We start from the raw sequence: 55214 nt of genomic DNA, 5'->3' as shown, positions 1-55214 counted from the left end.
GTTCCTCGAAAAAGAGGAGATGTTAAAGAAGGATGAAGCCGCCCAGGAATTGCTCGCCCAGTTCCAGGAGAAGCAGAGAGAGTTCATCTCGAAACAGCTTAACGGCGAGATCGATCAGGACCTGCTGGGTGAGCTTACCGAGATTCAGGCCCAGCTCAACAAAAGAGAGAGTGTTATCGACTTCCTCGATTCCTACAACAGGCTCATCAACATGCTGGGTGAAGTTGGAGAAATCATAAGCAAAGAAATCGAATTTGACTTTGCAGAAGTGTACAGAAGCTGATAAGCTTCTGGCAGATTTATTTTAAATACGTAATTTGTTTTAGAATTTTTTACAGCTTTTAAGCTTGTGTCTACTGGGTCTGCTTCTGCATTTTCTATATATATAATTTTCCAACAGATCAAAAGCAAATCCAGAGCAAGAATAAAAATAAAGTTTGTTAACAAATTACCAGCTTCGAATTAAGTTCAGCCTCCGGAAATCACCCTTATTATGGTAACCTCCCCCTCCTCTACCCTCTCGTCAACCGGAACAGGCACACCATCCTTTATCACAACAACTGTCTCAGGATTGACTCCCATCTCTTCAAGCAGCGCCGAGTAAGTTTTACCCCTACTTACCTCGACGACATCTTCTTTCTTATCGAATCCAAGAAACTTGACCTTCACTTTCAGGAGGCTTTCGGTATTCACACTATTCCTCCTCTTTCAGAACCAGTTTGGCGATCTCCTTTATGTCCTCGCCGCCCTTGCTCATGATTTCCTTCCTCAGGTCTTCGAGGTTCTCCATCAGAAGCTTCTCCTCCTTGTTCTCCTTCTTGTTCTTCCCCTTTCTCTCAAAAGACCTCCAGTCGAACCGCCTCATATCCTATCACTGTATATTATTTGTTCCCGATCCTATTAACCTTTTTTGGCCAGCAGTAGAGATAAGATAGACAAAAAGTAATTTAAATAATAGAATTAAATATGTTCAAATAATAATTTCTTCATGAAAACGATGTGCGACTCAAAAAGCATATGAGCCACAATGGTTTTACAGAGGTAGATGAAGGATAAAGCAATCACCGTGCTATCTGCTTTGCTGATAGTAATCCTGCTATCCTCAGCCATACCTGTCAAGGTTCTCATGGTGGAGGGGAAAAATACCACTGTCATTGCGGTAAAAGATGGGGACGAGGTGAAGATATCCTTCATTCATTCCGTCGAACTCTGCCCGTGGGTCGAGATATACGTAATCGAGGGAAACAATCTGACGCTCGTGAAAACCCTCACCCAGTCCGCAGGCTGGGGACTGCCGAGCACAGAGAATAACTTCTCATTTCAGGAGATAGACGGTCAGAAGTGGATGGTTTACGAAATCCACAGGACTTTCAGCTCTCTGAAAATTTCGACGTCCCCAATAAATAACTACACGATATCCGTCAATGGAAAAGTTCTAAAATTTAGCAATGGGTTCATCACCGTCAGTATTAAAAATATCCCCTGCGGGGAGTTTCTCATCCGGGAGGTGTTGGGTTGGACATAGACGGACTCGATCCAAGGCTGAAGAGGAAGTTCATGCATGAAAGAGAACTGTCAAAACCCTATGCGATCCTCGTCTTTATAATTTCAGCTCTCTTTTCGACATTTCACATCATCAACGGCTCCTACACGGGGCTGCTCCAGATGGACATCGTGAAGTCCATTCACCTCGCCTTTGCCATCGGACTTACCTTCCTACTCTTCCCGGCAAGAAGAGGTGAGAATTCCGGCAAAATCCCTGTATACGACTTAATCCTCGCAATAATTGGAGCCTACGTCGCGCTATACATAACGATAAACTACTCCGACCTGATTCACAGGGCTGCCATTGGCTACAACACCATGGACTACGTGATTTCAGCAATGGGCATAATCCTCGTCCTTGAGGCCACAAGAAGAGCCGTAAATCCCGCAATGGCCGTAATCGTTATAGTGTTTATCCTGTACGCAAAATACGGCGCCAACCTGCCGGGTGTGTTATCTCACCCACCTTACACGTGGAAAGAAGTGCTCGAGCACCTTTACCTCACAAAAGAGGGCGTCTTCGGCACACCGCTTGCAGTTTCCGCAACCTTCGTTGTTCTGTTCATAATATTCGGAGCTTTTCTTGAGAAATCCGGGGCTGGAAAGTTCTTTATTGACCTCGCGTATTCGATAACAGGAGGAATGGTCGGCGGGCCAGCAAAGGCTGCGGTAATGGCGAGTGCCCTGATGGGGACGGTTTCAGGCAGTTCTGTTGCGAATACCGTCACCACGGGCACGTTCACAATACCCCTGATGAAGCGCGTTGGTTACAAGCCCGAATTTGCCGGAGCCGTTGAACCTGCTGCATCTACGGGCGGACAGATACTCCCGCCGGTGATGGGGGCAGCAGCATTTATAATGGCAGAGTTCGTCGGGATGCCGTACGTAACTATAGCCTATGCAGCGCTGATACCAGCTCTCCTGTACTTCTTCGGAGTTTTTACAGCCGTTGATCTTGAAGCGAGAAAGGAAAACCTGAGGGGGCTGCCAAGAGAGGAACTCCCCCGAACGCTGGACGTTTTGAAGGGTGGCTGGTACTACCTCGTGCCACTATTTGTCCTCGTTCACATGCTCGTCCACGGATTTACGCCGATACTTGCAGCGATTTACGCAATTCTCAGCGTAGTGGCGATAATGATCATCAAACCCATTTACGAGAACCTGAAGCGCCCGAAAGGCGAGAGATTGCCTGCAGGTGTTCTCGCGAAGAACATACTGTCGAACTTCATAGAAGCGCTCAACAGCGGTGGGAGAGGAGCGGTTGCAGTTGCCATTGCGTGTGCTTCAGCAGGCATAATAGTCGGCGTGGTTACGCTTACAGGCCTGGGATTCAAGATCGCCGCTGAAGCTGTAACCATATCTAACGGCCAGCTTCTTCCAATACTTCTGCTAACCATGTTCGTATCACTCATGCTCGGAATGGGCGTTCCAACGACGGCAAACTACATAATAACCAGCACGATTGCTGCGCCTGCAATAATAACCTTCATGGCGGCAAACGCGGGAATGAACGTCAGAGACTTTCTCGCTGCATATCCCGAACTCGTTCTTCCAGCCCACATGTTCGTATTCTACTTCGGCGTTGCTGCAGACCTCACACCTCCGGTTGCGCTTGCAGCATACGCAGGTTCTGCCATCGCCGGCAGTGACCCATGGAAAACAGGAATAAACGCAGCTAAAATCGGCATTGGAAAGTATCTCGTCCCGTACGTTTTCATATATTCTCCAATCATACTTCTTCTCAACCTGAGCTTTTCACTTCCCGACATTATAAACCTGCTCTGGATAGTTCTCTGCGTTATGCTCGGCATCGTCGCCATCAACGGAGCCACAATAGGATATCTGCTCAGGCCGTGCAGCAAAGCGACGAGAATGTTTTTACTCATCCCCGGGATTCTTTTGCTCGCCCCTTCGCTGTATTCGAAAATTGCCGGTTTAATATTGTTTGGAGTAATTGTTTTAAACCAGTGGATATCTTTTAACATAAGGTGATGAGAATGAAAGCCAAGCTGTTTTTGCTGCTGGTGCTGGGCGCCGCACTGATACTTTCAGGCTGCGCCCAAGAGAAGCAGGTAACGCCAGTGGAGCAGGAAACACCTGCCGCAGAGGAAACAAAAGCGACGCCGGAAGAAATCCATGTAACGATTCTCACAGGTGGTGCTGCTGGTACATACTACCCGATTGGTGGAGCCATGGCAAACGTGATTAACGAGCACGTGAAGGGCGTTAAAGCAACGGCTGTAACATCCGGTGCTTCCGTTGCCAACGCAAGAAAAATCGGAAACGGCGAGGCTGAGCTTGCGCTGCTGCAGAACGATATCGCCTACTACGCATACACTGGAACGGAGATGTTCAAGGACAACAAGATAGAAAACATCAGAGGGGTTGCAACGCTTTATCCTGAGGTCGTCCAGATTGTAACCCTGAAGGACAAGGGAATCAAAACAATATACGACCTGAAGGGTAAGAGAGTTGCTGTAGGCGCTCCGGGAAGCGGAACTGCAGTAGCAGCACTCCAGATACTCGGCACAGTGGGAATCGACGAGAGCAACACGGACATTCGCTATCTAAACTTCAAGGAGGTTGCTGACGCGCTGAAGGATGGTACCATTGACGCAGGATTCATAGTTGCCGGTGTTCCAACTGCTGCTGTCAGTGACATTGCAGCAGTTAAGGATGTGCAGATCGTCGAGATTCCAGATGAGATATTCCAGAAGCTCTCCGAGCAGTACAAGTTCTACATCCAGTACACGATACCCGCAGGAAGCTACAAGGGAGTTGACGAGGATGTGAAGAGTGTTGCCGTGCTTGCAATGCTCGCAACGAGAGAAGATATGCCCGAAGATGTTATCTACGAGATAACCAAGGCCATATTCGAGCACAGGGACGAACTCGTTGCTGCTCACAAGAGGGCAGAGGACATAACCCTCGAAACAGCACTCGACGGAATGTCCATTCCGCTGCATCCTGGCGCAGAGAAGTACTACAAGGAGAAGGGTCTGATCTAATTTTTTAATTTTTCTTCTTATCAGACTTCTTAGGGGATTTCTATGGTGATCAAAGCAGTAATCTACGGATTCGGGCAGATAGGCAGGATTGTGACAAAGGCCGCATATGAGAAGGGAATCGAGATAGCTGGCGCAGTAGACGTGAACCCAGAACTTGTCGGTAAGAACGCTGGAGAACTGCTGAACCTTGACATCAAAGCCGAAGTAAGGAACTCCCTCGACTTCGAAGGCGATGTGGTGTTTCTTACAACAGGTTCATATCTTGATTCAGTATTTCCGCAGATAAAGAAGTGTGTGGAGAAAGGATTCAACGTCATAAGCACATGCGAAACTCTCAGCTATCCGGAATACCGCTATCCCGAATTGGCGGAAAAGATAGACCGCCTTGCAAAGGAGCATGGTGTTACTGTTCTCGGGACCGGAATTAATCCCGGATTCTTACTCGACACGCTTCTTGTCGTTCTCTCTGCCCCTTCGGTAAAGGTTGAGCGGATAAAGGCAGTCAGGAGCGTTGACGCGCTGAAAAGGAGAACAGCGTTCCAGAAAAAAGTAGGCGTTGGCATGGACGTCGAAGAAGTGAAGAGAAGGCTCGAATCAGGAGAGATGACCGGACACGTTGGATATGCTGAATCCGTGATGGTTGTTTGCGAAGCAATGGGGCTGAAGCCGGATGACATTAAGGAAGGACAGGAGATAGTCGTGGCAGAGAGCAATGCAGAGGTACCGGCGGGGAAGGTCAGAGGCCTCAAGGGATACGCTTCCGCCATAAAGAATGACGAAGAGAAGGTCAGAATTGAATTCCACGCCTACGCTGGGGCAAGCGAATACGAGGAGATAGTAATTGAGGGAGATAACCCCGTAACGTGGCGAAGCACCGGAACGAAGGGCGATTTAGGAACTGCCGCCATTCTGGTGAACCTCGCAAAGGCAGTTGTTGACTACAGGCCAGGATTGATCAAGATGTCGGATCTGATTCCCTTTAGACCGTCTTTTGTATAGTTATTCAATAAAAAATTAAAAATTCAAATTTTCTTTCTCTTTTTCTTGTACACTGCAATAGCTGCCAGCACCAATGCAAGAATCAGAACTAACACGTACTCATGTCCTCCCTTCTCCTCAACTCTCACGTAGAAGTACTCCGTCTCTTTTTGCTCGTCCCCATTCAAGTCCTCCGAGGTTAACTCAACCATTACTCTGTACTTTGTGCCCGGGATGACATCCTCGTCAACATCTACCTTGAACTTCAACGTCTTGCTTTCTCCGCTCTTCAGGCTCTCTATAAAGGCGTCAGGTACTTTAACGAGAATTCCCGGGCTCGGCTTCAAAAGTGCGTGGATGTCTTTCGCATCTCCGCCGTTGTTTACAATCCTGACTTCAACTATCTGGTTGTCCTCTCCTGCATAGACCACCTGATCACTCACAATCTCGAAGTCTGGCTCGGGTTTAATATAGACTGGAATTGACGTGTGTAGAGATTCAACAGATGGATATATGGCCTGTCTGAACGTCCCGCTGACGTTAATTGTTCTGTATCCAAACTTCGCCTCGTCATCAACTTCAAAGGGGATTTTTACGGCTCTCACTTCTCCAGGATTCAGGAATCCCACGAGAATGCTGTTAATCTTTAAATCCACACCATCGGGCTCTTCAAGTTGAATTACGAGAGCCGAGACGGGGTAGCTCAGAGAGTTCATAATGTACAGGTCGAGAAGTCCCTTCTGCCCCCTTACTACTTCGTTGTCTCCCCACGAGATTGTAATAGCAGCAGACGAGGGCTCGAAAAATAGCTGAACTGTGTCCTCATCAACCCCTCTAACCCACTTCAATCCGTCGAAGTACTCGTAGCTCATTTCCACTCTCACGCTGCATGTCTCTTTGTCTGACTTAACGCTGAATGACACGGGAACCGACGTCGATGGAGGAATTGTTGCCGCATAGGCAGTCTTTGGATCGAGGACGTCCAGATCACCACTCAGCTTCACCTCAACGTTCCTCGCAACTCCATTCCCCTCATTGGCGATTTGAAGAACCAACTGACTCACTTCATTCGTGTACATTCTTGACTTGACAGGAAAAGCCTTGAGAATTGGTTTTGAAGACTGGCAAACCTCAACCTCTATCGGAATAACTTTCTCTTCTTTGATGTAGTAATAAACTACGTCGTATATTCCCGAGATATTTCCAGTTACATCAATGATTCTGGCTCTCTCATAGCTTACGTGGAGCTTTAACGTATGTTTTCCTACAGCATCTGGCGATACGCTTATCAGAAACGTCACAGTTCTGCTTGCGTACCCGGGCTGAAAACTTGCAGATGGAAGTACGGGAATTCTTACCCTATCTGTCTTCACATCAATCCCTTCGTCTCCTTCAAGCCACAGAGTGACGTTATAGGCAGTAAGGCTTGCGTTGAACAGCAATTCCTCTTCAACGCTCCCTCTCTCCGCCCATTCATGCTTTGCCGTGTTTACCACCACAACCTGCAGCGGATACGTCTGTCCTGCTGGTACAACGCTGCTCGTAACGTACGCATCTATCTCAGGCTCGTCGTGGGCTACTGCCGCATTTGCAGGCGTCAAGATGATTACCAAAGTGGTTACTAAAACAGCCAGAACAATCAATAACGATCTCATTATGCACCACCTCTATTCATACTCCTTCTAAGAAGGTGAGTAGCCAGAAATACCGTAAAGAGAGTGTAAAGAACCAGAACCCCAACATAGGGATAAACAACATCCAGCCCGTTACCCTTAATCATAATGTTCCTGAACGCAAAGTTTGCGTAAGTCAAGGGTATAAAGTAGGCAATCACTCTCGCAGCTTCCGGCATGCTTTCGAGGGGGTAAAAGAAGCCCGAGAGGAATATGCTCACCACTGCAATCAGCATACTTGCCTGTATTCCTTGGAGCTGCGTTGCCGAAACAGACGAGATTACAAGTCCTAGCCCGATAGAACCTGTCAGAAACAGGAGCTGAACGAAGAAGAGGAGATGTACGCTCCCTCTGACCTCAACGTCAAAGACGTAATGGGCTATCAGCATGACGCTGAGGATGTCAACAACCATGATTGCTGTTATACTCAGAAACTTGCCAAGAATTAAATCCGAACTCCTTATAGGAGTGGAAAGGATGAGTTCGAGCGTTCCTTCTTCTCTTTCTCTCGCAATTGAGCTTGAAGACAGAATCAGTCCCAGAATCTGAATTATTACGCCCACAATGGCCGGAGCGATGAAATCAATCATTCTCGTCTTCGTCGTGAACACATAGCGCTGCTCCACGTCAATTCCACCATTCATCCCCTTTGACAGCCTGTATGCAACATTCTGGATGTAGTTTAGAGTCGTAACAGCAACGTTGAAGTTCGATTCATCCACAAGAACTCTCAGATTTGCATTTCCTTTGAAAAAGCCATCCTGAAAGCCTTTAGGGATGTATATGGCTGCTGAAATCTTCCCGTTTTTAATCATCTCCCTTGCTTCGCTCTCAGTTGCGAGCCAGTACCGTATATCGAGCACATCGCTCGATGCAAGCATGGAAATCAGCTGTCTTGATATGCTGCTCGAATCGTCATCTATGACCGCTGCGGGAACATCCTTGATTTCCCCGGAAAACGCATAACCAAAGACAGATATGAGAACTATCGGCTGAATTATCAGGATTGCAAGGAGTCTTCTCTCCCTGACAACAACTTTGAGCTCCTTCTTAAACACCGCAAGAACTTCATTGAGCCCCATGCTACCCTCCAATAAGCCTCATAAAAGCGTCTTCAAGGGTCAGCTTTTTTGTTTCAGCCCTGAATACTGCTATTCCTTCCCTTTTGAGCTCTTCAATAACTGCAGGCACGCTGATGGCCGCATCATCCACAATGACGTGAAGTACACCATTGAGTTCAACCCTGTATCCCATATCTTCCAGTATCTTCGCCGACTTTACGTCGTTTGATGTGCGGAGCTCTATGACTTCCCCACCCAGCGCAGCCCTCTTTATCTCGTCGGGCTTGCCCTCCACAATTTTCGTACCATTTCTCATGAGAATAAGCCTCTGGCAGTTCTCTGCCTCGTCCATGTAGTGGGTTGTTACAAGAATCGTTTTGCCCTCCTCGTTAAGCCTTGAAAAGTGCTCCCAGAACGTTCTCCTTAAAGGCGGGTCAACTCCGGCAGTTGGTTCATCCAGCACGAGCAGCTCTGGATCATGAACCATTGAGCAGGCAAGCATTAACCTCTGTTTCATTCCACCGCTCAGGTTCTTTACAAGCCTCTTCCTGAATTTCTCAAGCTCTACAAGCTTAAGCAGCTCGTTCACCCTTTCCTCAACTTTACTCCTTTCCACCCCGTATATCGAAGCGAAAAACCTCAGATTTTCTTCAACGGTCAGATTGAGGTAAAGAGGAGAATTCTGGGGCATCCATCCGATTTTCCTCCTGTCTGATACGTCTATCTGCCTTCCACCAAACTCAATGCTTCCCTCGTAGGGAATTACGCCAAATATCGCCCTTATTGTCGTTGTTTTGCCAGCTCCATTCGGGCCGAGCAGCCCAACTATTTCGCCCTCCTTTACCTCAAAGCTGAGGTTGTTTACTGCAACGAATTCGCCAAATCTGATTGTGAGATTCTTAACGGCAAGTTTTGCCATCAGCAAAATTCCAGCATAAAAGTATTTAATTCTGTTGTAACTGAAGTGGTAACAATGATTGAAAATCTCAGAAAGTTGGGTTTGAGCGAGTACGAAGCCAAAGTATACGTAACTCTGGTGGGACTTGGGAAGGCAAGCGCAAGAGAGATCCACGAGGCGAGCGGGGTTCCGAGGACGAGGATCTACGATGTTCTCGAGAAGCTTGCATCCAAGGGTTTCGTTGATATTGAGGAGGGTGAGCCGAAACGTTTCAGAGCTGTTGATCCGAGGAAGGTTATAGAGAAGTTAAAAATGGATGTTGTTAAGGCTGCCGATGATTGCATTCTTGAACTTGAAAAGCTCAAACTCACAAAACGCAGAGAATTTTCCCCTGTATGGGTAATGAGAGGAGACTGGAACATCTTGGAAAAAATCAGGGATGCGATAATGGAAGCGAGAGAGGAGATTGTGATAGTCTCCGCAAAACCTGAACTCCTCCTATCAGTTGCTAAAGAGCTAAAAAGAGCCAGGAAAAGAACTGTGTGCGTTCTTGTAAGAAGAGATGAGAAGCTCATAAAAGAGCTTTCCAGGTTCGTCGAGTTCAGAGAATTTGTAGAGATAGATCGGTTTATTGAAAGCTACGTCAAAGGATTAGTTGAAGATGGAGTCAGAGTTAGAATAGAGGGTATTTTCGTATTCGATGGCAGGAAATCCATTGTGGTTATAGAGGAGGACTGTAGAAGGCTTGGTTTGCTTATCGCACTTCCCATTGTGGCGTTCATGCAGAGAAGTGTGATAGAGACGATAATAACGGAAAAAACGAAAAAGCTCAACTAAAGACAAAGCTCGCTAATTTAACCCCACAAATCCAGCCTCTCAACCCTGTCAAACACTCCAACAATGTGATAGAAAGTCGTAACGTTCCTTAACTCCCTCAAGTCCTCGCTGCTCAGATCTTTCTCAACTTCAACGAAGAAAACATAGTCTCCAAGTCCAGTCCTTGCTGGCCTCGATTCGAGCTTCCTCATGTTTATGCCCTTCCTGTAGAATACCTCCAGCACATCCTTGAGTGCTCCTGGCCTGTCCTCAACGCCAAAGAACAGAGACGTTATACTGCCCCTCATCTCCCCGCTGCCCTTTTTCCGGATCAGGTAGAACCTCGTTGTGTTGGCCTTTGCGTCCTGAATTCCCTTCCTCAGAACATAGAGCTTGTGCAGCTTCGCAGCATTCTCAGAAACTATTGCAGCGCTGTAATCGTCGAGTAAAGCTATGGCATCGGACGTGCTGCTGGTGTAGCGAAGCTCAGCTTTCAGATAGTTGTTTATGAAGCCCATGCACTGGGCTATGGCTTGCGGATGTGAATAAACGACCCTTATCTCCTTCAAAGGCATGTAACGCCTCGCAGCAAGACAGTGTACAATCTCGAGAGTTGTTTCACCAAACACCTCAACGTCGTGGTTGAGCAAAGCATCGAGCACTGAAATAACAGTTCCGTTGACAGAGTTCTCTATTGGAACCAGGCCGTAGTCCGCGCTGCCGTTTTCGACGCACTTGATTATTTCATCCGTCGTTGCGCAGTACTTAAGAGGTAAGCGAGAACCGACAAGTTTCAGAGCCGCTTCCTCGCTGAAGCTTCCCGCCGGGCCAAGAACTGCAAGGGTCTTCTTTATCCCGAGAACCCGGTATTCTTCCTCCTTCGTCAATCCCATTATGTTCTCGAATATGTCCTGTACGTATATTGGATTGAGAGAAGTTCTCAAAAGCAAATCCTTAATCTTGACCTCTTCCAAATCCGCAATCTCTATGGGCTCATTTCTGTCGCGCTTGTGGAGAGCTATTTTTCTCCCCGCCTGAGTTCTTCTTTCAAGCAGGCGGAGGATGAGAGAGTCTACGGCCCTTATGTATCCTCTCAGCAGCTCGATTGTAGAGACGTCCCAGGTTGCCTTGCACGCGTCGAGTATCAGCGTGCTGTTCCCGTAATCGTCGAACTTACTGCCCAGCTCTTCGAAGAGTTTTCTGAACTTCTCCTCGTCACTAAATTTGGCATCCAGGTCTGCAAGACTCTTTATGAACTCTCTCCGCAAGATTTCCGCATTCTTCTGGATATAGTAGTACATCCTCCAATCCTGGTTTAGGATGCGCGAAGAGAGCTTGTAGAGGGTTGCAAAGATGGGCGAAGCGTACTTCAGGTCTTCTCTATCGAACCTCTCTGCCAAGAAATGCGCCATACCAACAAGCAGAAAGTGAGCTAAACCCTGAATCTCAGCCATCTTCGCGTCATGCTTTTCCGGCGGTAGCTCGCTCAAAACCGCCCCAGCCTTCCTGAACTCCTCAAGGATTACCTCCTCCTCTTTCCTCCCAGATTTTTTAACGACAATTATGTTGGAAAGCCCGATTTCGCTGTCCGGCCCGAACATGGGGTGTATGCTGAGGTAGTCAAAACCTGAGGCATCAAGATATGGCAGAACGAAGCCTTTTATCGAGGAAATGTCAACGATTAACGCTGAGCTGCGGGGAATGCGGGCAATAGCATCTCCAACTGCCTGCATGGGAACGCAGAGGAATATGACGTCGTAGCTTTCAATTTTATCCTCTTCAATAGTTCTCCTTTCTGGAACCACGTCGTATCCTGCCACATCGTATCCGCGAGAGAAGAAGAAGTCGTAGAAGAACTTACCCATTCTCCCCATTCCGTAAATCAAAATTCCCGGCTTCATAGTAACATCTCGAGGATTTTTCTCGCTTTTCCTGCTTCAAGCTGTCCCGGAGCTACCGCATTGCCAGCATGACAGTAAATGAAGGGTGAACCGAGCATAACTGCGAGAATGCGGGTGTAGGCGAACTTCTCACCCATGAGGAACGCCACAACGTTGTCATATTCGCACAGGATTCTGACGATAGTCAAAACGTCTCTCTTATCCCTGCCAAGCGTTGCGATCTTGAAGATGTCGCCCCTCCTGCCCTCTATCATATCTCTCAGAGTCTCGAACGGGGGCGTTTCCGAGAAGTTGTGGTACGACTCGATGATTTTGCACGGCATGTCGAAGAAGTCGTCATGTGCATCGCACTCAACATCGACGTAGTTCGCTACTGTGGCGTACTTCCTCATAAGTTCGAGCCTTTCCTCCTCGCTCCCTTCAAACAGGCCACCCTCATCCTTTCTCCGTACAGTAACAATCTTTTCCTTCGATATGGCCTCAACTTCAGAAATCGCAGGCAATCTATCGAACAGATCGAGCCTCAGCTCAACCACGTCGCAATCAGCCTTAGCTTCCTGCAGGCTCCTCGCTGACACGACGATTTTCATGCTATCCTTCGTTACCTCTCGATGATGAACTCCTCCACACCCACGCCGAAGTGCCTCGCCTTTTGGCCAACCCAGACGAGTACCTCGTCGCCTGCTTTGAGTTCTGCAACTGATTTGTGCTTCCCTTCCGACGTTATCAGCTTTATTGTTTCGGCGTTCTGCAGTATTACGCTGCCCTCCTCTCCGTTGGCTACTGCTCTCACGAGCATCAGGGGGCGACGCTCTATCTTAACCCTTCCAACGTAGCTCTTCCTCGCTGCTCCATCGTACCTCACAATTTCCACTTCATCGCCTGTCTTGAGTTCTGCAAGGTACTTCGTTTTGTCACCAACTTTTATGTACGCGTTTACACTGCCTGCGTTTACTCTGAATGGGCGGGAAGCGACGTACTCGCTCTCCTCACTCTCACTCGCAACGAGGAACATAAAACCGGCTTTGTTGCCAACGAGCATCCCCTCTCCAACGCTCATGAGCGTAACTGTGTCTATGCAAACCCTCTCCCCGACACCGAGAGGTTTTATCTCCACGATTTTTGCCGGTTTGAGGTTCAGTCTTCCAGAGTCCTCCATCACGGCCTTGAAGTAGCCAAGCAGTTCCTCCCTGTTGCCTTTAACAGCAATGCCATCCGCTCCTTTCTCGAGTGTCGTCAGCACGACCCTTGCGTCATCAACACTGCTAACTTCAGCAATGATCTTCGCCCGCTTGCGCATGGCTATGAGGTTTTCGAGAGGGATGATGCGCCAGTCTGAAAAGCTCAGGAAGAGATAATCCGCATGTTCCGAAAGCTCAATAGCTTCTTGCTGCGCTTCCGCAGACGTTATGTCCAAGAAGTACGCCTTCCCTTTCCCAATAAGTCCTTCGCCGTCGCTCTTCCCAACAACAGCTATTCTACCCAGCTTTGCGGCTTTTTCCGCAAATTCATCCTTCACAACGACGCCAGTAAAGCCTATCTCTATAGCATCCTTCACCTGTTCCTTGACTTCACTCCAGTTATCGCCCTCTGTTAGTAACCAAATTTCTTTCATATAAGACCTCCATTGCCTCTTCGACACTTATGCCATTGTGTATCACACGCTTTAAAGCTTTTACTATAGCCGCTGGATTATTGTGCTGGAAGACATTCCTGCCTATCGCCACACCAGCAGCGCCAGCAAGCATTGCCTGAGCTACTTCTTCCAGCAGTTTCTCATCGCTTTTCCTGCTCCCTCCCGCAACGACTACAGGAATAGGTACGTACTCAACCACCTCCGCAAAGCTCTCAACGCTGCCCGTGTAATTCGTTTTCACGATATCTGCCCCAAGTTCGTAGCCTACTCTCACAGCGTGCTTTACAGTCTCTGCGGCGATGGCAACATCCTTTCCTCTTGGGTACATCATAGCAAGTAGAGGCATGCCATATTTATCGCAAGCTTCGGATATTATTCCCGCATCTCTGATCTGCTCACATTCCGTTTCGCTCCCGACGTTTACGTGTATGCTGACCGCATCCGCACCAAGCTCTATGGCTTTCTCAACACTGCAAATTATTACCTTCTCGTTTGCATGGTAACTTGTTGATGCACTCAGATGGACGATCAGACCCATCTCCATTTCGGCAACGTATGAGGAGTGCTTCACGACGCCCTTGTGCAGAACTACTGCATCAGCAATTCCATCTATTGTCCTGAGGATGTCGTCGATTCTCTGGATTCCTTCCACCGGTTTCGTTATTCCGTGGTCCATTGGTACGATTAGTGCTTTTCCACCTTTCAGGATCCTTTTCATGCGCCTCCTTTTCCCCACCAATTCCATACACCCCTTTTATTTTTTTGATAAATATTTAAAAAGCCAAGAAACCTGAACACCGTGAAGCCGTTGAAAGAAGATTTCAGCAGCTAAAGCTAAACCACCAAAAACCGAACCAGAATCCGAAGTTATAACCCACGTTCGAATGGATTAATTCCATCCCACAAAACTTACACAGCAGGCATATAAAAGTTTCGAAAGCTAAAAAATAATGTCTCACTATGCAGAGGTATAAAATAATTTAATTAAAATAAAAATAAATGTTACTACCTGCAGGGTACGACGAGAGTTGGCACACTTGACTCCTTTATCACAGCATCCGCGGTACCTCCGAGGAGGATCTCCTTCAGCCATCCTCGTCCAGTCTTTCCAACGACGAGCATCGAGGCTTCAAAACTCAGCAGCTTGGCAAGGATTTCTTTCGACGCTATTCCGGCATCGACCTCAGTCTCGCATTCTATGTTGAGCTTCTTAGCATACAGTTCGAGGGCATTCTTTGCATTCTTCATGTTAGCCTCCATCTCCTCGACGCTGCCGTAGTCAACGACATGATAGAGCATCGCGCGCTTAATCTTCTCGCTAAACCTTCTGACAACGCTCACAACGAGTTCAGAGCACGGCGAAAGGTCGAGAGCGATCAGAGGTCTCTCAAATATTGTTGCACAATCGCCAAGGCATTCAATTGACTTCTTCTCCTCATTCCAGTCGTACTTGAGAACAAGAACAGGAACGCTGCTCTTTCTGATGACATTCCTTGCCGTGCTGCCTATCTGCATCTTACGCTTTATGTGCTTACCCTTAGAAGGTATTACAACAAGATCAACCATTTCGCACGCAGCTCTGTCAACTATTTCTATAGACGGACACTTTGCTTCAACCGCTATGACTGGCGATATAGAACCAAAACAGACCAGCCCAGTGACTTTAACCCCTTTCGCTTTTAACTTCTCAACAATTTCGTCGAGCCTCTCCTTCGCTCTCATTTCGAGCGCGTGAAGAACTTCAAACTCCTCTGGAACTATATCCACCACATGAATTACGATGAGTTCCTTAGCCCCCATTTCAAATAATTTCGGTATGCAGTTCTCGAGGGCGTGGAGAGACACTTCCGAAAAGTCTGTCGGAAACAAAATTTTCTCAAACATAGATTCACCCGATTATTTTTTCTTGTTCTGAAACTATTTAATATTTATTACAGAATAGCCAGAGAAAATTATTAAAATGGTATAAAAAATAATTATTCAGTGCTTGAGTGTTATTACACCCATGGCCGCCAGCGTCAGTATCACTGCAACAACGAGGGCAAATACAGCAAATAACATCTCCTTCTCCTTGAACATCGCTGCTACTGAACCCCACATGCCAACTACCGCTGCCAGACAGGCTATCGCTATTCCAAGCATGGCAATGGCATCACCATAGCCAAGCATTCCAAGGTACCAGTGACCGTGCGGAACTTCGTCAATGCCGGCACACTCCTCCCAGATGGTGTGAACATCTGCCCCAGCCCACAAATGGGCGAGCAAACATTCACTGTCAACGTAGCCACCAGATGTCAGGTATATGAACGATCCTGCAATGGCTATAACCATGCCCACAATGACCATCCAGTACGCAATCTCGCCATAAACCACTCCAGCAAGGGGTGGTTTCGGAGCTTCTTCCCTCCCCATGTCAATCCCTCCTTACAAATAACCCAGCCCGGTAAGCCCAGACTGGAGCAGTTTTAGTCCGGAGCCGAACATTATGGCAATGATCAGGTATCTGACAAAGCCAGCTTTGACTCTCAACATTATCTTTGCCCCGATGAGTGTACCCACGATGAGGCCAATCATACATGGCACTGCAAACAGCGGAAATATACCACCACCCATGATGTACGGCCATATGGCTGCAGTGTCACCTATTCCAATCAGAACCTTGCTACATGCTGCCGCAACTTTTAGCGGGGCGAGCATAACGAGGTTGAACACAGGAACCATTGCCCAGCCAGCTCCAAGACCAAACATTCCCGAAATCAGGCCGACGCCGCAAAACAACAGAATTGCTACAGGAGACCTTGTAACCTTGTAGTCCACTACACCGCCGAGAGATTCTTCCCAGTAAGCCATCGCGAGGCCGAGTCTCTCAGATAAGCTGTCCACGTTCTTCACTTCGGGATATTCGACTCTCTTGCCTCCAAAGAGTATCAACAGAGCTATGAATATGACCAGCACACCAAGGCTCAGCTTTACGAGGGCGTCACCCGTAGCACCCATAGTTTCTTTAACGTATCCCGCAAGCAGCGCTCCAATGACAGCAAATGTTGCATAAGGTACTGCTGCGAAGAAGAGTAGCCTGACGTTTGCAAGACCTCTTCGCAGGAAGGGGCGAGCGGCAACAAGCGCTCCGGCCATGGCGACAAAGAGGCCTGTTGCTCTGATTATGAATGTATCAATATCTGTAAAGCCCATCATCAATGGTGTAAAGACGACACCGCCACCAACTCCACCAAGCACCGCTACAATGCCTATGATTATACAGACCAGCAGGAAAACCAGAAAGAATACAGGGGGACTCATACCCATTGTTGCATCCTCAGCGGCAAGCGCTGTACCGGTGCACGCAAGCAGCAGTAGCACCAAGAGTATCGCTTTCCCTACTAAAGAGGATCCTTGCATAAATCCATCTCTTATAGCCATTTTATTTTCCCTCCGGTTCTTTATGCTTTACTCCGCTGAGAATCAACTTATATAAAGCTTACTAAAAATTACTACCGCGTAGTAAATATTTCATTGAAGATCATGAGTATTTCAAGCCTCTGTATAACTAAATTATAAGCCATTTCAAATAAAAAATAAATCAAACCAATCGATTTGGCGCCCCGAAATAATTAAGATTAAAATTTGGTAAAAAATATTGAAAAAATCACTTACCATAGCACTTCTCGTACGTCATTACGATGGTTCTATAAGCGAGGTGCGCAAACTTCGAGTATGGAGCATAGATCAGCAGAACGAACACTGCAACGAGGTGTACAAGGTAGAGGTAGTACGCCGCTGCAACGTTCGCGTACCTCGCCACCTCAGTGAGAATGCCCGATATCGCCACCACATAGAGTGTGCCAAGGAATAGCCAGTCAAAGTATCCTCCAAAGCCGATCTTGTCCTTCCTTACGATTCTCTCGTAGATAACCCACGTTGCACCGCCGAAGAGAAGAATTGCACCGATATTACCGAAGATCTTTGCCGGATCAGTTAATGGCAGCCCAAGCTCCTTGCCCATCAAAAGGTACACAAAGGCAATGGTTGTACCGATGCCGATAAGAATGAAGCCGTAGAAGATGCCAAGGTGTGCGTAGAAACGATACTTGGACTCACCACATTCCTTGAACCTGCTGTGTAGCAGAATCTCTATTATCGATGAGACAAAAGCAGTCAGAATGTCCTGTGGAGCTTTAACTTCCCCATCACCCGTTGGAACGTAAATTACTCTGCCCCTCTCCTTCGATAGTGCCGTCCAGTAGCGATAGAGCCCGATAATTATTGCAACACCAACCCAAGCCCCGAGAGCCATGCCAACGAGCTCAACGTGTTCGTGCGGTATGAAGTGGGAGAACATCACCTCTCCCTCAGGTATCGTGAAGCCGTGCGGAGCGAAGGCTGCAAAGTATATTGCCAGTAGAAGTATCGGTATTGCAACGAGTAGCGGGAAGTAGGCAGGATTCAGAAATGCCCTCGCAAAAAATGTTGGGAAGGAATAATTGGCAATCACCGCTGCCCTAATTGCACTGAGCACCTCTCCCGGTCTCGCTCCTCTTGGGCAGTATGCTGAGCAGTCGTTGCACTGGTGGCAGAGCCAGATGTTGGGATCGCGTAGCAACTTCTCTTTCAGCCCCCACTGGGCCCAGATCATCTCCTTTCTCGGGAATGGGTTTTCATCCGGACTGAGCTTACACACCACGCTGCACGTTGCACACTGCATGCACTTCTTCAGTGATTTTCCACCAGCATTAATTACATCCTTTACAAACTTTGGGTCAGCTTCCATATTCCACCACCTCAGAATCCCTTGTACGGGTTAGGCCCAACCTGCTTAATCTGCTCAACGAACTCCTCAATAATCTGCGGAATCTTGTCGTAGTCAGATATGGCAAGTTCTACGAGCTTCACTCTCTCTGGTTCGAGCATCAATCGCTGCAGGGTTTCCTGGACGTTCTCCATTCTCCTGTTGGCAAGCTCACTACCTCTTATGAAGTGGCACTGGTAGTCCTCGCCGTACTTGCACCCAACCATTAGTATGCCATCGATTCCTCTTGAAAGTGAGTCCGCTATGAAAACAACGTTCACTGAACCGAGGCAGCGGACGGGTATAATTCTGACTGAAGAGTCCCACTGCAGGCCATTAAGTGCGGCCATGTCCAGCGCCGGATAAGCGTCGTTCTCGCAGAAGAATGCTACTATCCTGTATATTCCCTCCTCCTCAGGAACCTTGATTGCCTTTAACATCGACGAGATCATGTCAATGGAGTAGCCCTTGAATGAGATTATGCGCTCTGGGCACGCACCAAAGCATATACCGCATCTCCTGCATCTCAGCGGGTTGGGCTGCGGTGTACCTTTCTCGTCCTCGTCAAGCGCACCAAACGGACATTCTTCGGTACATCTCTTACACTGCGTACAGCGCTGGAGGAAGAACTGCGGGTAATCGATATCTCCCGTTCTCGGGAAGGTTGTCTTACCCTGAGAAACGAGCTCAACACACTGGATTGCCTTCAGAGCTGCACCCTTTGCGTCGTCAATACACTCAGCTATGCCCATTGGTGCCCTGACACATCCAGCAGCGTATATGCCCGTTCTCCTGCTCTCGTACGGGAAGCATATGTAGTTGGAATCCGGTAGGCCATAGCGGAGCGTTGGCAGCTCCGGCCCCTGCCTGTACTGCAGGTTCAGTATGTGCCCCCTGCCCTTTAGCTCCTCCACAAACTCGGGAGTGAGCTCCTTCTGCTCAATGTGGGAGTACGGTATCTTGCAGTCGTCCGGATACTCCTCCTTTATAGTGTACAGGCCGTGCATCGAAGACAGCATTCCAGTTGCGAGAACAACCTTGTCAACCTTCACCTCGATAGTCTCTCCGAGCAGAGTGTTATCCACCACCACAACGAGCTTGCCATCCTCCTCTCTGATCTCCTTGATGTCGCCTTTCGTTAGGAACAGCCTCTCGTCATCCTGCATCGCCTTGTAAAAGTCTTCATAGAGACCAGGTGTACGCATGTCCTTGTATATTATGTAGGCGTTGCCGCCCTTCTCTGTGACGTACTTAGCCTGCTTGAGTGAGACGAGACAGCAGACCGAAGAACAGTAAGGTATGTGGTTTGGATCCCTCTGACCAGCACACTGAATGAACAGAACGTCGCCACTAACTTCACCGTTCTTTGCCATTTCCTCGAATTCTATATTGGTAACTACTCCATCATACTTTCCGTAGCCAAGCTCTTCCAGCTTGCTCGCATCGTAAGGCTTCCAGCCAGTGGCAAGCACTATGGCACCAATCCTTATCTCCTCGGTGCTTCCCGCCTTGTTGAGAGTAACGTCGAACAGACCTGGCTGGCCGGAAATCTGCTCTATTGTTGTTGAGGTGTAAACAGTTATCTTCGGATTGTTTTCAACCTGACTGATCATGTCCTGCACAAACGATGTATCTACCACAGAGTTGTATGGCTTCTCAACGGGCGTCAGCTTGAAGAACTTTGCAGCCCATCCACCGAGGCTCGCTTCTTTTTCGACGAGTACCACATCGTAACCAGCGTTTGCAGCTTCGAGCGCTGCAGTCATGCCTGTAATACCACCACCAACGACGAGGATTGTCTTGCTCGTTTCTTCGAGGAAGGGTTCGGCAAACTCAGTCTTCTGAGCTTTAACTATACCCATTCTTACGTAGTCTTCAGCCAGAGCCTGTGTTTCAGCTTCCTTGGGTGGGTGACTCCACGCAACACCCTCACGAAGGTTTACTCTCTCAACTATGATGTTGCCATCGAAATCAAAAACATCCCAGTTAACACGCGGAGAACATGCAGCTATAACTACGGTATTCACTCCTTCGTTGTCAATATCGTTCTTTATGAGCTGGACACCTTCTTTACCACAAAGGTTCGGGTGAGTCTTGCACGGAAGCTGGAGCTCCTCATTTACCACCTTGGTGAGGGCTTCGATGTCAATTGCGTCGCTGATTCCACAGCCGGTGCAAACGTAAACGCAGATCTTCTTCTCCACTTTCTTCTCTTCCTCCGCCACGTTTTCACCTCCTCAAAATCTGAATGGCCTTAAGAGCCGCTCCAGTTGCGTCTTCAACACAGGAAGCTACGTCTGCTGGCTTCCTTGCACATCCTGCCACGAATATGCCCTCTTTTACCTTTGCAAATCCATACTCGTCCTTTTCAAGCGCTACATCGCTCGGCTGCATGCCCGTAGCAAGTACGACCATGTTGACCTTCTCCTTCCTCTTGACACCGGTTTCAGTGTCCTCCGCCTCAACAATCAGATCGCCGTCCTCAGCCTCGACGATGTTCGCTACCTTGCCCTTGATCAGCTCAATGTTCTCGTCAGCCTTAACCTTGGCGAAGAAGTCCTCAAACCTTCCAAAGGCACGAATGTCTATGTAGAATATGTACACTTTGGCATCGGGGTACTGCTCTCTTATATAGGTCGCCTGCTTGAGCGAGGCAAGGCAGCAGACAGCGGAGCAGTACGGCAGGTGGTTTTCATCTCTACTGCCTGCGCACTGCACAAACGCTATGCTTTCAATGGGTTTGCCATCAGAGGGTCTGACGATCTTGCCCTTCGTGGGCCCACCAAGGGCTGCGAGTCTCTCAAACATCACATTGGTTATTACATTTGGATGATCGGGCAGGAGGTTGTCGAGCTTGGACTTGTCGTACGGCTTCCAGCCAGTCGCAACAACTATCGCTCCGGCCTTCAGGTTCAGAGTTTTTGGCTCCATCGCAAGGTCTATCGCATCGTACGGGCATGCATCAACGCACGCCTTGCAGCCCTCATTCTTCTGGCAGTACTCTGCATCTATTACGTACTTCATGGGGAAGGACATCTCATGTGGAAGGTAGATTGCCTTGGTTTTGTCCATTCCGTAGTTGAACTCGTTTGGTCTCTCTGCCGGGCAGGCTTTGACACATTCTCCGCATGCTGTGCATGCATCGGTTACGTAGCGGGGGTTGATTTTGACCGTAACATCGAAGTTGCCAGGTTCGCCGCTGATGGATTCGACTTCTGCGTTTGTGAAGTACTTTAATCTTGGCAGGTTTTTAAGCCTTTTAAACAGAATCTCCAGCCCACAGTACGGCGGGCAGAGCTTGGGGAAGTATCGCCAGAGTTGTGCAACCCTTCCACCGAGGTACGGGTTTTTCTCGACAAGATAAACGTTATAACCTGCTTCCGCTGCTTCTATGGCAGCCGTTAATCCTGAGATACCACCTCCAATAACCAGTATGCATCCTCCGGCCTTTTCTTCGCTCATAGTATACCTCCCTGTAGTTTTTGAATGTCAAAATGGTTCACAAACAAAACAGAAAAGAAAAAACGAAAAAAATTGTAAGGCATATTTACCAGCCTTACGGGACGAGCTGGACGTAGGGCCTCGTGAAGAGGTTCCACTCGCCCTTCTCTGCGTCGTATGTGCTGTTGACGAAGACCTTCCAGTTGTCGTCGTCGATCTTCGGGTAGTCCATCCTGTAGTAGTATCCAGGCCACCTGGTCTCCTTCCTGAAGAGCATGTGCCTGATGTGGGCCTCTGCAGTCCAAAGCCTGTGGATGAGTTCCCAAGCTCTCAGCAGCTCGTGGAGGTCTCTTGCAGCGAGCTTCTCGCAGTCCTCCTTGAGCATCTGGAGGAGTTCGAGACCTCTCTCGAGCATCTTCTCATTGGTTCTGTACCAGGTCGTAGCTCCAGCAGCGTACTCGTCCATGATCTTCTGGAGTCTCCAGAGGGCCTGCTTGGGCAACAGGTAGTTCGGGTTAACGTCGTCTCTGGTTGAGACGCCCTTGTTGTTCTCGTAGGTCTCAAACGGCTTGTAGACGAGCTGCTTGAGCTCCTCAACCTTAGCCTCGTCGATCTCCGGGTTGGGGTTCTGCTCTACGATGTACTTGACTGCAGCCTTACCAGCGATTCTACCCTCTGTGAACGAACCGCTCGAGAACTTGTGGGCGGAAGCTCCCGAGTTGTCACCGATTGCGAACAGACCCTTGATTGTTGTCATCCTGTTGTACACCATCGGGAAGGTCTGCTTGTATTCGTCAGGCATGATGTCCTCAGGTCCGCAGACCCAGATACCAGAACAGCCAGAGTGTGAACCCATGATGTAGGGCTCTGCCGGGTAGATCTCAGAGGGTACCTTCTCTGGCTCGATGTTCTGGGCAGCCCAGAGGAATGCCTGCGAAACGGTCATGTCCAGGAAGTCTTCCCAAGCTTCGTTGATGAGCTTCTTGAGGTCCTTGCCCTCCTCCTGCAGCTTCTGGATGGCGATGTCCGTTCTCATGTAGATTGGACCTCTGCCGTTTGTGAGTTCTTCAAGAGCCTGGTGGTTTCTGAGTGGAGTTGGTGTTGGCGTGGCACTTGCGTATGGCTCGTACTGGGCAATCGTGTCCTTGTTCTTTATGTACTCCTCACCGTATGCGTTCGTGGCGGTTGACTTGAACAGGAGGAACCATGCACCGACTGGGCCATAACCGTCCTTGAACCTGAGCGGGATGAACCTGTGCTCCATCTGGGTCAGCTCAGCACCAGCCCAGAGAGCCATCGTGTAACCACTGCCCGTGTTGAAGATTGCGTACCAGATTCTACCCATACCCTCTCCAGTGCTTCTCGGCCTGAAGAGCAGGGTTGCACCACCGGTTGCGATGATGACTGCCTTGGCCTTGAATACGTAGAACTTGTCCTCTCTGACGCTGAAACCTACAGCTCCAGCGACCCTCTTGGGGTCGTTCTTGTCCATGAGCAGGTGGGTGATGAATACTCTCTCGTAGATGTTCTCCTCACCAATTGCCATCTTGGCAGCCTCAGCGATGATGGGCTTGTAAGACTCACCGTGAATCATGACCTGCCAAGGACCTTCTCTAACGTACTTGTCGCCCTCTTTCCAGATGGGGAGACCCCATTTCTCGAAGAGGTGCACAGAACCATCAACGTGCCTAGCAACGTCGTAGACGAGGTCTTCTCTTGCAATACCCATCATGTCAGTGGTAACGTACTTGACGAATTCTTCGGGTGTGTGCTGTCCGAAGATTACCTTACCGGACATTCCCATATAGGTGTTTATAGCAGAGAGACCCTGGGCAACGGCACCACTGCGCTCAATTGCAGCCTTCTCAACGAGTGTAACTTTAAGGCCAGCGGCCTTACCCCAGTATGCTGCCTCGTACGCAGCACCACATCCCGAGAAACCACCACCAAGTATCAAAATGTCCGTCTCAACTCTCTCAACCTTTGGCTCAGCCATTTTTTACACCTCCAAATTTACTTCTTGAGCGTGGGCAGCTCACTAACTTCCAGAATGTCTGGCTCGCCCGTAAGCAGTTCGTCCTTCAGCCCGTCAGTGCTCGGCTCGGGCAGACCCTCGAAAGGCTGGATTGAGCCCCACGGAGTTGTCCTGATGGGGAACTTGAACCTCAAGATCTTGCCGTTCCTGAACTTCACTGTCCACATGATTGCATCGGTACCCCTCATGGGTGTACAGGCTGCACCAAGAGGTACGAAGTCCACGTAACCCCTCATCTCAATGGCACCCTGCGGGCAAATCTTGACACAGCTGTAGCACTCCCAGCACATGTCGGGCTCCTGGTTGTACGCTTTCATCAGCTCTTCGTTCAGTTTCATCAGGTCGTTGGGGCAGATGTACTGGCACGCCGTCTTCTCCAACGCCTTACAACCGTCGCACTTATCCGGGTTCACATAGCTTGGCATTTTTCCACCTCCAATATACCGTTACTCAACTTTCTTTACTTATTTTCTCTAATATTCACCCAATCCTACCCGATCCCCTCTAAATTTTAAAAAATTTAAACTTTACTTTTTATGCCGATTTCAGAAACTCCTCGATGACTTCTGGCCCGGTTGACTTCAGCTTCAGTGCTATCTCGAATATCCTGTCCTTCACTTCCCTCGGCAGAAGTTCGATCGTTCTCGTTGTTGAAGCATCGTACTTCGCCATCGGAAACTTCTTCAGGATTTCGTCCTTCTGCTCCTCAGTGCACTTTATCTGAAGAACCTTCATCCCTGCGAGTTTGTCATGGGCAAGGTCTGCAAGTCCAGCTTCCTGCAGCTTCTCGTAGCGCTCCTCGTTAATCCAGATGTTAATTCCAATGTCTGCCTCGCTCATTTTCTATCACCTCACGCCTTTCCAACTTCCATTGGTTCAAGTGTGAAGATTGGCTGCCTCTCAGCAAGGTACTTGTCCGTGACGAACGGTGAACCAAAGCCGTACTTCTCAGCGCACTCCATGACTGTGTCGAAGACTTCAGGCCTGAGAACAAGCCTCGTCGGCTTGACACCGTCGATTATAATCGACCTGATCAGTGTACCGCTGAACTTCTGTCTCTCCTTGGTGTGTGCACAGAATGCGGAGCAGGTAACTTCAGCACAGACCGGGCAGTACCAGTTCTCGAGGATGAAGACCGGCTTTATTGAGAGCTTGTCCTTGACGCTCTTCAGCAGGTAGTGAGCATCATAGGTGCCATAGTAGTCACCAACACCGGCGTGGTCTCTGCCATACATGTGGTGCGTACAGCCAATGTTCGCTCTCAGGGCAGCGTGGAATATTGCCTCTCTCGGGCCAGCATATCTCATGTCCCAGAGCGTGAAGGTGACCATGTGCACGTCATCTCTGAAGTAGCCCGCTACGCGAAGCATGTTCTGTGCGAGCAGAATAGCCTCATCGATGTAATCGCCCTTCCTCTTCTCACCGATGATACAGTTGACAAGTACACCTGTCTTGAGTGTATCGACTGTCAGATCTTCGTTTGCAGCAAACCAAGCGTACTTCATCAGCCACTCATGGCCCGTGTGCGGAACGTTCCTCGTCTGGTGAGCAACAACATGCTCCCAGCCCTTCTCCCTGAACGCATCGATGTGCTGCTTTGGAGTCTTCCAGAAGCTTGCATAGGGTTCGTTGAACTTGGGCTCGTTTACAAGTGTGACCTTACCTGCAAGGAACTTGTCCGCATACTCGTATGTCCTCTTCACACCAGGATGTTTCTCCTCAGTGGTTCCGTAGACCTTCTCAGCCATGAATTTCTTGTCGTACTCATATATTTCCTCGATCTCAAACATGGCAAGTGGAGCATCCATGTACGTGAACAGAACAGTGTCACCCTCCTTTATGTCGTACTTCTTTATGTCTTCGTCGCTCATGTCAAAGACTATCGGAATGCTCCAGACCGTGCCGTCTGCAAGAGTCATGTCCTTACAAACGGCATCTACATCCGCATAGCCCATAAAGCCCTGCAGAGGCGTGAAGAAACCGTAGGAGAGGCTTATGCACTCGTGTGCGATTTGCCTTCTTACTGGAATCTGTGTCAAGCCTTGAATAGCCTCTTTAGCTTTTTCTTTGTCCAAAACTCGCTCAACGATTTCTTTGCCACCATGGCCAATATAACTCATACACTCCCTCCTAATAATGTTTGGTGTGCTATTTTCGATGTTGTGTCCTATATAAGCATTTCGAAATAATTTTTTGAATGATTAACCATAAAAGTTGGCTCCAATTTTCAAAAGCAGTTCGACGATTCGTGTATTTAGTCGCTAAATTCTGGAAATGGATTTTTAAATTTTTGTAATTTTGCAGCAGCGTGCAAATGTTATGAACAAGAAACATACTATTAAATATATAATAATGAAAAAAACTAAAACAAGATTAATTAAATAAAACCCAGAAGCGATTTGCCTGGTTTTGTTGAAACCCTGTACAGACATTATGGACAAAGATTATATACATCCTCTAAATTAAATAAAAACCAATGAACGACCCATTTGGTTTTGTTGGAGGGTTGATATGGTGGCTGTTCATAGTATATCTGATTTTAGGGCCACAGCTCAAGTATAAGCAACTCGAGACTGCAAGAAAATCTGCTATGAGAAGAATGGGTAAAAAGAGGGGTTCGAACGTCATCACAATGATACACAGGCAGGAAAGCATAGGGCTGTTCGGCATACCATTTTACCGATTCATCAACGTTGAGGATTCAGAGCAGATTCTAAGGGCAATCAGGCGAACGCCGAAGGATCAGCCTATAGACCTGATTATACACACCCCTGGTGGGCTCGTGCTCGCCGCAACACAAATTGCAAAGGCCATAAAAGCGCACCCGGCAAAGACGACAGTTATCGTGCCACACTATGCCATGAGCGGTGGAACACTGATAGCTCTTGCAGCAGATGAAATAATAATGGATCCAAACGCTGTCCTTGGCCCTGTCGACCCGCAGCTAATGAATTACCCTGCCCCTTCAATTCTGAAGGCGATTTCAAAGAAGGATCCTAAGGACATCGACGATCAGACACTCATAATGGCAGACATAGCCGAGAAGGCAATCAAACAGGTAAGAGATTTCGTTTTTGAGCTTCTGAAGGACAGGCTTGGTGAGGAAAAGGCAAAAGAAGTTGCGACAGTTTTGACGGAGGGGCGCTGGACACACGATTACCCCATAACCGTCGAAGTTGCAAAGCAACTGGGCCTGAACGTGTCAACGAATGTCCCAGAGGAAGTTTACGAGCTCATGGAGCTCTACCCGCAGCCCATGATGCAAAGGCATCCAGGCGTAGAGTTCGTACCCGCCCCACAGCGTGGCAACCGCAATCTATCAGATTTAACCGGAATCCTTAAGTAATTGCCCAACCACTGGCTTCAGGTGGTAGTTTGAAAGCAGTTAAGGTGTTCATCATTCTTCTTTTCTCCGCCTTTCTTCTCGGCTGCGGAGGAGAAGAAGATGTAGTGAAGAAAGTCGAGGAAAAGTACAGTAGCCTTTCGGATTATAGCGGTAGCGTTGAAGTGACAAACCTCATGACCGGCTACTCCTACAGCGCGGACTTCTGGGTAAAAGGGGAGAAACAAAAAGTATACTATACTAAGCCGGAAGAAATTGCTGGCTCAGTTGTCGTGAACAACGGCAGCATAGTCTGGTTTTACGATCCAGCAGAAAACAGAGCAATCTATGCAAAGCCAGATGAGGTTCAGATAAACTTTGATTACGGTGAGCTTTTCAGAGATATAGTCCAGAACAGCACAACCAGCGTATTGAAGATAGATGACGGTTACCTGATCAAAGCGTTACATGGAAACAACGTAACCATAGAGATTTCTGTTACCAGAGACTACTATCCTGTCTCAATTCGCTGGATTGTTGATGATAGAGAAGTTCTCAGAGTTAACTACTCGAATTTCACGTTCAACAGAGGCATAGACGATGAATTCTTCGAGTTTATCCCGCCGGAGAACGCAACAGTTTCGAGTGTCGAGGATCTCCAGCAGAAGGTTGTTGAGTTTGACACAGTAGAGGAAGCGGAGGAATCCGCTGGTTTTAAGGTAATTCTTCCCGGATATCTCCCATCAGATGACTTCAACCTGAGTATCTCCGTAATCAAACCACTCAACGTAGTTGTCCTGACGTACACAAACAGTACAGCAATAATCGAAGTCAAAGAGAGGGTGGGCGAGGCTGCAGAAATAGAGGGGGCTGAAGAGGTCGTGATTGGCAACACAACAGTTAGCTACCTCGATGCAGGCTACGTGAGAATAGTATCTTGGAGGCAGGGAGACATAGATGTAACAATCACAACAACCCTCGAAAAGGATGAGCTGCTGAAGGTTGCAGAGTCCCTCATGGGCTCCTGATCAGACATGAATGACGTCGAAGCCAAGGTTTCTGAGGACCCACGCAACGTGACGTCTGTGACTCTTTTTCCAATCTTTTTCCCTGCTTGCAATCAGAATTCTTCCTTTTGAATAGCAGTCGATGAGCCTGCACATGCCGTCGAGAAATTCCTTGCTTCTCATTGGTTTTTCTGGCTCAAGCTCCTCTATGTAAACACATCTCTCAATTTCATCTTCTGCGTCGCACCCAATATCTACAACGAAGGCATCAAGTTTTTCTGCAAGCTCAGCAATTCTTTTAGGCGAGCCGCCAGCAGTGTATACTCTCATATCGAGCAAAGCATTTCTGAGCGGAGAAGAGAAAAAGTCGTAGGGCAGAATTGACCTGTTTAAACCCTTAACCCATCCGAACCAGTAAACCACGTAGCCTTCTCCAAACATCTCCTCATAGCGAGAGAACTGCTTCTTGTCGTAAAGCCAGTGGGTTCTTGGATCACCGAACAGAGCTTTGCTCTCGATCCACTTGACCTCTTTACCCGCTATATCTACAAGCTCGTCGAAGTAGAAATCCGGCGTTTTGTCGAACTCCTTTCTCAAATCTTTCTCATCCCTGTATTCTATTCCGCGCTCCTCAAGCCACCTCCGGATTATCTCCTCGCCAAGCTTCCCTCTCGCGAACTGGTGCTTCACGGCCAGAGGAGAGTAAATAAAGTCTGTAAAAAGGGCGCGCCAGACTTCCTCCTCAATCCTGTCGGATTCTGCTCTTCCCGGATCTTTGAGTATCCTACCCGTCTCGGCTTTAGAGTAGCCGAGGGCCTTGAGAAGAACCCTTACTCTCATTACAGGTGTCAGCCTCAGCCAGGGCGGAAAACTGCCATTTTCATTCCAGTAAGAAGCTATCTCGTCCAGTTTATCTACGGCCTGGGGATAGTACCTCTTTACGGCATCAACCCTTTTCTGGGACAGAATTGTAAAGAGCATCCCCCGTGGATAGCCCGGCCGGCTCAGGTCTCGAAGACTTTTCAGTTCCTTCCTTATCCGCTGAAATTCGGAAACTTCAATTATCATAACCAAACCTTACGCAGTAAACAAATAGTGTTCTTACTCTCCCACGCCTCAATCCGGCGTATTTCGTGCTCATCTTGACACTCACTCTTGCAACTCTCTTTATCTTCGAAATTACCTTCCTTGCTTCGTTGACGTCAGAGACATAAATATTGACGCCATCGTCGTTCTCCACCTCAAAATCGCTGCAGGTCTTTTCAACTATCTTCAAAACTTCCTCAACTCTATCTCCGACTTCTCCCCTTAACTGAATTATTGCAGGGTGTTTTACGCTGTTCGCTTTCATTTGGCGCTAACAATTTTTATCACATCGTTGTGCTTGAGTTCATAGTCCTCAGCAATTCTCATCTTTCGTTTTGCGTCAAGGGCATATATAAAGCTCTCTCCTATGTCGGTATGTATCATGTATGCAAGCTGTCTTGCTGTCGTTCCCTTCTTAACGAGCATCGCATCAGGCAGCACGTTGCCTTTCGAATCCGTAAACTTATTTTCATCTTCAACAGGATAAACGACAATGTAACCGAGCAGATCGAAGACGACGGTGTTTATGGCCTTCTGGACACCCGTGCTTCCATACTTTTTGAGAAAGTCCCTTATAATCTCAAGCGCCTTCTTCTGCTTCTCGTTGAGCGCCTTAATTATCTCAAAATCGCTGTCCCCAGGAAGGTATTTTATGTATCCGTTCTTGGCAGCCATCCGCAGCGTGAGTTCAAATGCCGCTGAAGTGGGAATCACAATTTCATCGAGGGAAAGAAGCTTTTTCATGAATTGTTCTGGAGCTTTGTCCGCCTTGTTGGCAGCAATGACCATCCCCATCCTCCTCTTCCTGAGTTCCGTTGCAAAAGTCTTCAGTTCTTCATCACCGAACTTCATTACATCGCTTCCAACTACCTTTAACGCTTCTCTCACCTGCCACTCCTTAAAGCCCAGGCCAGCAAGCTGTTCAGTGATATACTTGGCAGGATCCCTTTTTTCGAGGTGAATTCTCCTGGCAATTCTATCCCAGTTCCTCTTCAAAATCCCGAAAAGCCACATGTCGAGTTCGTTATAGAGAAACTCCACATCCTTACACGGGTCGTGTTCACCAACTCCTATCTCGTTCCCCTCTTCGTCCGTTGAGCCAGAAGCGTCGATGACGTGAATCACCGCTTCGCTCTGCCTCAGGTTATCGAGAAACTCGTTGCCAAGGCCACGCCCCTTGTGTGCTTCCGGCACGAGGCCAGCAACATCTATGAGCTTGACTGGGATGAGCCTCCAGCCATCTATACAGTTGTCACATTTAACGCCAAGTTCCTGGCAAACGCACTCAACGCGAACGTGTGCAACACCTACGTTTGGCTCAATGGTCGTGAAAGGGTAGTTGGCAATCTCAACATCCGCAAGGGTTGCAGCTTTGAAAAAAGTTGACTTGCCAGCGTTTGGCTTTCCGGCAATGCCTATTTCAATCAACGAGACCCCTCCTCTCGTAATCTCCTCTTCTCCTCGTACCAATTATGCCAAGCTTTTTTACGTTTGAGCGGAGAAAAGATGCATACTCGGGTGTAATTTCCCCAATCCGCTCGAAGTAGTTTATTACCTCCAACGCCTCTTCCGCACTTCTGCAGACTTCGAGGTGGTCGAGAACAGTAGGCATGTGGCTGCCTTCAAGTTCATGGAAAAGGTTAGGAAACATCTTTCTGAACTTCTCCCTGTCCCACTCCAGCATTTAAATCGCCTTCTGATGTTTTGACTTCCTTTTCCTCTCTATCCTTGCCGGACTTTATAACGTCTATAACTTCCCTCGATTCTTCCCTCTTTCTTTTCTTCCTTGTCTCTTCAACTTCCGCTTTTTTCACTTCTCTTACTTCTGTCTTCTCTTCCTCTTTTTCTGTCTCTTCTTTCTCTTCCTTCTCCTCTTCCTCAATTCCCTTTAACTTCTTCATTATTTCTGCAACATCCACCTTCGGCTTGATGATTACACCAGACTTTCCGATTATTGTCCCTTCAACAGCGCACTTCTCCTCCATGTAAACCCTGCCCGCCTTTATATGGCCAAAGACCTCGCTGCCATTTACTATAAAGACAGTTCTGCCCTCTATGGCCCCATGTATGCGGCTGCCGTCCACGACAATGTCCCTTCCCCTCAAGCTGCCAAAGACCTCGCTGCCTTCAACACTCACATCCTTCGCTCTGACGTTGCCAAGAACCCTGCTGCCAACGATTTCGACGCTTGCGCTGGTTTTTATTTGCTCGAGGTTGAGCGTGGAGTCCTCGGGAATTATGAGAGGCGACTCAAACTCCTCAATTTCCTCAAACAGCTTTTCCGCTTCCTCCAGCTTACCAAGCCGTAAAAGCTCGAGGAGGTAGAAGAAAATGAAGATGATTACCGGAAGAGGATCCTGAATTGTAATCAGTCCTTTGGCCTCGAACCCTTCCTTTATCCTGACGTTTCTGCCTATATCAAGGTTTCCATAAACTGTGAGCTTCCCGTCGATAGTGGCAAACTCACCAACGTAAGCATCTCCCCTGCTCACAACGTTGCCCTTAACGCTACTCCAGGCATCGAGTCTGACTTCCTCGCCCACTATGTCGCCCTGGATGTTTGCTTTCTCACCTACAATAACCTTCCTTCCGATTATACCGTATCCAAGGGTCGCATTCGGGCCAACAATTACGTCTCCCTCAACAATAACGCAGCCATCCTCGAATTTCGTGTTTGCCGGTACTACGAGCCTGTCGAACATACTCGCACCCTTGTAACGCATAGCCCTTGTCCACTTTCTTATAAAAGTTTGCCGCTATCTATTTTTCTGTTTTTCCATCGCTCTTTTCTTTACAATATATTCTATACACTCTTTCTTACTTCCGCTATAATCAACTGTCTTCAACGTTCTATCGTTCCTCAAGCATTTCAGTCCTGCCCTTTCGGCGCACCAGTAAACACACTCCCTTGGTGAGGAACGGCAGATTTCCATGTACTTTCCAGAAACTTTGGAAACGATGATGGGAGTACTGTACTTTTTCAGCGTTTTTACTGCTTCTTCCTTGGTTACCATTCTGGCCTTTCCGATTTTAACCATCTCCTCAGCGAGCTCGTCTAGAAACACAGATTCTGTGAAAGTCGTCTTGTGCAGCTCAAAACATACTCTCTGCCCGACTGCAACTTTCTCTGCATTCTCAATGAGCTCTGTGGCCTCTGTCAGGTTTACTAACAGGGGTTCAAATTTTTCTATTCTTTTCAGTAACTTCTTGCCGATGTACGTCCCAACAATCGGGAATTTAACGAGTTTTAGTGCTAAAAGAGCAATTTTGACGTCTTTGAGTATTTTCCCGGTTGTGTAGTCTTTGACTTATGCCATTTTTTGTACATGAGCAAGTGTGGTTTAAATATTGTGCCAAATGCTGAGACCCGTTAAATTCATAAATTTTCTCTGAACAAAGATAGCCAATGAAAATCGAAGATGAGCTTGCCACCCGCTTTAAATGCCCAAAATGTGGTGTGCAGAGAGCAGTGGTCAAAAAAACTTGCAATGACTGGAGCCAGCCTTCTTGACAGATGGATGGACTGGCAAAGAAACAAATACTACTTCGTAACCTGCTCAAACTGTGGCTACACTGAGGTGTACGACGCAGAAGTTCTTGAAGGAAAGAAGGGGAAACTTGATGATATATTTGACCTGATATTCGGTAGCTGAACGATTACAGCCCTAACCATTTTTGCAATTCCGCGATACAATTCCTTCCTTGACTGCTATCAGAATCAGAATACTATGTTAAAATAAGGTGTAAAATAACTGAGCTAAGCCCCAAACTTCTTCGCCCTATCCGTTAGATCGAGGGCTATGTTTATCGCGTCTCTACCCCTTATCCTGCAGAGCCCGCCTTTGTAGGCTTCGAACTCTGAAAACGTCGTCACCTCATCAACTCTCACACCCTCGTGCACGATGGCTATCGGTACAGGATCGGCGGTGTGTTCCTTCGCCATTACAGGCGTCGAATGATCGGCGGTGAATATCATGCAGACCTTCGAGAAGTCAAGGCTGAGGAGAGGTTCTATTGCCTTGTCAAGCTTCTCTATGAACTCCCTTTTTCCATCGAAGTCTCCATCGTGGCCCAGCTCATCTGTAGCTTTGATATGAAGCAGAACGAAGTCGTGCGTATTCAAGGCTTCAATTGCTGCCTTAATCTTACCATCGAGGTTTGTGTATTTGTTTCCAGTTGCGCCTTCCACCTCTATTATGTCACCTTTGACTATTCTACCAACACCCTTTATAAGCGTGGTTCCCGCAACTACTGCGAGCTTCATCCCGTACTTCTCTTCAAAAGGCGGTATGTGCGGGCACATGCCTGCGCCGCGCAAGAGCAGAACGTTCGCCTTCAACAATCCTTTTTTCGCCCTCTCCACGTTGAGGGGATGCGAGTCGAGGATGCGATGGCTCTGCTCCATGAACGAATTCACGATTTCCGCAGTCCTTTTCGCCTCCTCGCTGTCGTCTAAGGGCTTACACCTCCAGACCTTCGCCCCAATTTCATGGGGATCGGTGTCGCTTATTTTATCAGAAAGTCCTTCCCCCTTTAGCACGAGGGCTCCTCGGTGACCACTCCCTCTCCTGAATATATACTCGACATCGAGCCTTACACCCTCGCAAACTGCCTTAACAAGCTCGTCGGTGTCGCTTATTCTGCCAGCCCTTCTATCAACGACAACCTTGTCAAAAATGCTTCCTTCTCCCTCGACAGTCCCGAAATTGACACGGAACGCAACGTCTCCTGGCTTAATGTTTATTCCCGCTCCAGCAGCCTCTATCGGCCCCCTGCCAGAATAGTACTTGTAGGGGTCGTACCCGAGCAGAGCCAAATGACCTGTATCGCTCCCCGGCCTTATACCGGGAGCTATTGTGTCCATAATCCCGTTAATACCCATAGCAGCAATTTTATCCATGTTTGGTTTGTTTGCAACGCTCAAAGGCGTTTTTCCATCGATTGGTCTATCAGCGAGTCCGTCAACAATTACCATCAGGATTTTCTTCATGGCTGCAGTTATGTGCGCAACATTTTAAATATTTCCTTAGTGAACTACCCCACGCTTACGCATGGGGCTTCTCCCGTTCTGTCCTGACTTTGCGTCAGGACTTCATCTGGGAGTTCGGGGGGTTCACAGCTCCCCCATCCCATGCCTCTCATTAAGGCATGGGCTATGTTTATCGCAGCATTCAAATCTCGATTGTATCTCAAACCACATTTAGGACACCTGAACTCTCTGCCATTAGCTTGGGCAACATGCCCGCATCTATGACATCTTTTTGATGTATCCTTGGGATTAACATATACCACAGGTATTCCTTCGAGATTGGCTTTGTATTCGATGTATTGCTGTAATTTCCGAAAGCCCCAAGCGTGCAACCTTCTGTTAAGCTTTGCTGAACTGTTCATGTTCTCTCTAATTCCATTAAGTTCCTCTATTGCTATTACTGGCTTCTCGAATTGTTTAGCGTAAGCTACGATTTCATTCGCTATTACGTGCAATTGCTGGTTCACGATTCTCTCCTCTTTGTGTCCAATCTGCTTAACCAAATCTAACCTCTTCTTTCTCTGTAGATTTCTTCGAATATGCGAGTACTTCCCTCTGATTTCCCTTATCCCTGCACCGCTCCAGAACTGACCCTTCATTGGTTTTGATTGCTTAGAAATGGCAACAGCAGTAGCAACATTCCATTCTCCCAAATCCACACCAATGACCGTCTCTGGTTCATCGAATTCTACTTCTTTCTTGAGCACGAAATGAGCATACCATTCTCCATTCCTCTTTACCACCTCTACCGTACAGAATTGCCATTTGCCCTGTAAGGCTTCTTCTATGAACTTCTTTTGTCTTTCACCAAAAACTACTGGTAGGGTTACTCTCTCCTTGCGATTCAGGCTCAGAGTTAGCCAGTATGGTGTTAACTTGTTAGTAGTATTAGCGAAAGAGTAACATCTCTTATCAAACCTAATTGAAATCCTCTTCAGCTTCGGTTTCGGTTTAACTTTACCCTCTTTCTTCTTTTCGTTGAAACTCTTTAGAATTTCCACAGCTTTGTCTCTCGCTGTCTGGATTAAGGCAGTGTTTAGGTTGAATAGTTGCTTTGCTTTCTCGTAACCGTTCTTGTGCAGAAATGTCTTTGATGTCGAATTGAAGTTAAGATACCAGCTCACAAGTTTGAAATATTCTTCTAAGCACCTGTTTAAGGCTAAAACTTTCTTCCTGTTTGGCTTGAAAACTTTTCCCACCACAGTTAGCTGAACTTCTTTCTTTGGGAACATCCCCGAAGATTTTTTAGCTACTAAGTCTATAAACTTAACTACCCACCCGCCTCCCTTGCGGAAGGGGTCTTGCAAGCAACAGGAAGATAAAGCTGCAAAGATATCCTAACTGCACGTGGACGGTGGAAGTTTGAAACTGATGTCTATAAGCGGACTAATCGACGGGAATTTCATCAGGAGGGACAACAGGTTTCTCGTCACCGTCGAAATTAATGGTAGACCGGTAAAAGCGCATCTGAAAGATCCGGGAAGACTGAAAGAGCTTCTCGTTGAAGGAAACAGAGTTTTGCTCAAAGAGAGGGATGGAAAAAACAGAAAAACTCGCTACGACGTAATTGCCATTTATGCAGGCGTGCCGGTGATTGTAAACTCAGGCCTGCATTCGGCACTCGCAGAGAAAATCATTCCCCAGATTTTCAGATGCGGGATTGCCAAGAGAGAATTCACGTTTTTAGGAAGCAGAATAGATTTTCTGCTGGATTGTCACGCTCTGCTCGAAGTTAAGGGCTGCACGCTTGTTAAAGACAGCATAGCGTACTTTCCAGATGCTCCAACGGAGAGGGGGTTAAAACACATTCTCACGCTGATTAAAGCTATGGAAATGAGTTACTCGTCGAAGATTCTTTTTCTCGTTACGCGTCCCGACGCGAGAGTTCTAAAACCAAACAGAGAAACACATCCAGAGTTTGCGGATGCCCTTAACGAGGCCATGAATAAAGGGGTCGAGGTAAGAGCAGTTCTTCTTGAGCTTGTCCTGAAAGGACATGAAGCAGAGATAGTATTGAAGGGAGAAATTCCAGTGAAACCTGGATGAAGTGGGGTATGAAACGAGTGAGAAATTGAAGTGCAAAGAACAGTAGAAAATTTAAATACAAATAATCGAATTGCCATCATGGATAATGAAAAAACTCTCGAAATTCTCAGGATACTCGAAGACAACGCAAGACTGAGCAGTGAGGAAATTTCGGAAATGACAGGCTACACACCAAAAGAGATAGATGAGATAGTAAAGAAGGCCGAAGAGAGAGGCATCATTCTCAAGTACAAGACCCTCGTAGACTGGGAAAAGGCTGGAGAGGAAATTGTTTACGCGGTTATAGACGTGAGGGTTACACTCACCAGGGAAAAGAACTACGATGACATAGCAAAGAGAATAGCCAAGTTTCCAGAAGTTCACGCAGTAAGGCTCGTAAGCGGTGATTACGACTTTCAGGTTGTTGTGAAGGGAAAAAGTCTCAAGGAGGTAGCTTTCTTCGTTGCGGAAAAGATTTCAACGATTCCGGAAGTCCTCACAACAGTAACCCACTTCGTGCTGAGGAGCTACAAGGAGGAAGGCGTGCTCCTCTTCAAAGACGAAGAGGACAGGAGGCTCGCAATTGTCCCGTGAGCAGGAAAGGGTTTCGAAGAGAGTCCAAGAGTTAAAGCCTTCGGGAATAAGGAAGTTTTTCGAGCTGATAATTGGGAGAGACGATGTCATCAGCCTTGGCGTGGGTGAGCCAGATTTCGCGGTTCCTTGGAGGATAAGAGAGGAGATAATATACGCCCTTGAAAAGGGTATAACTTCCTATACGTCAAATTTTGGTCTGAAAGAGCTTAGAGAGGCGATAGCAGAATATTACAGGAAGTTCGGGGTTGAATGCAGCGCAGAAAGCGTTCTGATAACCACTGGTGTAAGCGAGGGTGTGGACATAGCTCTGAGGGCAATTCTGAATGAAGGCGAAGCTGTCCTCGTTCCCGAGCCATGCTACGTGTCCTACGCACCCCTCTCGTCCCTTGCAGGCGGAGAAGTTGTTGCGATTCCTACAACCCCTGATTTTAAGCTGAGTTACGAACTCATCGATGAGTACGCAAAAGAGACAAAACCGAAAGCCATCGTCATCAACTACCCCAATAACCCTACAGGTGTGAGCTACTCGAAGAAGGAGCTTGAAGAGATCGCTGATGCGGCAATTGAGCACGACATGATCGTAATTTCAGATGAAATTTATGCAGAGCTAAGCTACACTTTCAAGCACATATCCATCGCATCGCTGAACGGAATGGAGGAGAGAGCAATCATTCTAAACGGCTTTTCAAAGGCCTTCGCAATGACTGGCTTAAGAATAGGTTACGCTATTGCTCCTGCAGACATACTGGAAGGTATGCTCAAAATCCACCAGTACTGCATGCTGTGCGCTCCCGTTACGGCACAGATTGGTGCTCTCGAGGCGTTGAGAAATGGCGAAGATGAACTCGAGGAGATGCGGGCCGAATACATCAGGCGCAGGAACTTCTTCGTAAAGAGAGTAGGAAAGGTACTCGACGTTAAAATGCCAGACGGGGCATTCTATGCGTTTCCAAGCATAGAATCCACCGGACTGAGCAGTGAGGAATTTGCAGAAAGGCTGCTGTTCGAGAAAAATGTTGCAGTGGTGCCGGGAAACGCGTTTGGGGAATGCGGAGAGGGGTACATCAGGTGTGCGTATGCAGTAAGCATGGAAAAGTTAAGAGAAGCTGTGGACAGGATCGTGGAGTTCGTTGAGGAGCTTTGATTTTTGCTACTTCATTTAGCGTTCCAAAATACTTTATTAAATTTATAAATTCTTTATTATATTAGGAACTACCTGTACAGGACTACTTCCAAATCTGAAACTTTTTCTATCTCCAGGAAATTCCTGTCAGCGGTTAATATTTTCTCAGCACCGTTTGCAATTGCAATACCAGCAATCAGGACGTCAAGAACGTTAATGTCTAGTCCTATGGCAAGCAGCTTTGCTGCGATACTGCTGGATTCTTCGGCAGCTCTGATATCAAAATCCAGTATCGGTATTCTGGAAAAGAATCTTCTAAAGAGCATTTCCTCTTTCTTCATTTTCTTTCTTTTTAAACCTGTTTTTATTTCATGATACGTTACAGTGGTTATCGCCACGTTATCGTTGCTTTTAACCAAATGCTTTGTTTCCTCAACACCCTTAAAATAGTCAATTAAAAAGCTCGTATCCAGTACGATCATATCCTCATCCTCGCGCTTTTCCTTGCTTTACGGGAGTACTCCATTATCTCATCAAGTACGCTACTTTCTCTGAGTACGCCAAAGTATTCTTCAATGTTGAATCTCTCTCTTTTAAGCAGTTTTTCAATCACGTCACTGAAACTTTCACCATCTTCTTTCATACTCACAAGCTTATTGTAGACATCATCTCTGATCGATATTGTTTTCATGTGTTCATATATATGTGCATGAGTACATAAATATTACCAATCAAAATCTGCCATCAGACACTGTCCTCCTCGCCTCACGCACTCCCTTTTCAAGCCAGCCAGCTCTGGCTTCGCTACGACAATCAAACTCGGGAACGTAGGGCTTGATGTCGAGCAGAGGAGTGCCATCAACGATGTCTACGTCTAAAATTCGTAGAATTGGGCCATCCACCTCTTTCAACCTTACGATTGACATGCCAATAGGATTTGGCCTTTTTGGCGCTCTCGTCGCGAACACACCATGAAGTTCGTCGTCGAGGAATGGTTTAACCAAAAGCCTGTAGCCCTCCGAGAGGTGAAAATGGTAGATGAGGATCAGGTGAGAGAAGCCCTCGATGTCCTTAAGCCCCTCGGCGTACTCGGTAAAGAGCTCGATGTAGCCTTCCACGCCTCTTGCATAGACTGGCTGGATTGGAACACCTTCCTTCGACTTGAAGGGAGAATGAATGATGCCTATAGGTTCGTAAACAATCTGCATAGTGGGTTGGATATATGAATGTCTATAATCCTTTTGTTTTGATTTTTCAGGGCCACATCCTTCCGAGTTTCGCACTGATCACAAATACATGGCATCCACATCTCCCTTTCTATCGAACTCGTGATGCAGATTCCACATAATGTAGAGCTTGCACTTGAATATTTCCCGCAACGCTTCAAAGAGCTTCGGCTTCGTTAGCTCCTCCAAGTAGATTGGTATGGAAAAATCTATCCTCTGCACGTTTTCCGCATCGGGTACCATCCTGAATTCTGCTTTTCTAAAAAGCAAATCCATCTTCCACTTGTGAATTAAGTTCCTCTTCTTCTCAGGAGGGAGAGAGTGAAGAGCCCTGTAGTGATTTTCCGCAAAAACAAGGCCACTTATAACAAGGACAAAATCCTTTCCCTTCGGCTTGATTATGTCGGTAACCTGCTTGGAATCCGGCGGAAACTCAACAACGTAGTGCCACTCTGCCACTTCATCGGGAACCTCTTTCTTGAATATTCCCTCCTCAACGAGCCAGTTTTTTACGTCCATAGCCATAAACTGGTCTATCGAATAAAAGCTTTGGGGCGGAGCAGGTTAGGCAAGAGGTCACCCTCTCCAAATTTTCAAAGCATATAGCTCCTCGAAGAAGAGTTTCCTTCCCGCAATTACCTCGTAAACGTACCCTCGCTTCTCAATCTCCTCGAATATCGCGGGAGTATTGAAGGAAGAAACTATCAGGATTATCCTTCCGTTTTCAGCAAGAACTTCCTTAACCTCATCGAGAAAGCGTGTTGCAACCTCTATTCCACCCTTACCTCCATCCACAGCTTTTTCGAGCCAGTCACCCCTCTTCTCTTTCTCGCTCAGCTCCAAATATGGTGGATTGAACAGGATCAGCGTAAACTTCCTCCTTATTCCCCTGCAGAGGTCTGTCCTAACGACCTCTATACCCTTGCTTTTAGACTCCCGAACAGCATAAGGCGAGATATCCGTTGCTATCAGAAATCTGCACAGGTCTTTGATCCTCTCCGAAACGAAGCCGCTGCCCACTCCCACCTCAAGAACTTCATCTTCCAGGCGTATCTCCCTCATTGCAGCCTCAAGCAAAAGCTCTGAGTCCTCAGAAGGTGGATAAACTTCAGACGTCATAACAATCTCATCAGCGGGTAATTCTTCTCTTCGTCCCACTCCATCACTGCTACCGCCCTCTCTCCTTCCACCTCGACGCTCACCTTCGCGTAGAGCATTTCAGGAGTTAAGGACGTGTATCCGTACGATGATAGGGCTTTTTCGAGCTTTTTCCTATTTATCCTGACCTCCGCCTCAACGACGTAGGGCTGAAGTCTCATGCAGCTTTCCATAGCCCTTTCAAGCAGCTCCGCATTTTCGGGGCTAACGGGGGCTCCGATAAACTGGTGAAAAAGTGCTGCAAGTTTTATACCCGCCTCAAATGCTGCCTTTTCACTCATCCTCTCACCACACGGTACTCCTACCACATATACTCTCTCCTTCTCCACAGGGGGCTTACGAGGTACAGCAGAAAGGCAAAGAACACGGCATAAGCAGCATCCTTCACGAAGAACGCAGCAAGGATAGCAGCGGCAACAACAGAAAGGATCCGCAAGTCTCTAACCCTAATGTATTTTACGTCGCTAATCATAAGCAGCGCTGAAGTGAGGGCGATGAAACAGATGGCTGAAGAGCCAAAACGCAGGTTTACGGCCGGTGCGATGAGAAGGGCTGAAGCGGTAACGGGAAGTCCGACGAAGTGTTCAACCCTGAGCACGTTGAACCTCGCAAGTCTCAACGCCGCTGCTATGACGTAAAACGCCGCTATTACTGGATTGTGGGCTGCAATGAAGACAGCCGGAAGAACACCAAAGGAAACGAGGTCTGCAAGAGAATCAAGTTCCTTTCCGAACTTTCCACTCGATTTCGTTGCAACGATTCCATCAACTCCATCCATGATGGCCGCAAGAAATACGAAGGAGATTTCACGCATGTAGATTCCGGAGAATCCGAAAACGAGGTTAAGAAGACTGAAGACATCAGCAAGCTTTACTTCCCGCAGTATGCTGAACATGCTTTCACCGCTATCGTCTCCCCGGCCTTAACCTTTTCTCCCACACTCTTCACGAATCTGTAGCCATCGGGTACCTCAAGTATCACGCGAGAACCAAACTTTATTATGCCAATTTTCTGTCCTTTCCTCACGAAGTCCCCCTTACCGACGTAGCAGACGATTCTCCTTGCAAAGAAGCCGGCAACCTGTACGACTTTGAATTCGCCGTCCGGAGTGGAGATGTATATCTCGTTTCTCTCCGCTTTACCGCTCCTATTGTACGCAGGCGGAAACGTTCCTCTGATGTATCTCGTTTTTGTTACAACACCATCGACCGGGCTTCTGTTGATGTGGCAGTCAAAGGGGCCCATGAATATCTCTATCCTCCTCTCCCCCACATAATCCACCCTGCCATCCGCCGGCGAGACTACACCGTCCTGAATTCTGCGGGGTGGATCGCGGAAAAAGAGCAGTGTGAAGGTGACAGCTACCAGCAAAAGGTATGAGATCCCGGGAAATGCTGCAAATACGAGCAATGCCAAGGCAAGTTCAATTGTTGCAAGTCTCAAACCGCTTCGCTCTATCATCTTCCCACCATGGAATCCTTGAGAGAAAATATAAGCTCTTCGAGTTCCGGTAAAAATCTAAAGACTGCCAGAGATATTAATATTAAAGCTATAGTGGCGAGGAACTTCGATATTACGTGATGTGCTATGTAAAAGCTGTTTTCCCCAAACCAGCTATAAGCGTAGCTTGCCATAACGAAAACGTTCCTCAGGATGTTGAGAATGTATATGACAGGAACTGAGATAAGGAATGCCTTAACCTTTCTCCTCCACTCTGCCTTGATTCCGAGGGTTGCGCCAGTAAAAAGGGCCATGCTCTCTATGCCTGTGCACGCGAGGATTATCTCCACCCGCTTCGAGTTTGCAAAAAGCATCTCCCCGTCGCTAACCATTCCAAAACCGAGGGTAGAGCCAACGAGGGCCGTCTGGGTTGCAACAGCATGGATGAGCATATTTCCGAGGGGTGTAAGGGCAAAGGTGAAGTAAACGAGGGCTGCGACGGCCGAAAAAGACGTAACGTCGATGAACACATCAAGCTTGTCCGTGCGTATAATGCGGATGGCCACAGCAAGGAAGAATGCGAAAGCAAGGCTCAGCACGACAACGTTGTAGTAGTCTCCTATGGAGAGATAGTACGGAACCTTCAAAAGCCATGCGATTCCGAATGTAAACCAGGCGAAAAACCCGGCTATTTTCAGCTTGGAAGCGATAAATGCGAGCATCATTGCGATGGAGACCATTACGAGCGTATCAGGCAAATCCATGTCCGCAAGATAATTTTGCTGTATATAACTTTGCCGTGGGAAAAGGTAAGATCCAACTGCCTGCTGTTTAACTCGATTAACTTCCAATCACCAAGGCCCAAAACTATAATTCCCGGGGCCAACAAGCAATACTTCGATGTAGCCTTTCCATACAAGAATTCGATACGGGAGGAAATAGGATAACATAAAATAAATACTTTCTTGTGCAACTCTACTTATCTCAAGAGATACTATCACAACTTAAGTTTAAATACAATCCCGGCAAGTCTCATACGTGTACGATCTTCACATCCACTCAGCTTACTCGGACGGTCAGGGAACAATAGAGGAGATAGTCAGGAAGGCCAAGGAGAGGAGAATTAAGGTAATTGCCATAACAGACCACTCCATCGAACATCCCCGGGGCCTGACAGAGGGGAAGGCAAAGCGCAGGCAGGAAGAAATCGAAAGGGCAAGGGCAAAGTACGATATCGAGGTTCTCAGTGGTGTGGAGTGCGGAATTGGCAGCGATGGGGAAATTATCCTGCCCGACTTCAAGTTCGACATTATCATCGCATCAATTCACGAATGCCTACCTCCGGAAGAGTACTACAGGAGAATAGAACTATGCATAAAGAAGCATGACTTTGATGTTCTCGGACACTTCCACTCCTCAATATTCGATAGCTACGAGAGGATTCCCGAAAGAGATGCAGAAATCCTCGACCTGCTTTCGGAGCACGACATAGCCCTCGAAATCAACACAACGCACAGAGCCCCACCACTCGATTTGCTAAACGCGGAAAGGAAGCTTAAGTACTCAATTGGTAGCGACGCCCACTCACTTTCGAGGGTTGGAGACGTGAAGTGGGCCATAGAAGTTGCGAGGAGGCTGAAAGAGTGGAAGTTCATATTGCAAAGGTGAAAGCATGAAGTGCATTACTCTAACGGTCGATGCAATAATCCCATACGAAGGAAAAATAGTCCTGATAAAGCGAAAGAATGAGCCATTCAAGGGATTCTACGCTTTGCCGGGAGGTATAGTGGAATACGGCGAGAGAGTTGAAGATGCCTTGCTAAGAGAAGTTGAAGAAGAAACAGGCTTGGAAGGGAAGATTTATAAGCTCGTTGGAGTTTACTCTGATCCTAATCGTGACCCCCGGGGCCACTTCGTTTCAATATGTTACGTGGTGCTGCCCTCGGGCGGTGAGTTGAGAGCTGGAAGTGATGCAAGAGAGGTGGCCTTATTCCTCCTCGACTCACTTCCCAGTCTTGCGTTCGACCACGAGAAGATGATAAGAGATGCGGAGGCGATGATTCGTGGAATTCTGCCCAAAGTGTAAGTCAATCATGATATACCAGGGAGACAAGCTCGTTTGCAGGAAGTGCGGGTACGAGAAGGTAGCCGATGACGAGAAAGAGGAGATAGTGATAGTAGCAAAGGGGAACAAGGAAGAGGTCCCCGTTATTGAAGGAGACAACATCAAAACCCTGCCAACAACGCGAGTCGTGTGTCCTGAGTGCGGAAACAGAGAAGCGTACTGGTGGCTCAGACAGCTCAGGGCTGCAGATGAGAGCGAGGTTCGCTTCTTCCGCTGCACGAAATGCGGCAAAACGTGGCGAGAGTACGATTAGGCCGCAAGATATATATGCATCCTAAAAAAGCTGCTCAGAGGTGATGCTCATGGCAAGAATGCACGCAAGGAGAAGAGGCAGCTCAGGCTCAAAAAGAGTTTACAGGGATGGTCCACCAGAATGGGTAGAAATGAGTGCCGAAGAGGTCGAGAAGAAGATCATAGAGCTTTACAATGAGGGCTACGAGCCGAGCATGATAGGTATGATACTCCGCGATCGCTATGGCATTCCTTCCGTCAGACAGGTTACTGGCAAGAAGATTCAGCAGATACTGAAGGAGAAAGGTGCGGAGATAACGCTGCCTGAAGACCTCAAGGCCCTGATAAAGAAGGCGATAAAGCTCAGACAGCACGTTGCAGTTCACAGAAAGGACTACCACAACATAAGAGGTCTGCAGTTAATCGAGGCGAAGATCTGGAGACTCTCAAACTATTACAAGGAGAAGGGTGTACTGCCCGCAAACTGGAAGTACGACCCAGAGAAACTCAGGATAGCCCTTACCAAGTAATCTTTTTAACAGATTTGGCTGAAATCTTTTAGCACTGGTCAACAAATTGTTTAATAATTTTTACCGCCATTTTTACGAATTCTTCTGGCCCTTCAACATCCTAACAGCGGCATCGCATCAGTCAGGTTGACAAGGTCCAGTATTTCGGCCAGATTGAGAGATTCCAGCAACTTCAAAAACACCAGACCTACCAAACCGCCTTTTCCAATTATTTCTTTATAGTATTTGTTCACCAGAAACCTTATCACTTCTGCATTTGAACTCAGTCCAAGTTCGTTTTTGATTTTGTTAAACTTGTCTTCGAACGTTTTATCCATTGTTATTCTCAAACTTAAAACCCTTTTACTCTGGTCGCCTTGCATAACTCCAACCCCCATTCCACCCGTTTCACATATTTGGTATTGTTAATGTGTTATGATAATTTAAGTATTTTTCGCTTTAAGGTGGTATTTGATGAGACTATATGACTGTTTAATCAGTAGATTATCCCAAATAGTCTCTGTTTAGTTAATATTACTAAGTATTTTGAATCAATGTTACTAATTATTAAATCAAAATAACAAAATTCATATACTTTTTTAGTCGGATTGAGTCACATGGAGACAAAATTGAGTAGAATTGGAATGAAGATACCGCTGACTGCTACAGCATTGGTACTGGTCGTAGGGCTATCAGCAATTACATGGGGGCTTTTGAGTGGACACGTGGTATTATTACCCTGGCAAAAATGGGTGATATTCCTATTCTTATTTACTCTGGTAATAGGAATTATTGGACCCATATCCGGTGTGGGTGGTGGTGTCATATTCGTTGGGCTGGGTATGGCCGTTCTGCCATTTAGCGTAGACTTCATTAGGGGTGCTGGTCTGGTAGCAGCACTTACGACTTCGCTCAACTCTGCACCACACTTTACGAAAAAGGGTTTGGCAAATATGAAAGTTGTGGCACCTTTGGTAGTAGTTTCTACGATATTCTCAGTAATAGGAGGTGTAGTTGGCCTGTGGGTATCCAACGCATTTCCACAGGGCTCAAGTTACGTAAAAATCAGTCTTGGCGTAGTTCTGCTCTTTATGCTCGCCGCACTTGCAACTTCTAAGAACATCGATTATCCAGAGGTCAAAAAGACCGACAGACTGTCTGAAATAATTGGTATACAGGGTGCGTGGTACGAACCAACACTGAATAGAGTCGTGGAGTACAAGACAACAAACCTCCCACTTGCAATGGCTGTGTTCGCTGGTGTAGGCTTTATAGCAGGCATGTTTGGATTGGGCGCTGGATGGGCCAACGTCCCCGTTTTAAACTTACTAATGGGCGTTCCATTGAAGGCTTCAGTGGCAACAAGTATGCTCATTCTATCGATAAACGACGCAGCTTCACTCTGGGTGTACCTCGCAAACGGAGCGGTCCTTCCGTTAATTGTAGTCCCGGTTGTACTGGGAATTGGAATAGGCTCGAGGATAGGTTCGAGGATTGCTGTGAGAGCAAAGCCCAAGGTAATAAAATATCTTGTTATAAGTTTAATTGGACTCTCAGCTATTGTAAATATATTACAGGGGCTTCATGGACTTGGTTTAATAAATTTAATTTAAATAAAAGATTGGAGGGGGAGATATGAAAAAGACGAATGGACTGGGAACAAAAATTAAAGAGGTTGTTATTCCAAGTTTAGACGATTTAGCGGAAGTTATGGCCCCACCCTATGGAGGGGAGGCTTTAGCGAGATATAACGAAACAAAAATACCGGTAGAGGAGGGGGGATCGACAAAAAAATGTGAAAAAACCAGCAGTACTGTAACAACCGATAGCAGGGGTAGTGTCAGAGATACCAAAGATCCAGGGATTGTATCAAGCTTAGATGAACTCGCGGAAGTTATGGCACCAGAGTATTCCGGAGAAGCTCTGGCTCCTATCACAAACGGCTCATCACTAAAAATGGAGATAAATATAGATCCAGTAAATAAAATCTTTGCAGAAGTCATGAGGATAATGTGCAATGTGGGGTTAGCCATAATACTGTTCTCGGCCGCTCTGTATTTCACAGGGGTCAATCCAAGCGACAATCTCAACATGGAAGTCATGAAATGGAGTGAGCCTGCGACTAAGTTCTGGAAAGATGTTAAGGGAATCGGCGTACACGGCTACACATGGTTCTTGTCTTCATTCACAGACCCAGAAAACGGTGTAGTCATCGGAACAAGTATCCTTGCACTAACACCATTAATCGGATTTGTACTCACGATTCCCCGAACCAAAGGCACACTAAGACTTCTGTTCATTGTGATAACCATCGAATTCCTGTATGCGATAATAAGACCCTTGATTATGAACATAGGGGGTGCAGGGTAGCTTGGACGTCAAAAAAGATACAATAAGGATCTCAATTTCCTTAGACAGCAAAACTAAAGAACTACTGGATGCACTGGCCAAAAAAGAAGAGAATAAAACCGTTTCAGAGATTGTAAGATCTGCAATTACTACATATTTTGAACTAAATAATGGAAAAAACGAGCTGAATGCAGAAAAACTAAGAATCTACAGAGAACTCGTAAATGATGAAGAAAACATTCTTGTGGATATTGAACTATGGGCAGCCATTATGGATGAACTAAGTAAAAGAGACTATAGCGAACTGCTTGAACGCATAAAAAAAATTGGATTTAACCAAGGCGTCCAAAATAAGATCATGGGTCTCAAAGACATCTACGAGTCACTTAAATATTTTGAGGCTAAGAATTGGTTTAATGTTAAAGCAAACGGAAACTCATACGTGGTTATCCTTCCAACTCGTAGTGAACAGAAGCTCGTAAAAGTTTTCCTCGAGAACATGTTTAAAGCTCAGAGTATGCCTGTTGAGATATTGGACGGTCTGAGGAAGCTCACGATAGTCAAAAAAGACGATAAAAAAACAGACACTTAGCCTAAAATTATTAATATAGGCGAATTTGCCAGATATTGCGAATAGATAAGAGATAGACGATCCTGGATACCATATACGGGGCTAGAAAGGAGTCTGAACGCTTATAGACCCCTACCTTATTCGTCTTACAAATAAGTAATTAATAGGACAAGAGCCGTTTTAAATTGAAATAAAATAAAAAATTACACCTCAAATGCTTCGAGAGATGTTACGCTTCTCATGCTTCTTTCCACTACTGAGAGAGCTTCAAGTCTGTAGTCTTCCAGCAGAGTCTGCTTGATGGGTTCTATTGGCACATCGAGCTTTATCTCCCTCGTTCTACCGTATCTACCCTTGGATATAACTATAGAGTTTATTATACCGAGCATGTCAAGTTCAGCAATCAAATCGCTAACTCTGCGCTGGGTTAAACAGTCGATATTGAGCTTTCTGCAGAGGCTTCGGTACACAGCGTAAACCTCCCCGGTTGTAAACTTCCTCATTCCCGACTCCGTCAGAATTATCATGCCAAAGAGCAGAACCTTGCTCTGCGTTGGCAGAGTTCTGACTGCCTCAACAACGTGATCAGTTTCAATCTTCTTTACAGCCTTCTTTACGTGATCTCTCGTTATTCTATCTGCGTTCTCCTTCTCCGCTATTTCACCGCTGACACGCAGCAGATCGAGAGCTTTTCTCGCATCTCCGTGCTCCTGAGCTGCGAGAGCGGCGCAGTAGGGTATTACGTCATCGTCAAGCACACCCTCGTAGAAGGCAAGTTCTGCACGCTGCTCAAGAATGTCCTGAAGTTGCTCAGCGTTGTATGGCGGGAATATTAGCTCCTCTTCACTCAGCGAGCTCAACACACGGGGGTCGAGGAAGTTTTTGAACTTCAGGTCGTTTGATATGCCGATTATACTAACCCTCGCCCTTTCGAGTTCTCCGTTAATGCGTGAGAGGTTGTAGAGCACCTCGTCTCCCTTTTTAACCAGCTTGTCTATCTCGTCAAGCACAATTACGATTGTCTGGTCTCTCGAGTCTATCGCTCTTCTTACCTCCTCATAAACCTGATCCGTCGGCCAGCCAGTCATAGGCACGTTCCTGCCAAGAACCTTCGCGAGAGTTGCAAGAACCCTGTACTGCGTGTCTATCAGTTCGCAGTTGAGGTAGTGAACGTAGCAGTGAACGTTCAGCTTTCTTCCCATCGCCTCCAGCTGGTTTCCCACAAATTTTACCGTGGCGGTTTTCCCCGTACCGGTTTTTCCGTAAATGAACACGTTCGACGGAGTTTCACCCTTCAACGCCGGAACCAGTATTGACGCAAGGCTTTCTATCTGCTCCTTTCTGTGGGGGAGGTAGTCGGGCGTGTAGGAGTGCCTGAGCACATCCCTGTTGCGGAAAATTTTCGGTGACGTTATCAACGACTCGAAGATGTTTCGCATAATCAACCACCCTAAAACATGATGAGTGCCTTCGCCACCCTTTAAGAGCTTTACCATTCTACCCTAAATTTATTTAGATAGAATAAATAACGTTCAGAAAAGTTTTATTTCATAAGTTCATGATTTGACACTTGGCCTAACTGTATTGATTGAGTATTGTAATTATAATGGCCCTACGCTTCCACTGGAAACTGACAATATAAACCATAAGCAGCCAAAATAGCATTTTCCAAAGAATAACCCGTTGAAATTGCAGAAGAGTGGAAAATCAAAGTAAAAAGAAGTCCTTTATCTCATCGAAGTTCTCTACGAGGCTCGCAATTTCTTCGACATTTCTGAAGGGTCTGTTCGCGACTATTTTTGCAGCGGTTGCTTTTCCTATTCCCGGAATTGCCTCAAGCTGCTGCAAGCTTGCTCTGTTTACGTCGAGAATCTCTACGGCAGTTACTGAACGCATTCCGTAGCCTACAACGCGGGCATCTACAAATTTGTTTCTTGTATATCTGCCAACGAGGCCAACGAGGAGAGGATACGTTCCCATCTGCCTTGCAAAGGTCAAATTTCCCTCTACAACCTCACATCTAAGCTCTGTAAGCTTCCTGCCAACGGGAACTAACTTCCTCAGCATTTCCCTATCTATCTCTTCCCTGACCTTCCTTTTGAAAAATCTGAAGTACTTCTTGTGCCTTCTGACGTTGCGATCGCCAAACTTCTCCATTTTCGTTCCCGGAACTATCTTGACCTGCCGGATGTTTATCCGCCTTACGAGAAGATTTCTCTCGAGCAACTCGGAAAGAAACTCGAAGTTCTTCTCAAACGTCTTCTTCGTCTCACCAATCAACCCGATAACGAAGTTTATGCCGGGGAGAAAGCATGGCATGCCATTGTAGCCTACTGCCCTCCCGTAGCAGTTGACGAGTTCTATTGCCTTCATTACCTCATCCGGCATTGCTGCAAGGCTGTTAAGTTCCACAACCCTTTCGTCGGCACTTTCAAGCCCAAAGGCCGCAACGTTTCCGGGTGTCTGATACATGACTATTGTCTTTATTATCTTCGAGCTCTCTTCAGGATGTTCTGCAATTGTCTTCGGATTTACGTTGTCTAAATGCAGTGTTTTTATCTTCGGACATCTTCGCCATATCTCTCTGTGAAAAGCCAGCATGAAATCGGCGTTCGGCTTCGGAACCTCGTAGCTGAAATCGGCCATGTACGTAAAGAAGTCAGTCTGCCTGCCCAGCCTGAAGTGCCTCACGCCAGCACTGTAAAGAGCTTCAATTTCCCCCAGTACTGCGTTGGGGTCCCTCATTTTCGGTCTTCCGTGGATAAACTCCATGCAGAACGAGCACTTTCTCCAGTAGCACCCCCTGTAAGTCTCTATCTCGCATATCACGTGGGGGAAGTCGGGATGTTGCCTGACCACTTCGCTGCCAAGTATTGCGAAGGAGTCGAGGTCAAAGGATTTCTCTACTCCGGAGTATTTGCATAGATATTCGAACAGTTCCCTTTCAAAGGGATAGTTCAGGACGTTGAGCTCTTCTTTCTCTCTTTTACCAAGCTCCAGAGCAACGGGGCCAACAACAACCTTATCCCCCGGAAGCATTGCAACCTCCCGCAGGCTTAGGGGCTTTGCAGCGAGGTACTTCCCCGGTACAATCGCTCCGGCAATAACGATGGAAAAATCGAATTTTTCAAGAAGCGATGGACGTTCCCTCACCTGCTCAGCGGTAAAATAGGCAGCATTAATTTTCAGCCTTCTGAGCATCCCGTAGATGTATCTCGGGTAAGGAGAGATGTACGGCGGAACTCCAAGGCAAGACGGCTCGTCAACGTATCCGTCAACTATAGCGATTGCCACTACTCACCCCTCTGAATCTTCGCATGCGCCCCTATTATCGAACCACTTAAATCGAGATTCCTTATCTCGCAATCCTCGTCAACTATACTCCTCCACACCTTCGCCCTCCTGAGTATGACGTTGTCGAAAACCACGCTGTCACACACGTCGGAGTTCTCTATAACACAGTTCCTGCCTATGTACGCGTACGGCCCAACAATTGAGCGGCCAATGATTTTCACACCCTCTTCTATCGCCACAGGCTCAATTATCTTGGCACGCCTGTCAACTTCCACTTCCGCGACGCTGTGCTCCATGAAGGTCTTGAACGCCTCAATGTATGAGTCAGGACTACCTATGTCGTACCAGTTTCCGCTGAACGCGTAGCCGTAAAGCTCCTCCCTCTCGCACAGCCAGCCCATGAAATCGCCTATGTTGTCTGCCTTCGCATTGCCCTCCACATACTCTGAAAGTAGCCCGCAAACTCTACGCGGAAAGGCGTAAATCCCAATGCCGACAAGCGTTGACGGCGGACTTGCTGGCTTCTCCATGAACCCAACAATCCTCCGGCCGTCAAGTTCTGCAACACCGTAGCGCTTTGCCAGCTCGTAATCGCCCACATCGTATAGAGCTGTGACAGGCTCCCCTTTTTCTCTGTAGAACTCCACAAAGCCCTCAAGGGTGAAGGAGAAAAGGTTATCACCCGCAACCACGAGCATTTCATCGTCAAGATAAGCGGCAACTTCTGCAAGAGCTCTAACAGCCCCGAGCTTCTCCTCCTCGCTCATACTATCCTCGACGAAGAGTTCAACATCCTTGTCTTCTGCCCATTTCCTGAAGTCCGGCTCAAAGCGCCTGTTGGTGGAAACAACAACAGTGCCAAAGGATTTTACCTTATCGTAAACTATGTCGATTATCCTTCTCTTACCCATGGGGAGCAGCGGCTTGGCCTTCGTTTTCGTTATTGGCCAGAGCCTCGTTGCGTAACCTCCGGCCATTATCACGACCTTCATAGAGCAAGCCTTACATGAAGAAACTTAAAGCTTTGCGCTTTTAACAATTTCAGCGTACACTTCTGGTTCGATGTCCTCAGGCCTGAGTCTTCTCAACTCTTCGGGAACCTCGAGCCAAATACCCCTGCTTTCCATCCACTCGTCGAGAATTTTCCCGAGCTGCTTCCTCCTCCTCGAGAAGCAGTAGCGGACGAGGTCTTCGAAAATCTGCAGGTTTTCAACCTCTATCTCAGGTTTTTTTATTAAGCGGACTACTGCGGAGTCCACAGAAGGGGGAGGTCTGAACGCCTTCCTGCTGACGTATTCAACGATTTCAGGCTTGGCGTATGCTTTGACTACAACACTGAGTCTGCCATAGTTCTCACCCTTCCTTGCTACGAGTCTTTCAGCAAACTCACGCTGGTACATGACAACAGCAACATCAAAATCGTGTCTGAGCAGCTTGAATGTCAGGGGTGAGGAAATAAAGTAGGGGATATTCGAAACGAACTTGTTGAAGGGAGGGAATTCGACTTTCATCGCATCCCCGTGGATTAGAATAAACCTGCCCTCGTCAATTTCTTTCGCGAATTTTTCCTGGAGCAATTTAACAAATCGTGCATCTATCTCGATTCCGTACACTTTTCCTGCCCTTTCAAGTAAAACAGAGGTCAAAACACCCGTTCCGCAGCCTACCTCGAGAACCGTGTCCTTCTTACTCAATTCCGCATAGCCAGCAATTCTCCTCGCAATCGCCTTGCTTACGATGTGCTGCCCTTTCGACTTGAAAAACTTCATAGGGTGAAGAGCTTGTACTTCGTAGCCGGATTCTGAAGCTCGTAGATTATACGATTGATTATCAGCTTTTCGGGGCGCTGCAGGCCTTTTACTCTGCTGGCGATATCATCGAAGCTCTTAAACGGCTCCTTCTTTCTCTCGTCGAGAATTGCCCACATAGTCTTCTTTCCTATGCCCGGAAGCAGTTCGAGCTGATGTAAACGGGTCGTAATGGGTTCGGCTTTGTTGAAAAACTCCACAAACCTACCTTCGTTCTCCTTAACGATGTGCTCCAGAACATAGGGTAGCTCCGATTTTGCTGCGGGTGTCAGATCTTCGAACCTCAGCTTTTTCTTGATCTTGTGGACTACGTCTCTCTCACCCTTCCCTATGTAGAGTCTGTCCATTACAAGAGGAGATGAGCCTTTCTTCAGACTGACTTCGAGGAGAGTGAAGTACTTTTCACCTACCACCTGCGCGAGGGGTTCTCGCCTGTGAATGGGTCTCTTATCCTCGGGATGGCCGTAAGGGAGGAAATCAAGCACGTAAGCATAGTCCTCCATCTTTTCTTTTGACTTTTCTCTTCTCTGCTCCATAGTAAGACCCCTTGAAATTAGAAAAAACAGCAATTATATTAATCTTTTCAAAACTCTACCGGTATTTAGCAATTATGTCGAGTATCTCCTGAATCTGCTCCGGGGTTAGTGTAAAGCGCTCCTTTGCAAAGATGGTTCTAACCTCGTCTGGCACCTTCGGCATTATGTCAGCAAGCTTTACCGCTATGTCCTTCCTGCCAACATGGGGAAGAGCCATGAGCTCTTCAACAAGCTTTTTCGCATCCTCGGCAGGAAGCTTAGAAAAAGTCCTCAAATGCTTTAAAGCTCTTCTCGTCTCAAAAAGGAGTTCGGCCTGCTGCTTCCTCTCTTCGGCTATCTTTTCCATTATCTCCTTTGCCTCTGCTATGGTTATGTACTCAAACTCCTTAACTTCTTTAAAAGCCATGATTCACACCTGTGGCTTGAGGTGCTCCGGCCTGACAATGAGCGTCTTATACTTTCCACCGTCCCTCACTTCGACGAGGTAGGCTCTACCTCTCTGGCCTATAACTCTGCCCGTCCTCCCCTGGAAGCGGGGGTGGGGCATACCCTTGTGAACAGCCGGCTCGATATCGATGTGGACGTACTGTCCAATCTCAAATGTCTGGAGGGCCTTCCTTATCCTGACTCCCTTCTCCCTTACACCTTTTCTGAGCTTCCTTCCCGACTTGAACCTGAAACCGTGAGATTTCCACCCCATTCTCGCAACCTCCTGTGACGTTAACCTCAAACACTCAGCCCGATATCATCCGGGCAGCGTCAGATGCCACCCTCTACCCTGATGACGTCGAGCTTAACGACCTTCGCATAGTTATTTAAAACTTCCGACAGGCTTGGCCTCGTTCTTCCCTCATCTCCGCTAACGAGCTCTTTTATGTACAGCCCGCTTTCAGCTTCAATCTCTATGACGGCCTTATTTCCTCTGTGGAGCAGGAGTTTTATCCCGTATGTTCTTCTCTTCCTTAAGAGATTTGCCCTCCTGTGCTCCACCCTCTTGGGAGTGTACTGCTCTATAACCCTGTTGCTCAGAACCTTAAGGGCATCTTCAAGCTCTTCCCTGCTCACTTCTCGGTCAAACTCAACGATAGCTCTGTAAACTTTCCTGAACTTCGCGTTCTTGATGAAGGCTACATCTCTCGCCTTCGCAAACTTCATGCAGCAAACCGCAACCTTCCCTCTTGCCTCCCTGTTTATAATCTCTTCAAGCTTTTCAAGGTCTATGTGCCTTTTTTTTGGATTCTGAATTTCGACTATGAATGGCCTTCCGTTTCCAAGCATCCTCGCATCGACATCTTCTCTTCCCGCCCCATGAAGAACCGCGTAGCTTCCCTCAGCCATCCTCCTGCACGGCTCCGCAATGAGCTCCTCAACAGAAGTAGGATACCTCTTCCCCGTAAAACCACACACCTCACATCCTTTTCCGTCACACGCAGAACAGAGCCACCTCGTCTGCGGGATGTTCCGTACTCTCTTTTTATACCTGCCGTAGATGTAAAGGGAAGCTATCCGAGTCTCGTAGTCCATCTTCTCTATGTTGTAGATTATCGTAACGTCTGGCTCCCTATCTGGGCTTTTTCCAGTAAGCGCTGCAAAAGCTTTGGTAAGCTCCCTGTTGAAGTGATACTTCAGGCTTTTTTCCGTGGTAAGGCCGTACTTTTCAAATATGTACTCTTCGAGTGCTTTAACGCTTCCTTCAAGCCTGCTTCCAATCTGAAACGTGTCAAACTCGTACTCCTCAAGACTCTCCGCTATCTGCCTTGCTATCTCCTCCGTCCTCCAGAGCAGGCCCAAGCAAAGCATGCACTCGCTGCCTTCAACTTCTTTAACGTCTGCACTGATTCCAAGTCTGTCGATGCACTTCTTGCACAGTTCAAGCATCAGAGGAGGTAAGAAAGAGGCTATAAAAAATTAAGGGCTCCCTACTCCTTTTTTGGTCATGACCTTCAAATGCAGACGGCATGAAATATTAACTCACCAGCCGTTTTAACGGAAATGCCAATATT

The 55214-nt window shown here is 47.3% G+C and carries 64 protein-coding genes (1 of these 64 running past the window's edge); 19 read left to right on the top strand and 45 right to left on the bottom strand.

Annotated elements, in window-relative coordinates; translation table 11 throughout:
* A protein-coding gene (locus tag ARCVE_RS02200; protein WP_013683150.1) for a YlbF family regulator crosses the window boundary here: on the top strand, positions 1-283 show its 3' portion. The gene continues 74 nt to the left of window position 1, outside the view; 283 of the gene's 357 nt are visible here — the last part of the coding sequence; its start codon lies off the left edge, out of view; it ends in the stop codon at positions 281-283.
* A gap of 185 nt (positions 284-468) precedes the next feature.
* Here the strand turns inward: ARCVE_RS02200 and ARCVE_RS02195 are convergent, their stop codons facing one another.
* A complete protein-coding gene (locus ARCVE_RS02195) occupies positions 469-693 on the bottom strand; it encodes a MoaD/ThiS family protein (RefSeq protein WP_013683149.1) in 225 nt (74 codons plus the stop codon).
* Between the two features lies 1 nt (position 694).
* Entirely contained in the window at positions 695-865 is a 171-nt protein-coding gene (locus ARCVE_RS11470; protein WP_013683148.1) for a hypothetical protein, read from the bottom strand.
* Positions 866-1045: 180 nt separating this feature from the next.
* Here ARCVE_RS11470 and ARCVE_RS02190 point away from each other — a divergent pair, with 180 nt between their 5' ends.
* The 4 genes from ARCVE_RS02190 to ARCVE_RS02175 are packed head-to-tail and all read left to right on the top strand — an operon-like array spanning position 1046 to position 5552.
* Entirely contained in the window at positions 1046-1525 is a 480-nt protein-coding gene (locus tag ARCVE_RS02190) for a DUF1850 domain-containing protein (RefSeq protein ID WP_013683147.1), read from the top strand.
* Positions 1516-3537: a TRAP transporter permease gene (locus ARCVE_RS02185; protein ID WP_013683146.1), complete on the top strand. Its 2022-nt coding sequence runs from the start codon at positions 1516-1518 to the stop codon at positions 3535-3537. Before ARCVE_RS02190 ends, ARCVE_RS02185 begins: the two co-directional genes overlap by 10 nt.
* 5 nt (positions 3538-3542) lie before the next feature.
* Positions 3543-4553 (top strand): TAXI family TRAP transporter solute-binding subunit, encoded by a 1011-nt coding sequence (locus ARCVE_RS02180; protein WP_013683145.1) that lies wholly within the window; start codon positions 3543-3545, stop codon positions 4551-4553.
* A gap of 42 nt (positions 4554-4595) precedes the next feature.
* Positions 4596-5552, top strand: a complete 957-nt coding sequence (locus ARCVE_RS02175; RefSeq protein WP_013683144.1) for an NAD(P)H-dependent amine dehydrogenase family protein — start codon at positions 4596-4598, stop codon at positions 5550-5552.
* A gap of 23 nt (positions 5553-5575) precedes the next feature.
* Here ARCVE_RS02175 and ARCVE_RS02170 read toward each other — a convergent pair whose 3' ends face one another.
* From ARCVE_RS02170 to ARCVE_RS02160, 3 genes are read right to left on the bottom strand one after another with little or no spacing between them, the layout of a single operon-like run.
* On the bottom strand, positions 5576-7186 hold the full coding sequence (locus ARCVE_RS02170; RefSeq protein WP_013683143.1) for a COG1361 S-layer family protein: 1611 nt from the start codon (positions 7184-7186) through the stop codon (positions 5576-5578).
* Positions 7186-8286 carry an ABC transporter permease gene (locus tag ARCVE_RS02165; protein WP_013683142.1) on the bottom strand — a complete coding sequence of 367 codons (1101 nt, stop codon included), beginning with the start codon at positions 8284-8286 and terminating at the stop codon, positions 7186-7188. The genes ARCVE_RS02170 and ARCVE_RS02165 overlap by 1 nt, the downstream gene beginning before the upstream one ends.
* Before the next feature lies 1 nt (position 8287).
* On the bottom strand, positions 8288-9184 hold the full coding sequence (locus ARCVE_RS02160; protein WP_013683141.1) for an ABC transporter ATP-binding protein: 897 nt from the start codon (positions 9182-9184) through the stop codon (positions 8288-8290).
* A 54-nt stretch (positions 9185-9238) separates the two neighbouring features.
* Here ARCVE_RS02160 and ARCVE_RS10730 point away from each other — a divergent pair, with 54 nt between their 5' ends.
* Positions 9239-10000, top strand: coding sequence for a TrmB family transcriptional regulator (locus ARCVE_RS10730; protein ID WP_013683140.1), 762 nt, complete (start codon positions 9239-9241; stop codon positions 9998-10000).
* 17 nt (positions 10001-10017) lie between these two features.
* Here the strand turns inward: ARCVE_RS10730 and pheA are convergent, their stop codons facing one another.
* From pheA to sat, 14 genes are all read right to left on the bottom strand, one after another.
* Positions 10018-11880: a prephenate dehydratase gene (gene pheA / locus ARCVE_RS02150; RefSeq protein WP_013683139.1), complete on the bottom strand. Its 1863-nt coding sequence runs from the start codon at positions 11878-11880 to the stop codon at positions 10018-10020.
* On the bottom strand, positions 11877-12470 hold the full coding sequence (gene aroD / locus ARCVE_RS02145; protein ID WP_013683138.1) for a type I 3-dehydroquinate dehydratase: 594 nt from the start codon (positions 12468-12470) through the stop codon (positions 11877-11879). Before aroD ends, pheA begins: the two co-directional genes overlap by 4 nt.
* Before the next feature lie 11 nt (positions 12471-12481).
* On the bottom strand, positions 12482-13495 hold the full coding sequence (locus ARCVE_RS02140; protein ID WP_013683137.1) for a 3-dehydroquinate synthase II: 1014 nt from the start codon (positions 13493-13495) through the stop codon (positions 12482-12484).
* Positions 13461-14261, bottom strand: a complete 801-nt coding sequence (locus ARCVE_RS02135; protein ID WP_013683136.1) for a 2-amino-3,7-dideoxy-D-threo-hept-6-ulosonate synthase — start codon at positions 14259-14261, stop codon at positions 13461-13463. The genes ARCVE_RS02140 and ARCVE_RS02135 overlap by 35 nt, the downstream gene beginning before the upstream one ends.
* A gap of 260 nt (positions 14262-14521) precedes the next feature.
* Complete coding sequence (locus tag ARCVE_RS02130; RefSeq protein WP_013683135.1) at positions 14522-15400, bottom strand: universal stress protein; 879 nt, start codon at positions 15398-15400, stop codon at positions 14522-14524.
* 96 nt (positions 15401-15496) lie between these two features.
* Complete coding sequence (locus ARCVE_RS02125) at positions 15497-15928, bottom strand: DUF1634 domain-containing protein (protein ID WP_013683134.1); 432 nt, start codon at positions 15926-15928, stop codon at positions 15497-15499.
* Positions 15929-15940: 12 nt separating this feature from the next.
* A complete protein-coding gene (locus ARCVE_RS02120; protein WP_156785991.1) occupies positions 15941-16915 on the bottom strand; it encodes a sulfite exporter TauE/SafE family protein in 975 nt (324 codons plus the stop codon).
* Positions 16916-17162: 247 nt separating this feature from the next.
* A complete protein-coding gene (gene qmoC, locus ARCVE_RS02115) occupies positions 17163-18284 on the bottom strand; it encodes a quinone-interacting membrane-bound oxidoreductase complex subunit QmoC (RefSeq protein ID WP_013683132.1) in 1122 nt (373 codons plus the stop codon).
* An 11-nt stretch (positions 18285-18295) separates the two neighbouring features.
* Entirely contained in the window at positions 18296-20527 is a 2232-nt protein-coding gene (locus ARCVE_RS02110; protein WP_013683131.1) for an FAD-dependent oxidoreductase, read from the bottom strand.
* 4 nt (positions 20528-20531) lie between these two features.
* Positions 20532-21764: a CoB--CoM heterodisulfide reductase iron-sulfur subunit A family protein gene (locus ARCVE_RS02105; RefSeq protein WP_013683130.1), complete on the bottom strand. Its 1233-nt coding sequence runs from the start codon at positions 21762-21764 to the stop codon at positions 20532-20534.
* Between the two features lie 94 nt (positions 21765-21858).
* Positions 21859-23739 carry an adenylyl-sulfate reductase subunit alpha gene (gene aprA, locus ARCVE_RS02100; protein WP_013683129.1) on the bottom strand — a complete coding sequence of 627 codons (1881 nt, stop codon included), beginning with the start codon at positions 23737-23739 and terminating at the stop codon, positions 21859-21861.
* Between the two features lie 17 nt (positions 23740-23756).
* Positions 23757-24203: an adenylyl-sulfate reductase subunit beta gene (gene aprB / locus ARCVE_RS02095; protein ID WP_013683128.1), complete on the bottom strand. Its 447-nt coding sequence runs from the start codon at positions 24201-24203 to the stop codon at positions 23757-23759.
* A gap of 109 nt (positions 24204-24312) precedes the next feature.
* Positions 24313-24618: a DUF6955 family protein gene (locus ARCVE_RS02090; RefSeq protein ID WP_013683127.1), complete on the bottom strand. Its 306-nt coding sequence runs from the start codon at positions 24616-24618 to the stop codon at positions 24313-24315.
* An 11-nt stretch (positions 24619-24629) separates the two neighbouring features.
* Positions 24630-25898 (bottom strand): sulfate adenylyltransferase, encoded by a 1269-nt coding sequence (gene sat, locus ARCVE_RS02085; protein ID WP_013683126.1) that lies wholly within the window; start codon positions 25896-25898, stop codon positions 24630-24632.
* Between the two features lie 356 nt (positions 25899-26254).
* Here sat and ARCVE_RS02080 point away from each other — a divergent pair, with 356 nt between their 5' ends.
* Positions 26255-27124 carry an SDH family Clp fold serine proteinase gene (locus ARCVE_RS02080; protein WP_013683125.1) on the top strand — a complete coding sequence of 290 codons (870 nt, stop codon included), beginning with the start codon at positions 26255-26257 and terminating at the stop codon, positions 27122-27124.
* Between the two features lie 29 nt (positions 27125-27153).
* Positions 27154-28128, top strand: coding sequence for a LolA family protein (locus ARCVE_RS02075; protein ID WP_013683124.1), 975 nt, complete (start codon positions 27154-27156; stop codon positions 28126-28128).
* On the opposite strand, the gene ARCVE_RS10725 is transcribed toward ARCVE_RS02075, so the two are convergent.
* The 6 genes from ARCVE_RS10725 to ARCVE_RS10720 are packed head-to-tail and all read right to left on the bottom strand — an operon-like array spanning position 28129 to position 32231.
* Positions 28129-29175, bottom strand: coding sequence for a TPD domain-containing protein (locus tag ARCVE_RS10725; RefSeq protein WP_013683123.1), 1047 nt, complete (start codon positions 29173-29175; stop codon positions 28129-28131).
* Complete coding sequence (locus tag ARCVE_RS02065; protein WP_013683122.1) at positions 29165-29458, bottom strand: NMD3-related protein; 294 nt, start codon at positions 29456-29458, stop codon at positions 29165-29167. Before ARCVE_RS02065 ends, ARCVE_RS10725 begins: the two co-directional genes overlap by 11 nt.
* Positions 29455-30621, bottom strand: a complete 1167-nt coding sequence (locus tag ARCVE_RS02060; RefSeq protein ID WP_013683121.1) for a redox-regulated ATPase YchF — start codon at positions 30619-30621, stop codon at positions 29455-29457. The genes ARCVE_RS02065 and ARCVE_RS02060 overlap by 4 nt, the downstream gene beginning before the upstream one ends.
* Positions 30614-30877 carry a DUF2095 family protein gene (locus ARCVE_RS02055; protein WP_013683120.1) on the bottom strand — a complete coding sequence of 88 codons (264 nt, stop codon included), beginning with the start codon at positions 30875-30877 and terminating at the stop codon, positions 30614-30616. Before ARCVE_RS02055 ends, ARCVE_RS02060 begins: the two co-directional genes overlap by 8 nt.
* Positions 30834-31895, bottom strand: coding sequence for a polymer-forming cytoskeletal protein (locus tag ARCVE_RS02050; protein ID WP_013683119.1), 1062 nt, complete (start codon positions 31893-31895; stop codon positions 30834-30836). Before ARCVE_RS02050 ends, ARCVE_RS02055 begins: the two co-directional genes overlap by 44 nt.
* Positions 31896-31949: 54 nt before the next feature.
* Complete coding sequence (locus ARCVE_RS10720; protein WP_156785990.1) at positions 31950-32231, bottom strand: hypothetical protein; 282 nt, start codon at positions 32229-32231, stop codon at positions 31950-31952.
* Between the two features lie 381 nt (positions 32232-32612).
* Between ARCVE_RS10720 and ARCVE_RS02040 the strand changes: the two genes are divergently transcribed.
* Positions 32613-32846 (top strand): zinc ribbon domain-containing protein, encoded by a 234-nt coding sequence (locus ARCVE_RS02040; RefSeq protein WP_013683118.1) that lies wholly within the window; start codon positions 32613-32615, stop codon positions 32844-32846.
* A gap of 104 nt (positions 32847-32950) precedes the next feature.
* Here ARCVE_RS02040 and ARCVE_RS02035 read toward each other — a convergent pair whose 3' ends face one another.
* Both ARCVE_RS02035 and ARCVE_RS02030 read right to left on the bottom strand, forming a co-directional pair.
* Complete coding sequence (locus ARCVE_RS02035; protein WP_013683117.1) at positions 32951-34183, bottom strand: 2,3-bisphosphoglycerate-independent phosphoglycerate mutase; 1233 nt, start codon at positions 34181-34183, stop codon at positions 32951-32953.
* A gap of 44 nt (positions 34184-34227) precedes the next feature.
* Positions 34228-35454 carry an RNA-guided endonuclease InsQ/TnpB family protein gene (locus ARCVE_RS02030; protein WP_013683116.1) on the bottom strand — a complete coding sequence of 409 codons (1227 nt, stop codon included), beginning with the start codon at positions 35452-35454 and terminating at the stop codon, positions 34228-34230.
* A gap of 139 nt (positions 35455-35593) precedes the next feature.
* Between ARCVE_RS02030 and sfsA the strand changes: the two genes are divergently transcribed.
* The 3 genes from sfsA to ARCVE_RS02015 all read left to right on the top strand — a co-directional run bounded on the left by sfsA (position 35594) and on the right by ARCVE_RS02015 (position 37985).
* Positions 35594-36268, top strand: coding sequence for a DNA/RNA nuclease SfsA (gene sfsA / locus ARCVE_RS02025; protein WP_013683115.1), 675 nt, complete (start codon positions 35594-35596; stop codon positions 36266-36268).
* 78 nt (positions 36269-36346) lie between these two features.
* Positions 36347-36841 carry an Lrp/AsnC family transcriptional regulator gene (locus ARCVE_RS02020; RefSeq protein ID WP_013683114.1) on the top strand — a complete coding sequence of 165 codons (495 nt, stop codon included), beginning with the start codon at positions 36347-36349 and terminating at the stop codon, positions 36839-36841.
* The gene (locus ARCVE_RS02015; protein ID WP_013683113.1) at positions 36831-37985 is read left to right on the top strand and encodes an aminotransferase class I/II-fold pyridoxal phosphate-dependent enzyme; all 1155 of its coding nucleotides are present in this window, start codon (positions 36831-36833) and stop codon (positions 37983-37985) included. Before ARCVE_RS02020 ends, ARCVE_RS02015 begins: the two co-directional genes overlap by 11 nt.
* 68 nt (positions 37986-38053) lie before the next feature.
* Here the strand turns inward: ARCVE_RS02015 and ARCVE_RS02010 are convergent, their stop codons facing one another.
* The 9 genes from ARCVE_RS02010 to artA all read right to left on the bottom strand — a co-directional run bounded on the left by ARCVE_RS02010 (position 38054) and on the right by artA (position 42552).
* Entirely contained in the window at positions 38054-38446 is a 393-nt protein-coding gene (locus ARCVE_RS02010; RefSeq protein ID WP_013683112.1) for a PIN domain-containing protein, read from the bottom strand.
* Entirely contained in the window at positions 38443-38655 is a 213-nt protein-coding gene (locus tag ARCVE_RS02005; protein WP_013683111.1) for an antitoxin VapB family protein, read from the bottom strand. Before ARCVE_RS02005 ends, ARCVE_RS02010 begins: the two co-directional genes overlap by 4 nt.
* 40 nt (positions 38656-38695) lie before the next feature.
* Positions 38696-39172, bottom strand: a complete 477-nt coding sequence (tsaA, locus tag ARCVE_RS02000) for a tRNA (N6-threonylcarbamoyladenosine(37)-N6)-methyltransferase TrmO (protein WP_013683110.1) — start codon at positions 39170-39172, stop codon at positions 38696-38698.
* Between the two features lie 78 nt (positions 39173-39250).
* Positions 39251-39709, bottom strand: a complete 459-nt coding sequence (locus tag ARCVE_RS01995) for a DUF2299 domain-containing protein (protein ID WP_013683109.1) — start codon at positions 39707-39709, stop codon at positions 39251-39253.
* A 57-nt stretch (positions 39710-39766) separates the two neighbouring features.
* Positions 39767-40309, bottom strand: coding sequence for a HemK2/MTQ2 family protein methyltransferase (locus ARCVE_RS01990; RefSeq protein WP_013683108.1), 543 nt, complete (start codon positions 40307-40309; stop codon positions 39767-39769).
* Entirely contained in the window at positions 40306-40629 is a 324-nt protein-coding gene (locus ARCVE_RS01985; protein ID WP_013683107.1) for a dihydroneopterin aldolase family protein, read from the bottom strand. The genes ARCVE_RS01990 and ARCVE_RS01985 overlap by 4 nt, the downstream gene beginning before the upstream one ends.
* A gap of 20 nt (positions 40630-40649) precedes the next feature.
* The gene (locus tag ARCVE_RS01980; protein WP_013683106.1) at positions 40650-41243 is read right to left on the bottom strand and encodes a CDP-alcohol phosphatidyltransferase family protein; all 594 of its coding nucleotides are present in this window, start codon (positions 41241-41243) and stop codon (positions 40650-40652) included.
* The gene (locus ARCVE_RS01975; RefSeq protein WP_013683105.1) at positions 41219-41809 is read right to left on the bottom strand and encodes a phosphatidylserine decarboxylase; all 591 of its coding nucleotides are present in this window, start codon (positions 41807-41809) and stop codon (positions 41219-41221) included. Before ARCVE_RS01975 ends, ARCVE_RS01980 begins: the two co-directional genes overlap by 25 nt.
* Positions 41806-42552, bottom strand: coding sequence for an archaeosortase A (gene artA / locus ARCVE_RS01970; RefSeq protein WP_013683104.1), 747 nt, complete (start codon positions 42550-42552; stop codon positions 41806-41808). Before artA ends, ARCVE_RS01975 begins: the two co-directional genes overlap by 4 nt.
* A 274-nt stretch (positions 42553-42826) precedes the next feature.
* On the opposite strand from artA, the gene ARCVE_RS01965 reads away from it, so the two are divergent.
* Genes ARCVE_RS01965 through ARCVE_RS01950 form a run of 4 tightly spaced genes read left to right on the top strand, consistent with a single transcriptional unit; the run spans position 42827 to position 44674 of the window.
* A complete protein-coding gene (locus ARCVE_RS01965; RefSeq protein WP_013683103.1) occupies positions 42827-43456 on the top strand; it encodes a PHP domain-containing protein in 630 nt (209 codons plus the stop codon).
* A 4-nt stretch (positions 43457-43460) separates the two neighbouring features.
* The gene (locus tag ARCVE_RS01960) at positions 43461-43874 is read left to right on the top strand and encodes an NUDIX domain-containing protein (protein WP_013683102.1); all 414 of its coding nucleotides are present in this window, start codon (positions 43461-43463) and stop codon (positions 43872-43874) included.
* Positions 43852-44166, top strand: a complete 315-nt coding sequence (locus ARCVE_RS01955) for a transcription factor S (protein WP_013683101.1) — start codon at positions 43852-43854, stop codon at positions 44164-44166. The genes ARCVE_RS01960 and ARCVE_RS01955 overlap by 23 nt, the downstream gene beginning before the upstream one ends.
* A 49-nt stretch (positions 44167-44215) precedes the next feature.
* Positions 44216-44674, top strand: coding sequence for a 30S ribosomal protein S15 (locus ARCVE_RS01950; protein WP_013683100.1), 459 nt, complete (start codon positions 44216-44218; stop codon positions 44672-44674).
* 92 nt (positions 44675-44766) lie between these two features.
* Here the strand turns inward: ARCVE_RS01950 and ARCVE_RS01945 are convergent, their stop codons facing one another.
* Positions 44767-45051, bottom strand: coding sequence for a hypothetical protein (locus ARCVE_RS01945; RefSeq protein ID WP_013683099.1), 285 nt, complete (start codon positions 45049-45051; stop codon positions 44767-44769).
* A 219-nt stretch (positions 45052-45270) separates the two neighbouring features.
* On the opposite strand from ARCVE_RS01945, the gene ARCVE_RS01940 reads away from it, so the two are divergent.
* From ARCVE_RS01940 to ARCVE_RS01930, 3 genes are read left to right on the top strand one after another with little or no spacing between them, the layout of a single operon-like run.
* Positions 45271-46266: a sulfite exporter TauE/SafE family protein gene (locus ARCVE_RS01940; protein WP_013683098.1), complete on the top strand. Its 996-nt coding sequence runs from the start codon at positions 45271-45273 to the stop codon at positions 46264-46266.
* 22 nt (positions 46267-46288) lie between these two features.
* Entirely contained in the window at positions 46289-47023 is a 735-nt protein-coding gene (locus ARCVE_RS01935) for a hypothetical protein (protein WP_013683097.1), read from the top strand.
* Position 47024: 1 nt separating this feature from the next.
* A complete protein-coding gene (locus ARCVE_RS01930) occupies positions 47025-47594 on the top strand; it encodes a ribbon-helix-helix protein, CopG family (protein ID WP_013683096.1) in 570 nt (189 codons plus the stop codon).
* A 182-nt stretch (positions 47595-47776) separates the two neighbouring features.
* Here the strand turns inward: ARCVE_RS01930 and ARCVE_RS01925 are convergent, their stop codons facing one another.
* The 8 genes from ARCVE_RS01925 to ARCVE_RS01890 all read right to left on the bottom strand — a co-directional run bounded on the left by ARCVE_RS01925 (position 47777) and on the right by ARCVE_RS01890 (position 55089).
* A complete protein-coding gene (locus tag ARCVE_RS01925) occupies positions 47777-49012 on the bottom strand; it encodes an ORC1-type DNA replication protein (protein ID WP_048086108.1) in 1236 nt (411 codons plus the stop codon).
* Between the two features lie 268 nt (positions 49013-49280).
* Positions 49281-50867, bottom strand: coding sequence for a helix-hairpin-helix domain-containing protein (locus ARCVE_RS01920; protein WP_013683094.1), 1587 nt, complete (start codon positions 50865-50867; stop codon positions 49281-49283).
* Positions 50867-51859 (bottom strand): sugar phosphate nucleotidyltransferase, encoded by a 993-nt coding sequence (locus ARCVE_RS01915; RefSeq protein ID WP_013683093.1) that lies wholly within the window; start codon positions 51857-51859, stop codon positions 50867-50869. The genes ARCVE_RS01920 and ARCVE_RS01915 overlap by 1 nt, the downstream gene beginning before the upstream one ends.
* 24 nt (positions 51860-51883) lie before the next feature.
* Entirely contained in the window at positions 51884-52636 is a 753-nt protein-coding gene (rsmA, locus tag ARCVE_RS01910) for a 16S rRNA (adenine(1518)-N(6)/adenine(1519)-N(6))-dimethyltransferase RsmA (RefSeq protein WP_013683092.1), read from the bottom strand.
* Positions 52633-53211, bottom strand: a complete 579-nt coding sequence (locus ARCVE_RS01905; protein ID WP_013683091.1) for a DUF655 domain-containing protein — start codon at positions 53209-53211, stop codon at positions 52633-52635. Before ARCVE_RS01905 ends, rsmA begins: the two co-directional genes overlap by 4 nt.
* 55 nt (positions 53212-53266) lie before the next feature.
* On the bottom strand, positions 53267-53617 hold the full coding sequence (locus tag ARCVE_RS01900) for an RNA polymerase Rpb4 family protein (RefSeq protein ID WP_013683090.1): 351 nt from the start codon (positions 53615-53617) through the stop codon (positions 53267-53269).
* A 3-nt stretch (positions 53618-53620) separates the two neighbouring features.
* Positions 53621-53911 (bottom strand): 50S ribosomal protein L21e, encoded by a 291-nt coding sequence (locus ARCVE_RS01895; protein WP_013683089.1) that lies wholly within the window; start codon positions 53909-53911, stop codon positions 53621-53623.
* A 59-nt stretch (positions 53912-53970) separates the two neighbouring features.
* Positions 53971-55089 carry a tRNA pseudouridine(54/55) synthase Pus10 gene (locus ARCVE_RS01890; protein WP_013683088.1) on the bottom strand — a complete coding sequence of 373 codons (1119 nt, stop codon included), beginning with the start codon at positions 55087-55089 and terminating at the stop codon, positions 53971-53973.
* Positions 55090-55214 lie beyond the last annotated feature (125 nt).

The organism is Archaeoglobus veneficus SNP6, assembly GCF_000194625.1.
In the GTDB taxonomy this organism is placed as follows: domain Archaea; phylum Halobacteriota; class Archaeoglobi; order Archaeoglobales; family Archaeoglobaceae; genus Archaeoglobus_C; species Archaeoglobus_C veneficus.
The sequence above is the reverse complement of the archived record's forward strand: the minus strand, read 5'-3'. Positions and strand labels throughout refer to the sequence as shown.

Excerpts from the sequence above, each read along its gene's own strand:
- ARCVE_RS11470 (WP_013683148.1), bottom strand. The coding sequence starts at position 865 with ATGAGGCGGTTCGACTGGAGGTCTTTTGAGAGAAAGGGGAAGAACAAG.
- ARCVE_RS02190 (WP_013683147.1), top strand. The coding sequence starts at position 1,046 with ATGAAGGATAAAGCAATCACCGTGCTATCTGCTTTGCTGATAGTAATC.
- ARCVE_RS02180 (WP_013683145.1), top strand. The coding sequence starts at position 3,543 with ATGAAAGCCAAGCTGTTTTTGCTGCTGGTGCTGGGCGCCGCACTGATA.
- ARCVE_RS02175 (WP_013683144.1), top strand. The coding sequence starts at position 4,596 with ATGGTGATCAAAGCAGTAATCTACGGATTCGGGCAGATAGGCAGGATT.
- ARCVE_RS02170 (WP_013683143.1), bottom strand. The coding sequence starts at position 7,186 with ATGAGATCGTTATTGATTGTTCTGGCTGTTTTAGTAACCACTTTGGTA.
- ARCVE_RS02165 (WP_013683142.1), bottom strand. The coding sequence starts at position 8,286 with ATGGGGCTCAATGAAGTTCTTGCGGTGTTTAAGAAGGAGCTCAAAGTT.
- ARCVE_RS02160 (WP_013683141.1), bottom strand. The coding sequence starts at position 9,184 with ATGGCAAAACTTGCCGTTAAGAATCTCACAATCAGATTTGGCGAATTC.
- ARCVE_RS10730 (WP_013683140.1), top strand. The coding sequence starts at position 9,239 with ATGATTGAAAATCTCAGAAAGTTGGGTTTGAGCGAGTACGAAGCCAAA.
- pheA (WP_013683139.1), bottom strand. The coding sequence starts at position 11,880 with ATGAAGCCGGGAATTTTGATTTACGGAATGGGGAGAATGGGTAAGTTC.
- aroD (WP_013683138.1), bottom strand. The coding sequence starts at position 12,470 with ATGAAAATCGTCGTGTCAGCGAGGAGCCTGCAGGAAGCTAAGGCTGAT.
- ARCVE_RS02140 (WP_013683137.1), bottom strand. The coding sequence starts at position 13,495 with ATGAAAGAAATTTGGTTACTAACAGAGGGCGATAACTGGAGTGAAGTC.
- ARCVE_RS02135 (WP_013683136.1), bottom strand. The coding sequence starts at position 14,261 with ATGGAATTGGTGGGGAAAAGGAGGCGCATGAAAAGGATCCTGAAAGGT.
- ARCVE_RS02130 (WP_013683135.1), bottom strand. The coding sequence starts at position 15,400 with ATGTTTGAGAAAATTTTGTTTCCGACAGACTTTTCGGAAGTGTCTCTC.
- ARCVE_RS02125 (WP_013683134.1), bottom strand. The coding sequence starts at position 15,928 with ATGGGGAGGGAAGAAGCTCCGAAACCACCCCTTGCTGGAGTGGTTTAT.
- ARCVE_RS02120 (WP_156785991.1), bottom strand. The coding sequence starts at position 16,915 with ATGCAAGGATCCTCTTTAGTAGGGAAAGCGATACTCTTGGTGCTACTG.
- qmoC (WP_013683132.1), bottom strand. The coding sequence starts at position 18,284 with ATGGAAGCTGACCCAAAGTTTGTAAAGGATGTAATTAATGCTGGTGGA.
- ARCVE_RS02105 (WP_013683130.1), bottom strand. The coding sequence starts at position 21,764 with ATGAGCGAAGAAAAGGCCGGAGGATGCATACTGGTTATTGGAGGTGGT.
- aprA (WP_013683129.1), bottom strand. The coding sequence starts at position 23,739 with ATGGCTGAGCCAAAGGTTGAGAGAGTTGAGACGGACATTTTGATACTT.
- aprB (WP_013683128.1), bottom strand. The coding sequence starts at position 24,203 with ATGCCAAGCTATGTGAACCCGGATAAGTGCGACGGTTGTAAGGCGTTG.
- ARCVE_RS02090 (WP_013683127.1), bottom strand. The coding sequence starts at position 24,618 with ATGAGCGAGGCAGACATTGGAATTAACATCTGGATTAACGAGGAGCGC.
- sat (WP_013683126.1), bottom strand. The coding sequence starts at position 25,898 with ATGAGTTATATTGGCCATGGTGGCAAAGAAATCGTTGAGCGAGTTTTG.
- ARCVE_RS02080 (WP_013683125.1), top strand. The coding sequence starts at position 26,255 with ATGAACGACCCATTTGGTTTTGTTGGAGGGTTGATATGGTGGCTGTTC.
- ARCVE_RS10725 (WP_013683123.1), bottom strand. The coding sequence starts at position 29,175 with ATGATAATTGAAGTTTCCGAATTTCAGCGGATAAGGAAGGAACTGAAA.
- ARCVE_RS02065 (WP_013683122.1), bottom strand. The coding sequence starts at position 29,458 with ATGAAAGCGAACAGCGTAAAACACCCTGCAATAATTCAGTTAAGGGGA.
- ARCVE_RS02055 (WP_013683120.1), bottom strand. The coding sequence starts at position 30,877 with ATGCTGGAGTGGGACAGGGAGAAGTTCAGAAAGATGTTTCCTAACCTT.
- ARCVE_RS02050 (WP_013683119.1), bottom strand. The coding sequence starts at position 31,895 with ATGTTCGACAGGCTCGTAGTACCGGCAAACACGAAATTCGAGGATGGC.
- ARCVE_RS10720 (WP_156785990.1), bottom strand. The coding sequence starts at position 32,231 with ATGGTTAAAATCGGAAAGGCCAGAATGGTAACCAAGGAAGAAGCAGTA.
- ARCVE_RS02040 (WP_013683118.1), top strand. The coding sequence starts at position 32,613 with ATGAGCTTGCCACCCGCTTTAAATGCCCAAAATGTGGTGTGCAGAGAG.
- ARCVE_RS02035 (WP_013683117.1), bottom strand. The coding sequence starts at position 34,183 with ATGAAGAAAATCCTGATGGTAATTGTTGACGGACTCGCTGATAGACCA.
- ARCVE_RS02030 (WP_013683116.1), bottom strand. The coding sequence starts at position 35,454 with ATGTTCCCAAAGAAAGAAGTTCAGCTAACTGTGGTGGGAAAAGTTTTC.
- sfsA (WP_013683115.1), top strand. The coding sequence starts at position 35,594 with ATGTCTATAAGCGGACTAATCGACGGGAATTTCATCAGGAGGGACAAC.
- ARCVE_RS02020 (WP_013683114.1), top strand. The coding sequence starts at position 36,347 with ATGGATAATGAAAAAACTCTCGAAATTCTCAGGATACTCGAAGACAAC.
- ARCVE_RS02010 (WP_013683112.1), bottom strand. The coding sequence starts at position 38,446 with ATGATCGTACTGGATACGAGCTTTTTAATTGACTATTTTAAGGGTGTT.
- ARCVE_RS02005 (WP_013683111.1), bottom strand. The coding sequence starts at position 38,655 with ATGAAAACAATATCGATCAGAGATGATGTCTACAATAAGCTTGTGAGT.
- tsaA (WP_013683110.1), bottom strand. The coding sequence starts at position 39,172 with ATGCAGATTGTTTACGAACCTATAGGCATCATTCATTCTCCCTTCAAG.
- ARCVE_RS01995 (WP_013683109.1), bottom strand. The coding sequence starts at position 39,709 with ATGGACGTAAAAAACTGGCTCGTTGAGGAGGGAATATTCAAGAAAGAG.
- ARCVE_RS01990 (WP_013683108.1), bottom strand. The coding sequence starts at position 40,309 with ATGACGTCTGAAGTTTATCCACCTTCTGAGGACTCAGAGCTTTTGCTT.
- ARCVE_RS01985 (WP_013683107.1), bottom strand. The coding sequence starts at position 40,629 with ATGAGTGAAAAGGCAGCATTTGAGGCGGGTATAAAACTTGCAGCACTT.
- ARCVE_RS01980 (WP_013683106.1), bottom strand. The coding sequence starts at position 41,243 with ATGTTCAGCATACTGCGGGAAGTAAAGCTTGCTGATGTCTTCAGTCTT.
- ARCVE_RS01975 (WP_013683105.1), bottom strand. The coding sequence starts at position 41,809 with ATGATAGAGCGAAGCGGTTTGAGACTTGCAACAATTGAACTTGCCTTG.
- artA (WP_013683104.1), bottom strand. The coding sequence starts at position 42,552 with ATGGATTTGCCTGATACGCTCGTAATGGTCTCCATCGCAATGATGCTC.
- ARCVE_RS01960 (WP_013683102.1), top strand. The coding sequence starts at position 43,461 with ATGAAGTGCATTACTCTAACGGTCGATGCAATAATCCCATACGAAGGA.
- ARCVE_RS01950 (WP_013683100.1), top strand. The coding sequence starts at position 44,216 with ATGGCAAGAATGCACGCAAGGAGAAGAGGCAGCTCAGGCTCAAAAAGA.
- ARCVE_RS01945 (WP_013683099.1), bottom strand. The coding sequence starts at position 45,051 with ATGGGGGTTGGAGTTATGCAAGGCGACCAGAGTAAAAGGGTTTTAAGT.
- ARCVE_RS01940 (WP_013683098.1), top strand. The coding sequence starts at position 45,271 with ATGGAGACAAAATTGAGTAGAATTGGAATGAAGATACCGCTGACTGCT.
- ARCVE_RS01935 (WP_013683097.1), top strand. The coding sequence starts at position 46,289 with ATGAAAAAGACGAATGGACTGGGAACAAAAATTAAAGAGGTTGTTATT.
- ARCVE_RS01925 (WP_048086108.1), bottom strand. The coding sequence starts at position 49,012 with ATGCGAAACATCTTCGAGTCGTTGATAACGTCACCGAAAATTTTCCGC.
- ARCVE_RS01915 (WP_013683093.1), bottom strand. The coding sequence starts at position 51,859 with ATGAAGGTCGTGATAATGGCCGGAGGTTACGCAACGAGGCTCTGGCCA.
- rsmA (WP_013683092.1), bottom strand. The coding sequence starts at position 52,636 with ATGAAGTTTTTCAAGTCGAAAGGGCAGCACATCGTAAGCAAGGCGATT.
- ARCVE_RS01905 (WP_013683091.1), bottom strand. The coding sequence starts at position 53,211 with ATGGAGCAGAGAAGAGAAAAGTCAAAAGAAAAGATGGAGGACTATGCT.
- ARCVE_RS01900 (WP_013683090.1), bottom strand. The coding sequence starts at position 53,617 with ATGGCTTTTAAAGAAGTTAAGGAGTTTGAGTACATAACCATAGCAGAG.
- ARCVE_RS01895 (WP_013683089.1), bottom strand. The coding sequence starts at position 53,911 with ATGGGGTGGAAATCTCACGGTTTCAGGTTCAAGTCGGGAAGGAAGCTC.
- ARCVE_RS01890 (WP_013683088.1), bottom strand. The coding sequence starts at position 55,089 with ATGCTTGAACTGTGCAAGAAGTGCATCGACAGACTTGGAATCAGTGCA.